The sequence below is a fragment of the Chryseobacterium sp. R2ACT005 genome, assembly GCF_049949215.1.
Classification (GTDB): Bacteria; Bacteroidota; Bacteroidia; order Flavobacteriales; family Weeksellaceae; genus Chryseobacterium.
The window spans coordinates 2305227-2362897 of sequence record NZ_CP188192.1; the positions used below are offsets into that span (position 1 = coordinate 2305227).

Below are 57671 nucleotides of genomic sequence, written 5' to 3' on the forward strand. Positions count from 1 at the left end.
AGACATAACAGCCATGCTTTTATTACAGAATTATTACAAGATCATGAAAGTCTTATTCTTAGACTTTGTGAATATACCATGAATTGTAAGGATGACTTACACGACGTAGCAACAAGTCATTTTATAACGTGTCTCTTAGAAATACATCAGAAAATGGCTTGGCCTTTACGTTCACATATAGTAGAATAATTTCGCGACAAAAATTGGAGCTAACTATGATATCATTTTTGAGTAAAAGTTATTTCCAAATTTTATAAAATAAGTGCTTCGCATTTTCCCTGGTAAAAAGTCCTGTTCCTTCGGTCATTGTAGTGGCAGATCCACAAGTAATTCCCATGGAAAGGACTTCTTTATAATCACCTCCCTTTACCAAAACCGAAACCATGCCTGCAACCATGCTGTCTCCAGCGCCAACAGTGCTTTTTACTTCAACAACCGGTGCCTCAATCTTAATTTTTTCACTTCCTGAAAATAAGACAGCACCCTGAGAGCCCAATGATACTACCACAATCTCAGCTTTACCCTGTGAAATGATAAGCTGGGCAGCTTGATCTATATCAGGTTCTTCCAGTTTTTCTTTTCCTACTAAAAAGGCAAGTTCTCCAATATTCGGTTTTAATAAAAACACACCCTCATCTACAGCTGTTTTCAAAGCTTCTCCTGATGTATCGATAATGACCTTAGTTCCCATCGAATTATACATATTAACAAGTTTTCTAAGAAAATTCGGATTTGTTTCTGTTGGTAAACTACCACTGATGACGACAAAGTCCGGACAGGGGTTTATGGCAGGCAAACTGTTTAGAATACCTTTTTGTTGTTCCTGCGTCAGCTCTTCTCCGGGAAATCCGAACCTATACTGGTTGTTGCTGGAGATATCTAAAACGATGAAATTTTCCCGGGTTTCTGAAAAAACATGGAAAGGAAATATATTCAGCTCCTCAGCTTTAAGCAATTTTTCAAGTAACCTGCCGGTTCTTCCCCCTGAAGTAAAAAAAATGTCTGAGACTACTCCCAATCTTTTTAAGGCTCTGGATACATTAACTCCGCCTCCTCCCGGTTCATATCTAGGAGAATTACAACGTAATTTCTTTTCAGGAACGATGCTTTGAACGCTGCTGCTTTTGTCTACCGACGGATTCAGTGTTATTGTTAAAATAGTTTTGTCCATTTTTATTTTTTTTAAAGCTATACACGTACATAGCTATCCAAATTTCAACAATAAAATACACACCACCAAGTATTTACACTGATTAATATCATGATTCACTGTGATGTTGGTCATCTTATATTTTGTGAAATTGCTGGAACTTTGAAGTATAAAACTGTATAAAAAATGAAAACAAATGCAGAATTACAAAAAGATGTTCAGGATGCCATTCAATGGGAACCTTTGCTGCATTCAGCAGAAATTGGTGTTGTTGTAAATAACGGAATTGTTTCCCTTACGGGTCATGTAGACAGTTATGCAAAAAAGCTGCAGGCTGAACATGCCGCAAAAAATGTTTTGGGAGTAAAAGTATTGGTAGAAGATATCGAAGTAAAATTACCAGATCCCAGGTCAAAAAACGATGTCGAAATCGCCAGTGAAATTATAGCTGCATTTAATGCAAACTCATTTATTCCACAAGAAAAAATAACAGTAAAAGTAGAAGATGGATGGGTAGATCTGAATGGTGAAGTATCTTGGGAGTACTTAAGGGAAATTACAGAAAATGCTGTCAGGTATCTTCTCGGCGTCAAAGGTATTTACAATAATATTACCATTAACCCCGAAATCCGGGACTCCGTTGAAAAAAGTGATATTGAAAGCGCGCTTGAAAGAAGTTCGATCGATAATAGTGAAATCAGGGTGTTCGTAACCGGAACTACTGCCACATTAACAGGGACAGTACATACCTGGCATCAAAAGGAAGAGGCTGGTTGTATTGCCTGGAAAACGCCTGGTATACAGGATGTAAAAAATAAGTTAGAAGTAGATTATGAGTATGATTTATAACTAATAAACCTTTACCTCATTTCTAAGCATTGCAAGCCACCGGTTTTGTTGATAAGTTTAATCCTATAGATTATAAACAAAATGCACTGGAATATTTTAAATCCAACATCGTGAAAACCTATTTTAAAAATTACCTTAGCATCGCAGGCAATATAGCTTTATTCTCCCGTCGCTTTTTTAAAGAAATTTTAAAACCGGGATTTGAGTTTAAAGAGTTTATACGACAGTGTTTTGTTGTTGGTTATCAGTCATTGCCTTTAGTAACGATAACAGCTTTTATCATGGGATTGGTGCTCACTATACAGTCACGTCCGGCTATGGCAAGGTTCGGTGCAGAATCTATGATACCCGGTATGGTTTCACTGTCATTAATAAGAGAAATTGCACCGGTCATTACGGCTTTGATTTGTGCAGGAAGAGTTTCGTCAGGAATTGGAGCAGAACTGGGTTCTATGAAAGTCACAGAACAAATTGATGCCATGGAGGTTTCAGCGATCAATCCTTATCGGTATCTGGTGATAACCAGAACTCTTGCTACGACATTAATGATTCCTGTTTTAGTACTATATGCCGATCTGATTGGGATTATCGGTGGCTTTATCGGCATCAATATGCACAGCGAAAGCAATCTTGAACATTATTTTTCCCATGTATTTCAATCGTTAGAATATGAAGATATTTTACCGGCTATCATTAAAACCTTCTTTTTTGGATTTTTTATTGGTATTATTGGTTGTTATGAAGGATTTAATGCTTCGGGGGGAACTAAAAGTGTAGGGAAAGCGGCAAATTCAGCCGTAGTTTCAGCATCATTGATCATTTTTATCATTGATCTTGTAGCCGTACAGATAACCGACTTATTTTTTGAATTATGATGGAAAATAGGGAAAAATTTACAGCCGAGTATAATGAATTACAAAACTGCGAGACATTGATAGAATTTAAAAATGTTTACAAATCATATGGCAGTAATAAGGTACTCAATGGAATCAGCTTTACCGTTGGAAGAGGAGAAAACCTGGTCATTTTAGGAAAATCGGGCTCGGGGAAGTCTGTTACGGTTAAATGCCTTGTTGGCCTTACAAAAGTTAATAAAGGAGAAATATTTATATCAGGAAAGGATATAACAAAATTGGATGAGGAAGGACTCAACCGGATCCGAATGAAAATTGGTTTTTTATTCCAAAATGGGGCCTTATATGATTCAATGACGGTCAGAGAGAATTTAGTTTTTACATTGCAGCACAATAATAAAATGCTTACCGAACAGGAAATAGAAACAGCTGTTAAAGAAGCTTTACAAAATGTAGGACTGGAGGAAGCGATTGACCTATGGCCGGCAGAACTGTCCGGAGGAATGAGAAAGAGAATTGGGCTGGCGAGAGCACTAATCATTAAACCGGAAATTATCATATATGATGAGCCGACAGGAGGTCTTGATACCATCACAGCTCGTGAAATTATCGGGCTCATTCGAAATATCAAACTACAATACAATACCTCATCCATAATCATAACACATGATTTAACCTGTGCAAAATATACCGGTGACAGAGTCATCGTCCTTAAGGACGGTCTAATTAAGGCCGAGGGCAGCTATAAAGACATAGAAAATAATGCCGATGATTGGGTAAAATCTTTTTTTGAAAAATAAATAGAACAATCATGAACAATGAGTCATCAAACAACTGGAAATTGGGAATTTTTGTCACAGTTGGCATCCTTCTTTTCATAACAACCATATACTTTATTGGGGTCAACAGAAATTTGTTTGGCTCTAACTTCGCTCTTCGTTCTGAGTTTAAAAACGTCAGCGGATTAAAGCAAGGCAGTAATGTCCGCCTTTCCGGAATTAACATTGGAACAGTCAGCAAAATAAATTTTATTTCCGATTCATTGGTTTTGGTAAAGCTATTAATTAGAAAGGATGTTCAAAAATATATCAAAACTGATGCAGTTGCCAGCATTGCATCTGACGGATTAATGGGTGATAAAATACTTATTATTACCCCCGGTCCACAATCTAACACTATAGTGAAGGATAATGACTTCATTACTTCTTATAAAACTATCGAGATAGATGATATACTCTCGAGCGTAAAACAAAGTACCGATAATGCCAAAACAATTACCAACGAACTCGTGGAGTTCAGCGGTAAAATGAATAACAAGAATAGTTTATTGACAAAAATAATGACCGATAAAGATTTTGCGTCAACCATTGACAGAACCATAGAAAATTTACAGATAAGCTCCCGAGAACTGGCAAAATTCACATCCCTTATGAATAATAAAAATGGATTTGCATCAAAAATATTTACCGATAAGAAATGGTCAGATAATATTGAAAGCAGCATTTCTAATTTGCGGAACAGCTCCCAAGAAATTAATAGGTTTACAACAAAACTAAACGACAAAAACAATGTGTTTTCTCAATTATCTTCCAACGATTCTTTAGCTCCTTCAATAGAAAAGACACTGCGCAATCTTGAAAAAAGCTCTGATGATCTAATTCAATTTACTTCGAAAATAAATAATGATGAGAATGTATTATCGAAACTTACCAACAATCCTAAATTAGGGAAATCTGTAGATTCCACTATTGTTAATATTGAAAAAGGTGTTGGTGAACTGAGAGAAATAGAGGCAGCCGCTAAGAACAATTTTTTGCTGAGAGGTTATTTTAATAAAAAGAAAAAAGAAAACGAAAAACAAAAAAGATGATTGCTGCCTAATCCATTCAAAATGGTATGATTCATTTATTCGTACCAACCTACTATAATATACACAGAAATGAAATCAGGTTAAATATTTTTTATTTTAGGTTTGATTTCTTTGGCATACATCATTAAGCTTTCTTCAATACAGTTGAAAGCTTCTTTCTTATTTTTGAAACCAAATACCTGTACCGTTTTCCCTTCTAATTTTTTATATTCTTCAAAAAAATTCCGAATCTCATTAACGGTATAAGCCGGCAGTTCTTCAATATCATGGATATGCAGCATAGAAGAATCATTTTCAGCTATTGCTATTATTTTATGATCTTTTTTATCTTCGTCTGTCATCTCCATTATTCCTATCACCCTCGCATTAACCAGAGTAAGGGGAACGAGGCTTTCCGAACATAACACAAGAATATCTAAAGGATCTCCGTCACTGTAATAGGTCTGTGGTATGATCCCGTAATTGGCAGGATAATACATGGAAGATAAAAGAATCCTATCCAATCTTATTAATCCCGAGAGTTTGTCTATTTCATATTTAGTACGGCTGCCGGTGGGAATCTCAATAACTGCTGTAACTATTTGAGGCAGATGTTCTCCCGGAGAAACATCATGCCACGGATGTTGGTTTCCTATCATTATTTAAGTTTTAATTATTTATTTCTATTGTTCTTAATTTATTCCTATAAGTTTCAAGAATATAGTATTCTTAAGAATGGGTGGTAGTCACTATGCTTTTGCTTTTCCTATTCTTATTCTTCTTACATACTTATAAATCTCAAACCATAAAACAGAAACCGCTGCGATGAAAACAGTGAATCCCAATTCATCTATATTAAGTGCTGTTACCTTAAAGAATAGAGAGACAGGCTTTACGTATAATATTGCAAAAAGTAATCCCAGAACTAAGATGGAAATACCAATAAGCAAGGGATTACGGTTTCTGAAACTTTCCAACACACTATAAAAGAATGATCTGTTAACAAAACTCAGTAATATATTGGCAAAGATCAATGTACTGAATACCATTGCCCTTGTCGTGGCTTCATCACCTCCATTTTGAACGGTAAACTGATATACAAATAAAATTCCGAGGGTTATCACTACCCCCTGAATAAAGCTGATTCCTAGCTCACTCAAACTTAAAAAAGTATCTCCGATGGCTCGTGGCGGCTGCTTCATTGTATTTTTTTCCATGGGCTCATTCTCATAAACAATAGAACAAGTCGGCCCCATCACTAATTCAAGGAAAATAACGTGAACCGGAGTAAATATGTGTGGAAATATCCATCCCAAAAACAGGGGCATAGAAACCGTCAGTATAATAGGAATATGAATGGAAATAATATACTGAACCGCCTTTTTAATATTGTTATAAATTCTCCTTCCTGCAGCAATTCCCACAATCAGTTTTTCTAAATCATCATTCGTTATAACCAATGCAGCGGCTGATTTGGCAATTTCGGTTCCTTTACTTCCCATGGCAACTCCAATATGTGCAGCTTTTAAGGCAGGGCCATCATTAACACCATCTCCAAGCATGGCTACCACTTCGCCTTTCTTTTTCAGCGCATGTACTATTGCAAGTTTCGCATCCGGAAACATCCTGGTAAATAAAGTAGTTTTTTCCGAGATTTCCATTAATGCTTCTTCAGTATTATTCATTATGTCACTACCATTGATGGCAGGAGTAGTGTTGATAATTCCTGCCTGTATTGCAATTGCTTTGGTTGTATCTTCATTATCTCCCGTTATAACCTTTACCTTAATACCGGCATCATAAATACTTTGAAAGACCTTTTCTATTCCTTTTTTAGGAGGATCATAAAATACAGTCAGCCCTAAAAATTCAAATACAAAATCCTGCTGTCTTTTGGGAAAATTGTTCCCTACAAAATGCGACTTCGCAACTCCCAAAACGCGGTAACCTTGCTGTCCAAATGTTTTTATAATGTCCCTTATCTTTTCTTTCTCTGTCTCTGAAAGGCGGGAAACATTCAAAATTGCTTCCGGAGCTCCTTTAGCTGCAATAATTCTATCTTTATTTTCATTCTCAAAAAGATGAGTCATCATGGGTGGCTTACCTTCAAGCGGATATTCATGAAACATCTTGTATTCTTTCCTTATATCATTCTTTTGAGTTTCGTCATACGTTTTATGCAGAGTGATTTCCATAGGGTCAAAAGGGACTGGTTCACTACTCCACATTGCATAATCAATAAGTTCACTTAAATCATCATTTTTAAATTCTTTTTCTTCATAAATTTTATCGGATAGGTAATTATATAAATGTTGAAGCTTCATCGAATTCTCAGTAATGGTTCCAGTTTTATCAGTACAGATAACCGTGGTACTTCCCAGGGTTTCTACAATACTGCTCCGCTTAATAATAATGCCCTGACGCATAAGCTTCCACGCTCCCAAGGCCATAAAAGTTGTAAATGCCACAGGAATTTCTTCAGGCAATACAGACATTGCCAGGGTTAATCCACTAAGCAGGCTCGTAACCAGATCTCCGGTTTTGATATAACTGAATATGCAGACCATCAAAAAAATAACGATCCCGACAACTGCCATCCATTTCACAAACTTCCGAATCTGGATCTGCAACGGTGATATTTCTTCTTTTATATTTAATATAGATTCTCCAATTTTACCAACACGTGTTTCTTTTCCTATTTTTTGTACTTTAAAAACGGCCAATCCTGAAACTGTAACCGTACCACTATACACAAGATTATCCTCGGATTTACTATCCTTAAAAACTGAAAAACTTTCGCCCGTAAGAGATGATTCATTCACAGAGAAATCATTGCTGTGCACAATCACTCCATCAGCATTTATATTTTTTCCTTCTTCAGTAACACATAAATCACCTACAACAATTTCATGGGTTGGAATTTCTACTATTTGGGAGTTTCTGATGACCTTACTTAAAGGTTCGTTCAGCTTCTCAAGTTCCTCAAGAGCTTTTTTACTGCGATTATCCTGATAAAAAGAAATAGCAGTTACCGCTACGATAGCCACAAACATAAACGCGGCCTCGCCATAATCCCCCACAATCACATAAATAAGTGAAATAATGATTAGCAAGATGAGCATCGGTTCTTTTAAAATATTAACGACCAGATCAAACCATGTATTCTTACGAATTTCCTCCAACCGATTATATCCATTTCGTTGTCTGGAAGCTTTCACTTCATCATCTGTAAGACCTTTCAAGCCTTCGGGTATATTGTAAGACATATCAAATTAATAGTTTATCTAAAAATAAGCAATTATTGTATACCAATTGAATTTCCACTCTTGACCAATATCAGGTTTCTATGTGATGTATATCATAGTGTTTTTTCCAAAATTCTTTGAATTTTGATTGATAAATTACGATATCATGAAAACAAATGCAGAGCTACAAAAAAATGTTCAGGATGCCATTAAAAGGGAACCATTACTACACGCAGCAGAAATAGGGGTGACTGCAAAAGACGGTGTCGTTACCCTTACTGGAGTAGTTGATCATTATGCAAAAAAAATAGAGGCCGAGAATGCTGCAAAAAAAGTTATTGGAGTAAAAGTTTTAGTAGAAAACATTGTCGTTAAATCTCCAGATTCCTTATCAATAACTGATGATGAAATTGCCACAGAGATCTTAAAAGCTTTTAAATCGAATGCATTGATTCCAGAAAACAAAATCAAAGTGATTGTGGAAAATGGTCAGGTGACATTGGAAGGTGAATTGCAATGGGATTATCAACGGGAAATTACTAAAAATGCAATCCGGTATCTTTCAGGTGTAAAAGGAGTAATCAATCATATTAAAATCATATCAGATATAATGGATGATATTAAACAAAAAGATATTGAGCACGCAATGAACATGAACTGGGCGTTTTATAATAATGATGTTCACATTCAAGTATCCGGCACTACAGTGATTTTAACAGGAACAGTAAATTCATGGCATCAAAAAGAAGAGGCCACTCGCATTGCATGGAAAACTCCAGGGATACAACATGTAGATAATAGGCTATTGGTAGATTATGAATATTCAAACAATAATTTATCATCGTAGATATGACTCTTTTATTCATGCTGTAGAGCAGCGAATTGTGAAATTATAGCAAACTTTGTTTTAACAATAATGAATAGCCATTAAGTTTAACATTATTCTGTAAAAAAGTCACGAAAAATAACTTTTAAAATCCCATTCAAATGTGTTTTTCAGCAATTTCAAGTTTTTCAGCAGGTATATCACTCACGGCTGTTGGGATAGCATGTATAAAAAAAACACGGCATTCTTCACAGCATCTTTTTGCATGTATTCCATTAATTTTTGGAGTCTAACAGGTAACAGAAGGAATACTATGGCTAACCCTTCCCCAGACAGATCATATCATTATGCAACGGGCTACAACTTTTATATTTCTATTTTTTGCAGAGATTCTGTGGCCCGTTTGGGTACCTATTTCTCTTTTAATGTTTGAAGATAATGAGCCACGAAAAAAAGTACAGAAGATATTATTAGGTGTAGGAATCATTGTGAGTATTTATTTGGCTTATTGTCTTTTATCATATCATGTGGAAGCAAAGATTATTGGTCATCATATTACTTACATACAAAACTATCCTGTTTCATTGAGAAATTACAGTATTATATTATACGGTGTGGCAACAATTGCTCCTCCGTTTTTTTCCCACCTAAAAAGAATGCACTTTTTTGGTATAGCCATTTGGTTTCTTATATAGTTTCAGAGATCTTTTACGATCATTATATACTCTCTGTTTGGTGTTTTTTCGCTGCGATCATAAGCATGTCTGTTTATATAATTGTGAATGAAAAAACAGATAAAAAGCAAAGAGAGTATTCTGAAATTTATGTCAAATAAAAATAATTTAGCTATAGTAGAAAAGATGAAGAAATACAAGCTCGGGAGGTTAAGCATGGTATTTTAAATGTATTAAAAATGGATTTCCCCAACTTTTCAAGAGCTCACTATATTTCTTGAACTGAATACTTACAGATGTCTTAAATTAACTTTAGTAAAGTAAGAACCTGATATTTTCTACAAAAATATCTTAATTAATAGTATATTATACTTAAAAACAATTTAGCAATGTCTACCAAACAAAATGTTGAGAATCAAACAAAAAAGATTAAAAAATTCTTCGGCCTATTAGGTCCAGGACTGACAACAGGTGCCGCTGATGATGACCCCTCTGGCATTGCTACATACTCTCAGACAGGAGCCCAATTCGGTTATGGGCAGCTATGGACCGCACTCTATATGCTACCATTTATGATCGCAGTACAGGAAGCCTGTGCAAGAATAGGAATGGTTACCGGTAAAGGATTAACAGGCGTAATTAAAGAACATTACAGTAAAAAAATCCTATATAGCTCGGTAGGGCTTGTTGTTATTGCTAATACGATCAATATCGGAGCGGATATTGGAGCAATGGCAGCTGCCGCACAATTAATTATTCCTGCTGATATAATTACATTAATGCTGTTTTTTACTATTAGTATACTTACATTAGAGGTCTTCACCAGTGTTATCGCGTATATTCAAAAGTTCTTAAGTGGCTGGCATTATCACTTCTTGCCTACCCTCTTACAGCTTTCATGATTGATCAGCCATGGAAAGAAATACTAAAAGCCTCTATGGTTCCTCATTTCGAGTTTTCTTTCAATTTTCTGTTCATAATCACGGGTGTATTTGGGACGACTATTACACCCTATATGTTCTTTTGGCAAGCATCTCAGGAAGTGGAAGAAGAAAATAAAAGAGGTCTGATTCAAGATGGAAAGCCCAGCATCGGCTGGCGCCACATTCATGCGATGAGAAAAGATAATAATATAGGGATGATTATCTCTGAATTTACTACATGGTGCATTATTTTGGTTGGAGGAACTGTTTTGCACAGCGCTCACATAACAGATATTAATACTGCCGCTGATGCAGCAAAGGCTCTAGAACCGTTAGTTCAGTCATTTCCCAATTCAGGAATGATATCAAAAATTATATTTGCAATTGGTATCATCGGCTTGGGACTCCTTGCTGTTCCAGTTCTATCAGGATCAGCATCTTATGCTGTTTCTGAAGCTCTCAGCTGGAATGCAAGTTTAGATCTGAAATTTACCAAAGCAAAAGGCTTTTATATGGTCATTATTATTTCTACACTTATTGGCCTTTGCATGAATTTTATTGGGATTAATCCCGTGAAAGCCCTTGTTTACACAGCAGTTCTCAATGGTGTAGCTGCCGTACCCCTCTTGTTTCTGATAATCCGCATATCTGCAAGTGAACACATTATGGGAGAATTCAAAAGCAGGTGGCTGTCAAAAAGCTTATTATGGGCAACATTTTTCTTTATGGCAGCAGCATCAGTTGCAATGTTTTTTACGATCTAAATAAATAGTAAATACTGCAGGAATGCAACAGCTAATATTGACTACTTTTGTATAATTTGCCATAAAGAAGCTTAAAACAGCAACTTCCACAATGGTTTCCGTTTAAACAAATGTCTATTTTCCTGTAAATATTCTTCCATAATGCGTGGTTTTCGTGACATTAAATTAGTGATATTATCCCTTTCCGGTTCGGGAATTTTTATGGCCAGCTCATCAAGCTCTACAATATGGTTAGCCAGCCATACGGGGAATTTCGCTTTGTTGACCAACTGGTTAAACAGTTCTTCCGGTGTTACATTTACATATTCAATAGTACGCCCGGTCACATGAGATAATTTAGCGGCCATTTCTATATGACTAATGGCTTGTGGACCTGCAAGAACCACTGACTTTTCTTTTATTTCTTCGGGTGTCAACAAGTAATTTACGACTATATCAGCTACATCACGACAATCGATATAATTTCTTCGTGCTGTACCAAGTGCTCCGTAAATTTTCCCAAAATACTGAATGGTAAAAGTATTTCGTTCCCAATTTTGCATAAAAGAATGTGGCCTAAGGCAGCAATATTCATCCATATTTTGCCAAAGGTACTGATCTATTGTGCTATGCCATTGGCTGACCTCTACCTTTGGCGTCGTCACTATGGGAGCCGATAACTTGACGATCCGTCTTACACCATTTTGTCTTGCAGCATCGATAACATTAATTTCATATTCTACCTGGTTGGGATCAGTTGCTGTTAAAAGAAACAAAGCGTCAGCTCCTTTGCAAACTTCTTTAAGCTGGTTAACAGAATTTAAATCGGCACTTGCATAGGTTATATTCGATGGAACTTTATCCAATGGTAACGGATAAGGTCTTTCAGGGTTTCGAAGAATACCTCTTACCATACAATCCCGACTCTTGAGCTCTTGCATTACAGCTGTTCCAACGGTACCCGTACATCCAAAAACAACGATAACTGGTTTTATTTTTTTCATTGAAATAAGTTGAATCTTTTAATATGGATTAAGTGTTCAATATCCCTATTCTTAATGGGTATTCTATTTATTTTATTCTTCATTTTTTCTAGTTTGAGATGTTTCTGCTGATAAGTTTTTACAGATCAGTAATTTAGCTTTTACGTTTGGTCACAAGATCACGAATGATGAGTATTGTAGCACCCAAAAATGCGGAGAATAAAATATTAAACTGTTCGTGGTGCCAATTGAACAGCCTTATACATAAGGTCCCTAAACCAATTATCAGTACAATGATCAACAAAGATCTGATTAGCTTGTTTCGTACTAATATTCGTTTCGACTCAAGCTGCCAAAGCAAGGTAAAACTGCAAAGTGTTGATAATAAGGAAGACAAACCAATGCTGCTGTAACTGGCTGTCATAAGATTATTGTTCTGAAGCAGAAAACCAGATATAAAAGACATTAAGGCAGGAAAAATATAAGCAGGCAGAGCTGCAGTAATCAGGCCTCGAAAGTTAAAAGTTGATTCAAGAGAATTGGTACTGTTCATAAAATTGTAATTGGATATTGATGATGAAATTGGTTTTGATTCACTTAATTTTCAGATCTTGAAAATTCCTAATACATGGTATGGTCACAAAACTGAAAATAATTGTTTTCATTATTTTTATTTGTCTATTTTCTGCCGATACGATAGGTAATGGTAACTTTCCCATAAGCCATGTTGGAGACAGAAAAATCATTGACTGTTTTTTGATGGGTATCGAACAATTCATACCGATTTAAAAGTCCCATTCCGGCTTGAGCTTGCAGCCAGATTCCACCCACTAAGCGCTGGTGAACCTGAAGACCTCCATGAATGGTAGAAAACTGAGCATAATCAACTTCTTTAAGATGATAGTCTTTATAATTTTTCAGGTTAAAGCGTGTCCAATCGATCGATCCGGCTAAACCTATTTGTGTATTTGGGCTTAAACTATAAAGTACATTTAGTCTTGGCCAATAAAATTGCGCTAACCATTTTTTATCGATACTTTGGTAATCAATTGATATTCCTGGAGTCACCAAAGTCTCCCCGAAAGAATGTAAGACATGAACTCCGAGTCCGATTTCAAGATTCGATTCCCTGCCGAATTTCTTAGATAATCCGACTATTCCATCTAAAATTAAATCATCAAAAGAAAGCGGTTTTTTAAAGTCGGATGCGATAGTTGGCATCGCTATTCCTAAAACCGACCATTTTTCAGAAAGTGGGTGCCTAATTATAAAAACAGATTTTATCTCGTGAATTCTTTCAATACGATTGGGATCTTGTATAGAATTTGTGTCATAATTAAAATCCATCATCCGATAGTTCAGATTACTAACAACACTTGTTTTACCAATTTTGAAAGGAGGGATGGATAACCATGCGTCATAAGTATTGAGTTGGAACTTATTTTCAGACAGAGAACTTTCTGAAGGTACATCTTTAAAGCTAGCTTTATGATGAGCCGTGACAGCAATACCGGCAACATCCTGAATAATCTGACCCTGGCTTTTGTTTGAAAGGAAGAAAGCCGAAACGATTACACAAAGGCAGGATCTTTTGATAATCGCTCTGTGTTTAAAAGGAAAAATCGTTTTAAACCTTTTCCTGATAGTATTTCTTACAGTAATCAATGTTTTCATTTTCTTTGAATTTTAATAATACAAAGGTGCTCTGAAAACAAGAAATACTTTAAAACTAAATCAACCTTTACTCGGACAAATCCTGCATAAATGTTATTCTGTACTCTGAAGGTGTTACTCCACTTATTTTCTTAAACAGGCGTCCAAAATAGCTGGGATCACCATAATTAAGTTCGAAAGCTATTTGTGAAATGCTCTTGGTTAAATCCTGTAAGAGCAATTGACTTTGCAAAATACTTACTTTATTAATCCATTCTTTGGGACTCTCACCTATCGTTTCTTTAATGCACCTATGAAGATAATTTTCAGAAACAGATAGTTCGGCAGCATAAAACAAAATTGTTTTATGTTCAATATAGTGTTTATACACCAATTCTTTAAAATTGAAAGTAATTTCCGCACTTCGGTTGACCCCTTTCTTGAGTTCGCAACCTGAACTGAAAACTTTCTGCAGCCCAGCCTGCAAAAGTGAATAGCAAATGTCTAAGTTTGCATTTTGAGAATAAATCTCTGTACTCAAAAGTTCAAACAGGGAGGTTAGCCAGATGCTGTTTTCTTGTGATAAATGAATAATATTATTAACAGAAAACAGCTTGATCAGCTCCTGCTTTGATAGGATTTGGTTAAGCGTCTGGTCTTCAAATAAAATAATGTGCCCTGCAGCATCTGGGCTCACTTCCTTTAGTGAAGTTACATTTCCCTGCCTTACCAATAAGATTTCATGTTCTTTTATTGATATTAAATCTGCATCTACCTGCTGTTTTGCATTACCTTTGGTAACATGAACAATAAAATTGTATTCCGGCCTATGTAAAGGCGTAGGCACTTTAATAAAGCCTGATGTTTTTCCAATATCATGAATCTGAACAGCTGTTTTTAATATTGGAAAATCAGTCGACATTTCAGACATGTAATGTCCCCTGAAATCTGTTGGAGTTATTCTTTTTACTTTAACCACCGTACAAAGCTACCAACAAATATAATAACATACATAAATTTCCTTATTAAGATTTGATAATGATATATTAGTTAATACCAAATTAAATTAAACAACTTACATAATTAAAATAGCACCAAGTCTGATTCTATTTTAATTTATAGATTTATTGTTATTTCCTTCAAAATATTATTAACCTTTATATCTATTCCTACATCAATTCTATATTTTCATCAAGGTTTTTTGTGAATATAGTCCCGTGATAATCATTTTTACTTCTTAAATGTTTTGGAATCAAACGGATTATCTCCCGAATCAAAATATTCATATATACTTTCTATTCGCAATAAATCTTAAAAAAAAATCGATAAATCATCTGTTGGTGCTACAAATAGCCAAACGGCGCCAACTGAAGATAGTTGGCGCCATTTTTTAATAAATACATCTTAATAGAATTTCCAGCATATCTAGTTTTTCAACAGCAAACAAGCCGTTTTTCAGACTGATTCTGATTCCTGCACCACAAAAATGACTGTCAAATCTGGAGTTTCTAAACTGAGTGTATTCGATTTCAAGTCCCAATCATCAGTATAATAACGATAATATGCCCTGTGAATTATTTTGTCCCCTAGGAAATAATTCGTTCTTACTCCCAAAGGAATTTTAAAGCATTTATCCGGCAAAGCTTCCTGATGAAGCGAATTATTATTGAAGTAAACGCTGTGGAAAGGCAAACTTAAATACCCTGTCTGCTGACCGCGGTCTGCCAAAAATTTTACCTGAAAGCTATGTTTGATGATTTACAGGTCGGTAGATTCTACAATCAATAATATCGGTAAAGGGGTCAATGAACTCAAAGAATTAGAGTCGGCAGCAAGAAGTAATTTCTTGTTAAAAGGATATTTCAAAAAAGAAGCAGCAAATAGATAAAAGCCTGCCCACTAAAAATTTAAATCCCCACATAACAATACTGTATTTAATAGGGAGATTTTGCTCACATAACTCCACACAAGATATTCAACAATAATTCATTATTACTTAAAATCATCAATCTTTACAACAAAATAATTCATAATATGATGAAAATTCATTATTTTAGTAATAAACTTAAAAACTAAAACCGGCGCAAATGTGTAAAATATTTATAGTTGATGAGAATATTTTCTTAGGAGAAATATTAAAGTATCACCTTCAGCTAAATCCTGATTATGAAGTTCTGCCACACAACAGCACAAAACTACATTTCAAACCTTTACAGCGAAGCTAATAGACTTATGCAAATCAAACATTGGCGCCCCATTAATAACCTTGAAACAGAAAATAGTGAGATGAAAGTTGCCAAATTACTTTTTATAAACGAAAACCTCAAATCAGAAAGGAATGATGAAAATCTTGAATATTACGAAGTTCAGCTCGTCATAGGATTTGGAACCAGAAGTATTATTGAAAAGGAGAGCTTTTTTATTCTTTTAAAAGAAAAGTTCCCGAATGCAGAGATTGCCCTCTCTTCTTCCTCAGGAGAAATTTTCTGTAATGAAGTATATGACGGGGCAGTTGTTTTAACCGCAATCAGTTTTTCAAGATCTTCCTTAAAAACATCGCAGATTGACATTGAAGATTTTTCAGACAGTTATGATGCAGGAAAAAAATTAATTGAAAATCTGCCTTCAGAAGGACTTAGATGGGTATTCATCATGTCAGATGGCAATAAAGTAAATGGTAGCCAACTGGTAAGTGGGCTTAACAGCAGCCGCCCCGAAAAAGTTCTGATCTCAGGAGGTCTGGCCGGAGATGGGGATAAATTTGAAAAAACAGTGGTTGGACTTAATCAGGTTCCCCAGCCCAATAAAATTCTTGCTGTTGGATTTTATGGAGAACATCTTGAATTATCACATTCTTCAATAGGAGGCTGGGAAAGTTTTGGACTTGAAAGGATAGTTACAAAATCACAAGATAATGTTCTTTACGAGATTGATAATAAAAATGCGTTGGATCTTTATAAAAAGTATTTGGGAAAATATGCTGAAGAGCTTCCCGGCTCTGCTCTGCTTTTTCCATTATCTCTTAAGTTGTCCAGGGATCTGTCACCAGTAGTGAGAACGATTCTATCCATTAAAGATAACACAATGATTTTTGCGGGAGATTTACCGGAAGGAAGTCAGGTAAGATTTATGAAAGCCAATATGGATAAGCTTATTGATGCAGCAAATGACGCAGCAAATGAATGTCTTCAGATGACCCAACATAACATTAAGCTAGGAATCATTATCAGCTGTGTTGGGAGAAAAATAGTATTGGCTGACAGAGTGTATGAAGAAGTAGATATTGTACGGGATGTTTTCAAATCAAATACGGCACTGATAGGTTTTTACTCATATGGAGAATTATCTCCTTTAAGCTCATTTGGCAATTGTGCTCTACACAACCAAACTATTACCATTACCACCGTTAATGAAATTGAATAAATATGGAAACCAAATTTCACAATTTACTCGAGAGACAGATAAATAAATATCTTACGGAAGATTGCAAAAATCATCCGCAATTTAAAAATTTTATTCACGCAGTTAATGAATCATACAAATCATTTGAAAGAGATAAAGAACTCATGGACCACGCTTTTAAACAAAGTGAAGAAGAATATCAGGAACTTTATCAAAATCTTAAAAATGAAAATACTCTTAAACAGGAATCTGTCAGCAATCTATATGAGTCATTAAAGATTATTGACTCCGATATTGAAATAAAAAAATCAGACGATCTTAAAGAACTATCACTGTATCTCTCTGAACAGCTGAAAAAAAGAAAAAGAGCAGAAGATTATATAAAGCAGCAAGAGGAAAAATACCGGAATATTATTGCTAATATGAATTTAGGGCTCATTGAAGTTGATAATCATGAGATTATCCGTTACGCTAATCAGAGCTTTTGTGATGTTTCAGGTTTTGAACTTGATGAAGTAATTGGTAAAAACCCCAGTGAACTTTTCCTGTATGGAGAAAATAATATTCGTTTTTTACAGGATCAGATAGAATTAAGAAAAAAAGGAGTCTCCAGTGTATATCAGCTTTCTGTTAGGAATAAAAGAGGTGAAATAAGATGGTGGGCAATAAGTGGAGCTCCCAGTTATGATGACCAGGGAAACTTATTAGGTTCTATAGGGATTCATCTTGACATTACCGACCAAAAAAAACTGGAAGACGAATTAAAACTGGAAAGATCAAAAGCCTTGGAGGCATCAAAGGCAAAGGAGGTTTTTCTGGCCAATATGAGCCATGAAATCCGAACACCTCTTAATGGAATCATTGGTTTTTTGCGTGAACTTAAGAGAAGCCACCTATCGGAAAACCAGCAAGAATTTGTAGAAAACAGCTATAATGCTTCACAGCATTTATTATCAATTATCAATAACATACTTGATATCTCTAAAATTGAATCCGGAGAAATGTCTCTGGAAAACAAAAGTTTTTCGTTAAAAGATAGCATTCAAAAGGTTATTTCTATTCTCAAACCAAAAGCAGATGAAAAAAAGCTCCAACTGATTACCCATTTTTCCTCTGATATTTTTTATGTTTTGAAAGGAGATTCTTTAAGACTTGAGCAGGTTCTATATAACATCATTGGGAATTCCTTAAAATTTACCAATGAGGGCCAGATCTATGTTGAATCCAAGGTCCTGAAAAGTTCTCCCAACCAACAAACTATTTCAATTAGCATTACTGACACGGGTATTGGAATGAGCGAAGAATATGTGCGCGATATATTCAAAAAATTTAATCAGGAAGATAGCTCAATTTCGAGAAAATATGGGGGCACAGGTCTTGGAATGTCTATTACACGAGAACTTATTCATCTTATGAAAGGTGAAATTAATGTAAAAAGTGAAAAAAACGCAGGTACATGCATTGCAATAACTTTACTTCTGGACAGAGGTAATGAAGAGGATCTGGAAAAAAATGACTGGCAAAATGAACATCTTTCCATTGCAGGTACAAGAGTTCTGCTGGTAGAAGATAATGCCCTTAATCAGCTGGTTGCCGAAAAGTCACTAAAACATTTTAAATGCAGCATTGCCAAAGCTGAAAATGGTAAGATAGCCTTAGAAATGTTAAGAAGAGAAAAATTTGACATTATTTTGATGGACATGCAAATGCCGGAAATGGATGGTATCGAAGCAACTAAAATATTAAGAAAGGAACTTGCGATTAAAACTCCTGTGATAGCACTCACGGCAAACGCTTTTAAAACAGAAATAGATCATTGCATTAATGCAGGAATGAATGATTATATCACAAAGCCTTTTAATGAAGAAAATTTGCTGAATACAATTTATAAGTATGTCAAAATTCTTGAAAAAACAGCAAAGACAGTGTCTGATACGCATGAAAGACTCTACAATCTGAAAAGCATACAAACCCTCAGCAGAGGTGATAAGGAATTTATGCGGAAAATGATCTCAGTATTTATTGTGCAGACTGAAACGACAATTCCATTGGTTGAAAAAGCATTTCAAGAAAAAAACTATAGCGAAATTGCAAAACTTATGGATAAAATAAGACCAGGAATACAGTCTATAGAAATAACTTCTATTGTGAACATTGTAAAACAGCTTGAAGTACTTGCAATGGAGCAAAATAAAAAATTCCCTGAATTATATTCCTTATTTGAAAAAATAAAAAAGACCCTTGAAAAAGTTGTGATTCAATTAAAAAGTGAGATTCAATAAATTTAAAACTCTTTATTGTTGATGATGAGAAATTTTTATTCACATGTTTTCAGCAGTATCTGAAAAAAGATCATTATGAATACATTACCTCCAGATTGTCTGTATAAACTTTATCAGAGGCCTTCTTTTGCTGCTTAATTCTTGTAAAACCTATAATGTACTGGAAGAAGATCAGGCATCAAGAGATATGCAGGATTTCAGCTTAAACCTGAGTACGAATACAAAATACGGAAAAACGATAAAATTACTCTTTCTGGGGAGCAGGATGATTTAAGCGAAGGCTCAGTCTATGGAATTTATAATTCGTATATGGAAAATAGCTACTGGTTAATAAAAATGATTTTGGGACGATTTCACTGTTCACTTGGTCTCTATTGTAAAAACAAATAATATTTTTCCGAGTGGGTATACATCACCATCACGGTTCAGATCCTCGGGCTTAACCATGCACTCTTAACCATTCTCTTCCCTTCCCTTAATACCCCAATGAACCCGTTTCATGATTCAACATTACTTGTTTTCCTAACAGTAACAAATTCTCATCATTTTTATTGCTATGTATGACTTTAATTATTGTGTACCGCTAAAGATATCAAGTCGGACAAGTTTATTAATGCAATGACTGGGAAAGGTCATATTTGGCATGTAAAATAAAAAAACTACAAAGAAAGATAGAAAGTTTATAAGTATGCAAATTAATATTATTCCACTTTTTGAAATTAGGTGTAATATTTAATCTGTCTACTCCTGAAATAACGATACACAAAATCAATAAAAATACAAAACAAATTAAATTAGATGACGATATAACTAAATATCCCAGAGTATATTTTTATAAATTTTGGAATCAAAATGGTCTCTAACGAATCAAAATATTCATATATACTTTCTATTCTCAATAAATCTTCTTTAAAAAAATACGAGAAATCATCTGTTGGGGCTTCAAAAAAGTATTTATAAGGTTGTAATCAATCCAAACCAAAGAAATAAATTCAGAATAAAGAAATATCAGGCTCCTGACACTTCTTTAAATTGAGTTGGTCTCATATTAGTCATTTGATGAAAATTATTACTAAATGCAGATATATTAGAGTATCCAATTTCATAGGCTATTTCGGTCATGTTCAAATCTGTATCTTTTATTAATTCCATCGCCCGGATGATTCTCAACATTTTTAAATATTGAACAAATGTAATGTGCAGTTTAGTCTGGAATAATCTTGTTAGACTTCTCACACTCATTCCCGATTGCTTTGACGTAATCTCCAAGGTGAGGTTTTCATTTAACCGATTTCTAAAGCTATTGATTATCGAATTAAGTCTCTCATCGTCTGTTGTAGGAAGTTGAATTGAAAATTTTTTAAGATTTTCTTTTGATAATGCCCCTTTAAGGGTTGATAAAAATTCAAATTCCCATGAACCTTTGTAGTAATCACCCTGCCATTTTTCGCTAAATGAGAGCATTTCGGACACTAGTTTACTTACTGGATAAATACCCAATTCATCATAAAAACCTCCTGTTGTTTCTTCCGGAAAATAAATATTGATAATATACAGATCCTTAGTATTAAACATCAGATTGTGAGGATAATTTTTAGGTATCCAAATGTAATGATTAGACGGAATATAGAAATCCTTTTCTTCAGTCTGCAGGTAAGCAATCCCACCATAAACTAATAACAACTGAGCCTTACCATGCTGATGGGCAGGCAGACGCTGCTCCATCTGCTGTCTCATCACCATTATTGAATCAGGATTTTGATCTACAATATTAATAAGTTGTTTAAGAATGTCCATATGGCCAAATATAACAAATATTAGGCTAATTATATAAAAACAAAAAATGGTATGCTCAATAATTTTGCTGTATAATAATTAAATCATTATGAAACATAAAATCATAAACCCTAACAGCAATTTTGCGCTTGAGATTCCAGATAAAAAAAGAAATGATAAAATACTACAACCCTATGAAGAAATAGGAAAATCAAATATATACTGGTATGCTTATGCATATTCCAGTCCTTTTATGCCGATGATAGATGCAACCCTTGCATTCGCTGAGTTAAAAAAATTGGTTAAGAAATGGTTATCAAAGAAAAATCTATCATTTAAAAAGAACTCATGAAACATTACAAGACAACCCTAATTTTGGGTATAGTTCTGATGTCAATTGCATCCCCAATTTATGCTCAAAATATAGAAAATATTCAACCATTAAGTTTGGAAGAAACCTGGAAAGTGGCCGAACTCAATAACAGGCAACTAAAACTATCTGATCTCTATCTTCAGCAAAGTAAAATGGAAATATTGGAAGCGAAAGATCATTTATTGCCGGAACTTTCTGTAGGCGGGGATATAAAGGCAAATTCCAAATTTCTGATTTATGACAACGGATTATTCTCATCTCCACAGGATGTGCCTATAAAAGGCTATGGACATGATGTAGGCTACAATTTAAACTTTAATCTCTTCAATGGTGGTAAAGAAAAAAGGAATATAGCTATGAAAAAAGAAGAAGAGACACGAAAACAATATGAGGTAGATCTGCAAAAGCAAAGTGTAAAATACAATGTGTCCGTTGCTTATTTTGATTTGTATAAATTTCTTCACTTCCATGATTTTCTTACTGCAGAAATTGAATCCGAAAAAAAACAATTGAAACTTATAGAAAGTCTCCATAAAAACGGTACAGTTCTAAAGAGTGATGTACTGAGAACCTCTGTCAAGTTATCGCAACTGGAGCTTAGTCTTTCCGATACCAATAAAAAGATTGAAATTGCTAAACAACGGCTTAATATACTGATAGGGCGTGAAAATGATACGGAAATTGCAATAAAACACGAAGATGAAATTGAATTAAATGCTATCACAGATGATGACTATAATGATTATGTTGATACTGCTTTTAATCAATCTTCTGAATACAAAATGGTCATTAGTGATATCAAATTGAGCGAATTGAACATCAAACAGATTAAAGCTACACTATGGCCAAAAGTTTCTTTATACTCTAACTATAATTACAACTATCCTCAGATTTCCTTTTATCCGTATTCAAATGACTTGTGGGGATTTGGTCAAACAGGAATTAAAGTACAGTATTCTATTGATAATCTGTACAAAAGTAAACATACCATTGCTCGTGCCCAAGTTGTCAGCAATCAGGTTAAAGAAAAAGCAGAAATAAAGAAGGACGAAATCTCTCTTCAGGTAAAAGAAACTTATTTACAGCTACAACAGGCTTTGGAGAGCGTGGAAACGGCAGAACAAAACATCATTAAAACTACAGAAACCGTCCGTGTTATCAGAAGCAGCTACTTAAATCAGGAATCGTTACTGACCGATCTTTTGGAAGCTGAAAACGCTTTATTGGAAGCAAAATTTAATCTGACAACAGCACAAACAAACGTAAAAGTAACCCATATCAGACTATTAGCAATTATAGGAATTCTTTAATACAAATATCATGAATAAAAATAAAACAGATAAAATTATTGTAAGCTTAACCAAATGGTTGGGGATTGCATTATTCGTAGGGATCATTATTTGGGGGGCTGCTTATTTTTTAAAGGGATATCGCTATGAACAGACTAATGATGCACAGGTAGATGCTTATCTCTCGCCGGTAAACGCAAAAGTGGGTGGATATATCAGCAAAATATATTACAAGGACAATCAGCTGGTTAAAAAAGGTGATACGCTTGTGCTAATTGAATTGGACGAGTATGGGCTGAAAAAAGATGCTGCATCAGCAGAACTCATGGGTTCACACGCCAAATTACCTATACTGACTGCGAACGAAGAAACGCAACTCAAAAGTATTGAAGTCATTAAGGCGCAAGTGGCAGGAGCTAAAGCGAGATTGAACCAACAACAAAAAGAATTTGACCGCTATAAAAATCTACTGGCGGATGAATCTACCACACAACAAAAATTCGACAACATCAGTACTTCTTTATCTATTGCACAGTCAGACTATAATCAGGCCAAAGCTTCTTTACAAGTAGCGGAATCCAAATTGAATGATTTTAGAGCTCAACATCTTGCTGTACAGGCGGAAATAAAAATCAAAGAAGCACTTCTTCAAAGACAGGAACTGGACATTCGATATACGGTCATCACTGCACCTTTTGATGGACAAATTGGTAAAAAGACTATTCAGGAAGGTCAATTGATACAAGCTGGGCAAACATTGGCATTCTTGGTGAACAAAGCGGAACAAAAATGGGTGATGGCAAATTTTAAAGAAACACAGATTGGCAACTTTAAAATCGGGCAAGCGGTATCCATAGAAGTTGATGCTTTTCCGAACGAAACATTTAACGGCACTATCGAATCACTTTCGCCAACCACCGGTTCCCGTTATTCATTACTTCCACCAGATAATGCTACAGGTAATTTTGTCAAAATCATCCAACGTATTCCTGTTCGGATTAAATTGACCGATGCGCCTGAAAAGTTAGGAAAACTCTCTGCCGGAATGAATGCCAATGTTTATGTTTTAAAAAATTAATGATGCAAGCACATAAAATACCGATTTTCAAATCCTGGGTATCTGAATGGGTGGCGAGATCCACTATATTTGCCATTCTGATGACTTGTCTGTTTAGCTTCGCTTTTTACGGCAGTCCGATTGCGGCGATGGGGTTTTACGGCATACAACCTACCGATGTACAATATGGCATGGTCGTTATTTATGGTTCTACCGTCGCTTTCCTTGCACTGGATTTTAGAATTGTTAAATATTTTTCACCTAGGAAATATCTATTGATAGCACTTGCTGTAAATGCGATATGTTCAATGATATGTTTTTATTTCAAAGATTGGATACTATTTGTTTTGTGCCAGTTTTTGTTAGGAGTTACCTGTGCGTTGATGTCAGGTATTGTGTTACAGCTTATTTTTCCGCGATTACATTCAGTACGTGCCCGCGTGATTGCTTACAGTATACTGTATGGCAGCATACAGATTGCTGTACCTTTTTATTCGATCTTGACCAGTATAATCATTCATTTCTTTGATTTTAACTGGCTATATTACGGATTTATCATCTTACTCATCATTCTAACAATTACGGTATTGCTAACAATGAACAGTAAGGCTCGATTTACCAAAAAGATTCCACTTTATCAGGTAGATTGGGTAAGCTATCTGTTTTATGTATCATTTATCTTAATATTGGGATACATTCTCGTCTACGGAAGACAATTAGGATGGTTCGATAGTTCATTAATCACAGCTCTTAGTCTAGGTAATCTAATCATTCTTGCACTTTTTATCACTAGAGAATTAAAACTTAAACGACCATTAATCAACCTGCAGATCTTTAAGGTAAAGAATTTTGTTATTGGGTTATTACTTCTTTTTACCTTTTACATCTTTAAAGGAAGTACAGGACTTGCCTACGGCTATCTTGAAGTGATTTTAGGAAATGATCCACTGAGCACCATTCCCATATGGACTGCTGTAATTTTAGGAACTATACTGAGTATGTTTCTTACTTCCCGATTTGTCTTAATGAGTTATAACCTGATAAGTATTATTATTGTTGGTTTTGGGATGATGGCAGTATATTATGCCTATATGATACTTTTTGTTTCTGTACAGGGCGAAACAATAGATTTCATTTTTCCTATGTTTATTTATGGAGTGGCAACAGGTGTATTGTTTGTTCCTATTGTTTTATTTACCGCTTCTTCATCACCTCCTACGATCGCAATCAATGCATCATTTGTAGGGATACTAGCTAGGTTTACAGGGTTTACAGTCAGTCTGGCATTTAGTAACGAACTTCAGTTATTTACTAAATCAGAAGTTAGGGAAAAGTTTCGGGAAACACTTACAGAAATCAACCCTCAATTGCCAGCTACTTTACTTGATATCCAAAATCAATATATGAATGCAGGTAGCGATATCTATACCTCAAAAGTAGTTTCCACGGGATATTTTAATCAGATGGTAGGTCATCAAATATTGGCCCGTGCTACTAGAGATTATTATGATTGGATGCTAACTGGTGTGATTGTCGTAATAGCCACTTTACTTCTCTTACCTCAAATTAAAAATGTTGTTTTGAGATTAAGGAAAGGTAATATACCTTATTAAACTTTTATCATGATAAGAAAATATTACCTCAAAGTATAATTGTAAAAATAAATATTAGATATGATACCACTTATTATACTTATGAAGACTAGGTATTCCGTCCAAATAATTTTTACGAAACTTTACCATACAACTCATAGATGATGTGAATCAGAAAAAAAATTTATTTACAGTAAATTTGCACCCGATTCTCATGTTTAATTTGAGTTTTCATGGTTATTAGTTTTTTCCCCGGTCTCCGGGGATTTTTACTTTATTCTTTTGGTATTAAATGCAGTAGCTCAGGGTGAACTTTTATACGCTCGATTTCATTTTCAATGACTCTCATAACGTCCTGCTCAACATTTCTGTAATTCTCTTCAATAATTGATGTGAACCGATCTTTTCCATTTTCATCTACAAATGATAAAATCTCCGGTATCCGCTGATAATTTTTAGTTTCTGCCAATACTTTTTCATGATCCACTACAATTTCTGCATGAAACATTTTCTGTTCAATCCTTTCATCAAAATTATCAGATACAGCCCCTACAAACATTCCCTGACTTAATGTTGAAATTTTAGAAGCCGGTATCAGACTATCAAGTTGGGTAGATATAGAAGTGGACGTATCATTTCTGTTGATGGTCATACTTTGTCTTTTCTGCAGGACTTTTTTTTCCACACTTTATCCCGGAAATCCTAAAGATAAATTCTAACCTTAATTTCTCAGAACTGTACTTCTGTGCATTGATGAAACTTGATTTTGATACAAAAAAATAGCACAATATACCAATAACAGTATCCGGGCTGTTGAAAGTAAGAAATATATGTACGAAACTGAATATTTCTTCTGAAATAAGCATCAACAGCTTTCTGATCAAAATATAAAAATTTTACATATAGTCATATTTTATAAAAATCAATATTCATATAATATTAAATCAAAACCGATTATCTTCCGAATCAAAATATTCATATATACTTTCTATTCTCAATAAATCTTCCTTAAAAAAATTCGAGAAATCATCCGGTGGGGCTTCGGTGAAGAAACATTAATTAACATCACATATTTGTAATATACCCGTTCAGCCAGACATTTAAACATTTTGGAAGAAACTTCCGGATTTTGTTCCAGTAAGCTGAAGAAATCTGTTTTGAATAATTTAAGAACAATACAGGAATTTTTAGCCCTCCCAAAAGGGATTTGATATATTTTAACATAAGTTTTATGATCTAAATCATAAAGTCGAGACTCATATTTCACTATACTTAGAATAATAAAACTAACAATGAAATAAGGATAACATAAAAGCTTGTTAAACTAAAATTATTAAAGATTATCAAAGACTTATTTTCATTAAAAGGAAAGAGGAAGGAACATATTATGAGGTATTTCAAGAAAAAGATGTACCAATTTATTAAGAAAATTTAAATTATTGAATTACAAAGTGTAAAAGTATTATAACTAACTTATTACTGTATAAATATATAGCTGACATTTTATGACAAAAACCGTCAAATACTTTAAATTTAGATATAACTACAATTTCATTAAGTCTCATTTTCTAATTACTATGTTGTAACCAAGGAAAATTATAATAGTTTCCAAAGCTATAATCCGAATGATTTTAGTATAAATCTACCATTATGAAATATTTTAATATCAGTGTACTATCCTTATAATTTGCGAGAATGCGAGAATACTAGAATAATGAATAGTTTTTTATATTTCGTTATGGATATTTCAGTCGAGAAAACTATTAATCAAAAAACAGTGATGACAGTCACTAAAAGTATAGGAATAAAACTGCCTGTATCCTAATGTAGAGTAATACTTTTTGATAATAAATTCCATTGATACCCTAATTCTTTATGATAGTAAGCAGTAGTTTTCTGATTAGCTCATTAATCCAGAGCAATAGTCTTGTTCACTTGGCAGATATCAGGTCATCAGATAACTCCGAAACACTATAATGAAATTCATAATTGTTGGTCGTAATATATAAATATTAGTTATATCGTTTATGTACAAATTTAATATTGTATCATATACTTCATAAATCTTTTATCTTAACAAAGGATTTATAAAATAAACTAAAGTCAAACAATGTTAACTTCGATTTTTCCAAAACTTAGAAATAAATTATACTAAGATTGGTCAACAAGAAAATTACCTAATAAAAATGAACTTTGCAATTCTTGCTTAATTTGGCTCAAACGAACCAAATCATCGATAAAAGTATTTGAAGATAAGCTCGTCTTGGACACAAGTAAGCTAAATGGCGCCAATTGAACATAGTTGGTGCCGTTTTATTTAATAAGGATAAATGATAATTGTTTTTTTAGATGATGACAACATAATAAAATACAGGATTAAAAAAATGATTATTGACCATATTTTTTTCCGGTTTTCACCATTTTTTTATTCTATTGATCACTATTCAGTCTTTATTTGTGAAAGGTCAAGACCCATTTTTGTAAATTCTTCTTGTCCCTTATCCGTAATATAATAATTGCGGTCAGCAGGACTATCCTTTGCAATCCAGCCTCTCTCAACAAATTGTTCTAAAAGAAGCTGTCCTAATTTTCCGCCGATATGCTCATAGCAGGGTTTAGCGGGTTTTCTTGCGGTAGATGTCTTCATATTCATTATTGAGTGTTTTTTTTGGTTATTAGTTTTGGAAAGGTTCATCAATTTAAATGCAGATAATCCTTAATTGTTTTCAGAACTCCGAAGCTGTCATTGGTGCATGCTTCAAAATTAGCGATCTGTTTTACATTCGGGTGGGCATTTTGCATGGCATAAGAATATTTGGCATTCTTCAGCATTTCTATGTCGTTCATATAATCTCCGAAAGCCATCGTATTTTCAGGAGAGATCCCCAAAGATTTCTGAAGGATTTTCAGAGCATTTCCTTTGTTGATATCCTTATTCATAACATCCAGCCAATGCGCTCCTGAAACAACTACTTCCAGACCCGATTCTTCAAATCTTTTAAGGGCCGGATAAAGATATTTCTCGGAACCTTCGGGGTGATAGACTGCTATTTTAAGGGCGGTATCATCTATTTTTTCTGTCAGGTCATCCTTCTTCATGTTTTCGGTATAGTACTTTGAGAAAAAATCTACAAACTGCTGATCTTCGGTTTCATAGTACGCCATTTTTTTAGCTGACAATACGGCTTTGGCACCCGGTATTTCCCGGACAGCCTTAATGATATCAACAATATCTCTGTATTCCAGCGTATCGGCAAAAAGCTCCTGATCTTTATAGATAACATAGCCTCCGTTTTCAGCAATAAAACCGATCTCACTTTCTATTTCCCCGAAATAATGGGTAATGCCGGGCATCTGTCTGCCACTTGCAGGTACAAATACGATATTTCTTTTTTTCAGTTCCCTATAAATTTCTGAAAACTCAGGACTCATTTCGTGGCTGGAATTGAGAAATGTCCATCCATGTCTGTCACAATTAATTTAATCTGTTCCATAATTTTATTGCGAAAAGTGATATTCTGTTTCTGTTGCAGCAGAATCATAAATTTACTTATTCTCTTCAAAGATATTGATTTCTTATTTTTTTTTGTAATGAATGGTGGAAAGGCTTTTTAATATCACAGCACTCTGTTCCGGAGTAATATCCCGCTGTGGCTCAGCCAGCATTTCATATCCCACCATAAATTTTTTAACTTCCGCACTTCTGAGCAACGGAGGATAAAAGTGCATATGAAAATGCCATTCAGGATGTTCCCTACCATCTGTAGGTGACTGGTGAATTCCTGCAGAGTAAGGAAATGAGGTTTCAAAAAGATTATCGTATATTGTGGTCAGATTCTTGAGTATAGCTGCAAGGGATTCTTTTTCTTCCTCAGAAAATGCCGCAATATTTTCTCTTTTCTGTTTACTGATAATCATAGTTTCGTAGGGCCAAGATGCCCAAAACGGCACCAGTACAGCAAAATGTTCATTTTCTACAACAATACGTTCTCCGGCTGTAACTTCCTCCTGAAGATAGTCTTCCAGTAATGTGCTTTTATTCTTTTCAAAATAAGATTTCAGTTGATACTGTGTTTTCTGAACCATTGCCGGAATGGACGACTGCGCCCATATCTGCCCGTGCGGATGAGGATTGCTGCATCCCATGATGCTTCCTTTATTTTCAAAAATCTGAATATAATTGATATGTTCCAGAGCGGCGAGTTCATTGAACTGCTCCTGCCATACATCCACCACATTTTTTATGTGTTCCACAGACATTTCCGGTAAGGTAAGACTATGATTTTCAGAAAAACAAACCACCCTATTAATTCCACGTTCTGGTAAAAGAGTAAAGAATCCGGAATGTTTCTCGGAAAAATTAACTTCTTCATTCAACAATGCTCCAAAATCATTATTAAAAATATAAGTACCTTTATATGTAGGGTTTCTGTCTCCGTTAGCCCGCGGGTTTCCGGAACAGAGATAGCAGCCCGGATCGTATTCAGGACGGTTTTTTTCTGTTTTTTCTTCTCTCTGCCCCTGCCATGGCCGGCTTGCCCGCTGTGGAGAAACCAGTATCCATTCATCCAAAAGAGGATTATATCTTCTGTGAGGATGCTTTTTACGGTCAAATGATGTATTCATTGGTGTATTCTTTTATTCCGTCTGAAATTTTAACCTGATAAATTTTCATCTGAATATTAAAATGTTCAAAATATTTTTCACTGATGGCTTTAATCACTTCTTCAGCTTTATTTTCCTGAATCAGGTTGATGCTGCAGCCTCCGAAACCGCCTCCCATAATTCTTGCTCCCAGCACACCTTCCTGATGTAATGCATGTTCTACTAAAAAATCAAGCTCATCACAGCTGACCTCAAATTCAGTTGAAAGCCCGGTATGGGTTTCCGTGAGAAGAGTTCCCAGATATTCAATATTTCCTTCCGAAATTGCTTTGGCCGCCATTTCTACTCTTCGGATTTCTTTCAACAGATAGAGACATCTTTTGTATGAAATATCTCCCATTTCTTCTTTTGTACGATCAAGCATAGACAACGTAAAATCCCTGAATTTTTCAATTTCAGGAAAGTTTTTCCATAAGACTTTTTTACCACGTTCGACATCTCTACGTCTTTCGTTATAACCGGATGTCAGATGACTGTGTTTTACACAGCTGTCAAAAAGTAACAGGCTATATCCTTTAAGATCAGCATCAAAATATTGATGATCCAGGGAATTACAGTCGAGCATAATCACCTTATTTTCCTTTCCGAAAACGGAAGCAAACTGATCCATTATTCCACAATGAACTCCAGCAAAAGTATGCTCTGATTTTTGCCCGATCACCGCGATTTCTTTTTTGGTCAGATGAAGATCAAAAAGCTCATTGAGGATATACGCAAAACCACATTCAAGGGCAGCCGAAGAAGAAAGCCCGGATCCCATCGGAATGGTACTGCTAAAGACAATTTCCATTCCACAAAACTGGTTTTCCGGCTTCTGTAATTGGCTGAAAACACCCAGAATATAATTCATCCACATTTGCTGCACCGGTTTTACCTCCATTGTAACATCAAATGTATATTTTTCTCCAAGGTCTTTGGCTACGATGGTACAGAAATTAGTCTGTGGCATCCTTCGGACAGCAAAACAGATGTATTTATCTATGGCAGCAGGAAGTACGAATCCATCACTATAGTCTACATGTTCACCAATAATATTAATTCTTCCGGGAGAAAGGAAGATATGTTCGGGTCCTGATTTGAACTCGGTTTTAAACTTTTCTACGGTAAGGTTGATTAACTGTTCATCCATATTAATCTTTTATGATAAAGCAGATGCTGGCAATCTAAAATATAAAACTACTGAATTTATAACAGAGAAGTTATACTTTTTCTGCCCAATCTTATCTCATTTTTTGTGAATCTTTAATAAACTGGTCTAATCCTGAATCTGTCAGCGGATGTTTAAGCAGAGATAGTATTGGAGCCAGCGGACAGGTCACGACATCAGCTCCCAACTTTGCACAATTGACAATATGCATGCTGTGTCGCACTGAAGCAGCCAGTATCTGAGTAGCAAAAGCATAATTGTCATAAATCTCTCTGATTTCTGAGATAAGATGAAGGCCGTCCGTAGAAACATCATCCAGCCTTCCCAGAAACGGAGAAACGTAAGTAGCTCCTGCTTTGGCAGCCAGCAATGCCTGTCCGGAAGAGAATACAAGCGTACAGTTTGTTTTTATTTCTTTTTCAGAAAAATAGCGGATAGCTTTAATTCCGTCTTTAGTTATAGGAACTTTTACCACAATCCTTGGATGCAATGCAGCGAGCTCCTCTCCTTCTTTAATCATTTCTTCAAAAGTAATTCCCAATACTTCAGCACTTACATCCCCTTCTACAATATTACAGATTTCAAGGTAATGATTATGTATATTTTGCTTTCCTGAGATTCCTTCTTTCGCCATCAGTGAAGGATTAGTGGTTACTCCGTCCAGAACTCCAAGAGCATTGGCTTCTTCTATCATCGCCAGATTGGCAGTGTCAATAAAAAATTTCATAAAAGTGATTATTATTTTATAAGTGTTAAAATTACACTTATATTTTAATAAATCATCATGAGAATACACTTTTTTTATTGTAATGCAAAAAATTATTCTATAAAATAATTAAACTCTTTCCTGTATTGAGAAGGACTTTTTTGGATATACTCTTTAAAAGTTTTATTAAAATAACTGAAATTATTAAACCCGGATTCAAAGCAGACTTCTGTAATGCTCAAAGGCTGCTCTGTCAGAAGCTTAAGCGCATGGGTAATCCTGTACTCATTAACAAACCGGGTGAAAGTCTTGTTTGTAATTTTCTTAAAATAGCGACAAAAAGAAGGTACTTTCATATGGGCTAGTTCAGCGGCTTCTTCCAGGGTTATGGCTTCTTTAAAATGATCTTTAACGTAATTGAATATAAGATTGATTCTCTCATTGTCTTCAATCTGCGTCTGAAGATAATATTTTCCCGCATTTAAAATCCTGTAATCTTGAGTAACAGCCAATTCATCCAATATTTTCAGAAATCTGCACAACTTATCCAAAGAGGAAGCTTCATGCATCTCAACAATCTCTTTTCCGATTGCTTTTTTCACGTCTTCCCCAAACACAATACCTGCCTTTGACTTTTCAAGCAAAGCAGAAATTCCTTGCATCTCCGGTATGTCCCAGATAGGTTCTCCTAAAAAATCAGGTTTGAACTGAATAACCATTTCATACTCATTATGTGTACTTTCATTGGTGAGTCCGCAATGCGGAAGATTGCTTCCTATTAGAACGAGATCACCATCTGAAAAATAAGAAATACTGCTTCCAATTTGTCTTTTACCGGAACCTTTACAGACAAAAATCAGCTCAACCTCGGGATGATAATGCCAGATATGTGATTTTATATTCTCATTCGTCAGAAATTTCAGGCTGGTAAAACTGCTCCCAATAGTCGGTCTTATCGCTTCAAAAGAAGGGCTTACATGTTTCATACACCAAATCAATATTTATATGCAAAATTAACAATTAATACATTAATAACAACAAACAAAGTTAATATAGCACATAAATATGAAAATTTAATTATAGCCTAAGAATTATTGGTGTCATAGCTTTGCAATATTAATCCTAAAAGCCTTAACCCATGAGCACATTATTAAAAGCAGTATTTTTTGCAGGAACATTATTGTTTTCAGCAAATGTAATGAGTAAGGATAGAGATTTTTCCCTTTCCTTTGGAAACGTACAAGCCAAGACGTTAAACTTTGAGCTGTCGAACGCCAGAAGCGTATCTATTTTTGTTTATAACTCTGCACATGATGAGCTATTCGCTGAAAATCTTACGGATGGGGGGCATGTAATGAAAACTTATGATTTTCAGAGCTTTGAGCCCGGAACTTATTATCTGGTAGCAGAATCAGAAATGAAGATAGAAAAGTACAAAATACAAATTAGTTCTGAGAATGTAATGGAAGTGGAAAAAACACCTGTGAGTGCTGTTCATAAGCCTGAATATAGCATTTCCGGGCATATGGCAAAACTGCATATGTCTGATGTAAAAGGGCCTGTAAACATTTCTGTATCTGATCTTTCCAATACCACTTATTATACATCCAGCAGAAAAGCTGATGACGGAAAGATCGATGTCACTTTTGATCTCGATCCCAAAACAGCAGATCAATATATCATCCGCGTTGAAGAAAACGGAAATGTTTTCAATAAAATAATTTCTCTCCGGTAAATCGGAATATATACAGATAGATTGACATATCGATCATTCCAACTTATTTTGGATTAAAATTTTACTTACAGTTTATTGTTTTGAGGCAGCTTTCATTCCGATCCGGAAAAAGAGCTGCCTCATTTTTTTAATTGTGATGGGTCATATCCAGCTTGATTTTCTTCAGATCTTCCAGTTCATGAACGGGGCGTTCAATGTCATAAGGAATTGGCTTTTTGGAAAAAGTCTGGAAATACAGCAGGCAGGCATCTTTCCACCATACTGCATCCCTTGATTGAATTCTTAGCTTTGACTGAACATCAGTAAATCGTTCTTTGTCTATATAAGGTTCCACTCTATCCCATATTTTCTGATAGTCCCTCACCTTTTTCACTCCAGAATCATAAGTGTAACACAAATCATCCCATAGGGTTTTCCCGTCTTTCATTGTATAATCCCACGGAACATGATGAAACCAGAGGATAAGGTTTTCCGGGCAGGCTGAGATATTCCCATACCTTTCATTAAGCGGCGGAAAATACTGTGAAACAGCATTACTCCCTGTTTTTGTTCTGTTAAAACCTAACCCCTCAGCATCAGCCTGATGGTAATAAACAGGTGACCAGTCCGGTCTTCCGCCTTTATAATCTCCCCACGGCTCAGGACCATAATGATGTCCTCCCGCAAAGATATGGTGTAGCCCTAAAGGCATCATATAATCTACAGCAGTTTCCCTGGAGGAAAGCATGATTTCCTTTACCGGATTCAGAAAGTTCTGATCGTCGGTGAATGTCATTTTAATCCATTCATCTGCAATCTGCTCTGAACTCAGCTCGTGATTCCACGCTAATCTGCCAAATGCATACCAGTTAGCCTGTGCAAAATGATGTCCCGTCCAGTTGGTATCTTCTCCAATATTGGCAACAACTGAAATGGCTGTAATTTTTGAGGGTCTTAAAGTACCGTCTGTTATTTTAGCAATTGTAGATCCCTGACCGTCAGAATACGTATCACTTTCCAGTGTTTCCTTGAATAATGGAGCCAGAAAAACCAAATGATTTGAAAAACCCAGATATTCCTGTGTAATCTGAAACTCTACCATTTCTGAAGTTTTTTTCAAAGCACCGAAAAGTGGATTAAATGCTTCACGGGGCTGAAAATCTACCGGACCATTTTTGATCTGAATAATTACATTATCCTTGAATTTACCGTCCAGAGGAACAAATTCAAGGTAAGCCTGTTTAGCTCTGTCGTCTTTGCTCGGGCTGTAGACAAATGCTCTCCACATAACGATTCCGTTGTAAGGCTTCAGGGCATCGGCCATCATATTGGCTCCGTCCGCATGGGTTCTTCCGTAGTCCTGAGGACCCGGCTGCCCTTCGGAATTGGCTTTCACCAAAAATCCACCGAAATCGGGAATCATCTTGTAAATTTCAGCAGCTTTGTCTTTCCACCATTTTTGTACATCTTTATTCAGTGGATCTGAATTTTGTAATCCTCCCAGCACTTTAGGTGAAGAAAAATTAACAGAAAGATATACCTTAATGCCATAAGGCCTGAAAATATCAGCCAGAACCTTCACCTTTTTAAGATAATCTTCCCTAAGCATATTGGGCGATGCATTCACATTATTCAAAACAACGGAATTGATTCCTACAGAGGCATTTGCTCTCGCATATTCTTCATAGCGCGGAGAAACTTTCCCGGGTAAATCTTCCCATTTCCAAAGGGATCTTCCTGCGTATCCTCTTTCAATACTCCCATCCAGATTATCCCAATGGTCCAGAACTCTTACATCGTATGATGGTTTTTCAATAGTATTTAAATGAGACAGATCTGCCTTTGTTTGCTGCAATCGTAAAATATGATACACTCCGTACAACAGCCCTATTTCTTTGCCTGCAGAAATAATAATTTTTTCAGACGTGGAAACAATTCTGTAACCATCTTTCAGATTTTTGTCTTTGTTTTCTGTACAAAGTTCCACCATTTGTCCCAGCCAGTGACTGTTCAGCTCTTTTCTGGCAATATTCAGGGTTGGGCTGTTGCCTTTGGAAATAATTTTATCTGCCGATATTCCGTTTTTTGCAGGAAACCGAAGCCACAGCTGACTTCCGTCCTCCGCGAAAACCAGTAACGGAATGATCAGAAAAAATAGAATGTTGAGTCTCAGATATCGCATTGAAAAATTTTAAATTATTAAAGATGACTATGGTTGTCCTTCCAGACCTTCGATCGTCTTGATTTTGCCTTCATGATCGTATTCCAGCTCAACAACCTTCATACTTCTCAGCCATGTTTTACCGCCACTCGGAACAGAATCATGGAAAAACAGATACCATTTTCCTTTGAACTCCACAATGCTGTGATGGGTTGTCCATCCTACCACCGGAGTAAGAATTTCACCCTGGAAAGTAAATGGTCCGAAAGGATTATCTCCGGTTGCATAGCAAATCAGGTGAGTGTCTCCTGTTGAATAAGAAAAGTAATATTTACCGCTGTATTTATGCATCCATGACGCTTCAAAAAAACGATGTTTATCCCCATGAAGCAGTGGTTTTCCGTTTTCATCGAGAATGACAACATCTTTAGGCGCTTCAGCAAATTGAAGCATATCATCGCTCAGCAGAACTACTTTTGAAGAAATTGCAGGCTCATCATTTTCAGGGATTATCGCAGATTCAAGTGCTTTATTATCCCTGTAACGCTGCAATTGTCCGCCCCAGATTCCTCCGAAATACATATAATATTTTCCGTTATCTTCAAAAATACAGGGATCGATGCTGTAACTTCCCATCATCGGATGCTTTTCAGGAATGAAAGGTCCATAAGGCTTGTCGCTCACAGCAACCCCAATTCTGAAAATGTCATTTTGATCCTTCAGAGGAAAATACATATAATATTTCCCATCTTTGAAGGCAACATCGCAATCCCACAGCTGTCTCCCCGCCCATGAAATGTCTTTTACCGAAAGGACTACGCCATGGTCTTTTATTTCACTGCCGTCCACATCATCCATTGAGAAAACATGGTAATCATTCATGTCGAAATGGTCTCCGTTGTCGTTTTCTTCAATCCCGCTTTCTCTGTCGTGAGAGGGATAGATATAAATTTTACCTTCAAAAACGTGAACGGAAGGATCTGCCATATAATCTTCCGGGAATAAATATTTTGATTTTTTCATTAAATAAAATTCTATTGATTTTAATTTTTCTCTGCAAGCTTTATTATTTTTTGTACTAGAGGTTTCTCCTTGTCTTTCCTGTCAAACAGTAGTGGGTAATCTGTTCTTCCTTTCACCGGAAAATCGTTTTTCCAGGATTGCTTATCGGTAACACCCCACAAGGTTACTCTTCTTATTTTATCTTGGTGTTTTAAGAATAAACTGAAGAAATCAAGATAACGGTCTTCCCATTTTATTTCTACTTTCTTGGGAAGTCCTTTGGTGTAAGGATTCATTTCTTTCTGATAGGCAACAGTATCTGAAACATTGGCAGAACTTCCCCATGGGGAAGGCAGCGCACTAATTTCAAGCTCTGTAATATTGACCTTAACTCCTGCATTGGAATAGGCAAGAATTGCTTTCTCATATTCATCTATGGAAGGGTTATCCATCCCGACATGAGCCTGCATTCCGACACCATCAATACGGATTCCTCTTGATTTAAGTTTTTCAACCATTTTAATAACGGTTTTTACCTTTTCAGGGTACCATTCATTATAATCGTTGTAATATAATTCTGCATTGGGATCAGCTTCCTGCGCATATTGAAATGCCAAAGGAATAAAATCTTCACCCAGGATTTCATAAAATTTACTTTTTCTGTAGGATCCGTCTTCAAGAATGGCCTCATTGACAACGTCCCATCCTTTTACTTTTCCTTTGTAACGGGAAACTACCGTTGTAATGTGTTTTTTCATGCGCTGTTTCAATACTTCCGGAGAAACGTCTTTTCCATTTTCATCTGAAAAAAACCATTTTGGAAGCTGGGAATGCCAGATTAGTGTATGCCCGATAATGAACATATTGTTTTTCATCCCGAAATCAACAAATTTATCAGCATCATCAAAGAAGAATTTTCCTTCCTGAGGCTGCAGAAACATAGATTTCATGCAATTTTCAGCAACAATAGAGCTGAATTGTTTTTTGATAATTGCTGCTGCTTTCTGATCTGTACCATCAATCTGGGGCAGACTCATAGCGGTCCCTATATAGAATTTGTCCTGAAATGCTTTTTTTAAAGACCCGTCAGGTTTCTGTGCCGACAGACCTGAAGCAGTAATTACTGCCAAACCAATTAAAATACGTTTCATATTGTTAGTTTTATTTTCTTCTTTCAGCCAGATCTTTTTCAATCTGGACTTCCATTTTTTTGTTGATTTTGTAAAATAAAAGCAGTCCGCATGCAATGAAAAACGGTATAGACGGGAATATACTCACGAGCATTTTAGCTCCTGCGGCCACTGTTTCAGGCTGGATAACCTGTTCGTTACCATGTACTGAAATGTATCCGTATTTCCCTATGATCAATGCCACCAGTGAGCTGCCTATGCTGAGACCTACTTTCAGTCCTACCATCATGGCAGAGAAAATAATAGCGGTTGCCCTGCGGTTGTTCTTCCATTCAGAATAGTCTGCAACATCAGCAATCATAGCCCACAAAAGCGGCGTACTGATTCCGTAAAAAAATCCGTGTACAATCTGTGACAAAAACATGATTCCCACTGCTTTCGGAGGATAAAATACAAAGGAAAGAATAAAGAGTGTAGAGATGAATAATGAAGCAATAAAAGTGTCACGCTTTCCAAATCTGTCTGCCAGTTTTTTAGAAAAGGTAATACCTACAATCATCATCACAATTCCTCCTGCATTAAACAATCCGAATCCTGCAGACTTTGGATCTTCCCCAAAGAAATTCATCCCTGCAGAATTAAAAAATGCTGTAATGGGTGAAATAAAACTTTTGAGTGCATTTTCATCCACATAATTGTTAAAATAATATACATAAGATCCCCCTTTCATTGCCAGTGTGATGAATATAAATGCGGTCACAGTAAGCATAATAATCCAGGGCCTGTTCTGGAATAAATCTTTTAAATCTTCTTTCAGACTTGATTTCTGCTCCGGCTTGGGAATGATTCTTTCTTTGGTCGTAAAAAATGTAATCAAGAGCATGATAGATCCAATTACAGCCAGCCATGTCATAACGGTCTCAATTCCCTGTGCTTTGTCTCCGTGTCCTATATATAAAATGATAGGCAACATAAACACCTGTACAAAGAACTGTGCAAACATCACTGCTACAAAACGGTACGAAGAAATACTGTTTCTTTCTCCCATATCTCCCGTGATAACACCGCTCAAAGCAGCATAAGGCAGGTTATTGGATGCATACAATAACAGTAATAATGAATAGGTAACCGCAGCATAGATCATTTTACCCTGATAGGAAAAGTGAGGGGTACTGAAGGCCAGCAGTGCTGCAATACCCAATGGTAGAGCAGTAAATAAAATCCATGGCCGGAATTTGCCCCAACGTGAGCTTGTACGGTCTGCGAGTGCTCCGATAAGCGGATTAAAGCCAAATCCGGCAATTAAACCTACTGTAAGAGTGATGACAGAGGCATCCTCGGCTTTTAGTCCATAAATATCCGTATAAAAATAGGTCAGGTAGGTAACTAAGGTTTGAAAAACAAGATTGGCCGCCAGATCTCCCAGACTGTACCCTACTTTTTCGATTACCGATATTTTTTGTGGCTGATTATCCATTGAATTTGATATGGTTTTCTATGTTAAATTATTTTTTTTCTGTTGTAAAAGGTGAAGCCGGAAGCTCGCTTTTGTTTTTAAGATTGCCATCAGGATTGTCTGCCCAGTCGTAGCGTACATTAACAGGATTGGATACCTGATCATTCCACACCATCACTTTATTCCCTTTTGCTTCTGCTTTTGCCCATTGGTAGTTCCCATCTTTCTGTTGTATGGCAAAACCTTTGAGGTCTCCCTGTACCAGATCATCTGTGCCAGGTTTAAAAGATAGAATAATTGTATTTCCTTCTGTTTTCATTGACTGATAAACGGGACCGTCAGCAATGATTTTTTTTCCCTCCCCGATTTTCAGGGCCTGTAAAGCCAGCCTGTCACCCACTGTTTTTTTATTGAGCGGATGAATATCGTTCCATTCTCCCACATCAATCGTTACTGCAAGTCCTGCATAAGGAACATTGAGGGAAACCTGTCTTTGCTGTTCTCTCAGCTCAGCCCAACCGCTATCCAATGGTTCATCTTTTTTCTCCATGAAATTGGCCAGCTGTACAATCAGGAACGGTAGATCACTTTTATTCCATTTTGAACGCCAGTCTGAGATCATTGTTGAAAGCAAATCACCGTATTCTTTTGGAATCCCTGTATTGCTTTCACCCTGATACCAGATAAATCCTTTAATGTTGTAATTGATCAGCGGGTTGATCATGGCATTATAAAGTCCTAACGGTTTCCACCGGATAAAAGTTTGTCCGGGAGCCATTTTTTCCATTTTTGCTCCTATTTTGTATTTCCACTCACCTTTAAGATCTGTTTTCTTTCCGTCGATTTCCAGATAATAGGGTTTGTCAGCGATAAACTGTCCTTTTCCGCTGCCATTGATGACTCTTACCGTAATGACATTCTTTCCTTCTTTTAAAACGCCTTCCGGAATGTCGTACCAGCGTGGCGGATATTCATAGGTAACATTTCCTACTTTAATTCCATTGATGTAAGTAACATCAGCATCTTTAATCCTTCCCAGATTTAAAAATGCTGTTTTCCGGTCTGCTCCTTTAGGCAGGATAATTTCTTTGCGGAACCATACCGAACCGTCAAACGAGCCTTCCTGATCCTCCCATGATCCGGGTACCATCATGGTTTTCCATCCGGAATCACTTGCCTTATCTTTTTCCCAATGTTGATTCAGCCCGATATCACTCTGATCAAGCTCTGCATACCATGCTTTGCTTAATGATCTTTCCTGAGATTCTGTGGATTGTATCAACTCATCACTTTTCCATTTTTCTGCTTCAGCCAGATATTCCGGATATTTTTTTAGTGATTTTTCATCCATCCATGCCTGAACCGGAGAGCCTCCCAGACTGGTATGAATAATTCCTATAGGAACTTTATTTTTTTCGTTCAGTTCTTTGGCAAAAAAATAGGCAACCCCTGAAAAATTAAGGATTGTCTGAGGATTTGTACTTTCCCATTTCCCTCCGTCAAGATCATTTTGCGGAGCTTTAAAGTTGTATTTCTGTGGAACCGTGAAGAATCTTATATTCTGATTATTCGCAGTTTTAATTTCATTTTCATACAAAGGCGTCAGCCTGCGCATCGGAAGTTCCATATTGGATTGTCCTGAAGCTACCCATACATCCCCAATAAGAATATCTTTAAGGGTAATCTCATTAATCGTCATAGTATATGGACCTCCGGAATTAAGCTTTGGAATCATGAGGGTCCAGTTACCATTCTGATCAGCAGTGGAATTATATGTTTTATTGACAAACCTGACCGTAATTTTTTCTCCTGCATCTGCATATCCCCAGATCTTCAGATTCTGATTTCTCTGAAGGATCATTCCGTCTGAAACTAAAGCAGGCAGCCTTACTTTTGCTTCAAAACTGCAAATGGCTGCAAGAAAAAATAATAAATATAGGGTTCTGTTTTTCATGGGAAAAATCTGTTTTTAATTTTGGTTCAGCTTTATTTCTTTTCGTAATTTCCTGTCAGTAAACGGACTTCAATGATTTTAGCGGTCATTAGTTTTTCTTCTGTCAGAAATTTTACGGTAAGATTTTCTTTATTCTTTTCTGAATCCGGTATCGGAACCACTAGATATTGAGGCGAAGCTCCAGACTTTCCTTCCAGATTTTGAGCCATGATTTTTTTACCATTGATCTCAATATTCAATGTACGATTGGTATTGGCATCGAAATACTGCAAGTAAAGGAATGAAGCATTTTTTCCGTTATTTTTCATCTGATAACTGAACCAGCCTTTGGCATCGCGGAAGTGGCAGTCTTCCATATATCCTGTACCAGAGTCTTTGCTTTCTATAAAATGATCTGATTCCGGCTGCTGTTCGCCCAGCTGGATTTTATCTGCGGTGATCATATCCAGTTTTCTGATTTCAGCTTCTTCTTTTGCTCTTTGCTTCAATGTATTTTCTATTCCGTTTTTGTCAGCCTGCGGCCAGTACAGGATATATCTTTCTGCCTGAATACTGTAAAATGGCACAAGACTTAAGCCTTTTTCGAATTTTTCAGCCGGGTAAAGCCCTGTAACTGCAAAGTTGAGCGGTCTATTGTTGGAAGGCTTAACATGATTGACAACCTCGACAGAATTTCCAAGGATAACTGGAATTTCGTTTAAAGGAATCTGCGGACCATGAGCAATATGGCCGCCTCTGCTATCGTCCGCAAGAAGTCCCTGTTGGTTTTCGGTTCCATATGTTGCGGCAAGCACTACAGGACCGTATTTAAATGCATAATAATTGGAATGGTCAGGCAGCTGTTCTGCAGAAATATGCATCGGTAAAATCATTTTCACAACATCTCCTTTTTTCCATTTTTTAGTCAGTGTAAAATAGCCGTCAGAACCACGCTGTACTTTTTCCTGTTTTCCATTGATCAGAATTTGTACTTCCGAAGGTGTAGTCCATTCCGGACATCTCAGTTTTAAATTAAATTCTGATTTTCCTGCCGTATCAAAGATCAATGTTGTTTCAGGAACTTCCGGGAAATTGTTCACCTGACGGAGCACTACATTTTGCTCTTTCCATGTCAATGTGGAAGGGATAAACAGGTTTACATATAAATCCTTATTCGACCGGGCATAAATCATTTCTCCATATTTCGCATGATTTTCCATTCCGGATCCTACACAACACCAGAAGCTGGTCTGAGGCTGTGAATACACACGATAATGGCCGGGACGCATCGGGGTAAAGTACACGAAGCCTCCCTGATCATGATTTTCCGTGGAAAGGATATGATTGTATAATGCTTTTTCGTAATAATCTATATAGTAAGATTCTGGCTGCGTTGCATAAAGCTCTTTGGTAAGCTTAAGCATATTATAGGTATTGCATGTTTCCGGACCTTCAATACTTTTTATCATGCTGCTGAAATCATTAACGGGATTAAAATGCTCACTGACACTATTGCCTCCAATAACTGAGGATCTTTTCTCGGTAATATTATGCCAGAAAAAATCAGCAGCTTTGCTCCACCGTTCATTGTTCTCAAGATCGGCAATACGTTTATAGCCGATTACTTTTGGAATCTGTGTATTGGCATGAAGCCCTGTCAGCTTATCTTCGCCTGTTAAAAGCGGTGCAAGAATAGCCTGATGGGAAAATCGGTGAGCCAGCTTCAGATATTTTTGGTCATGAGTGATATCATAAACATCTGCAAAAACTTCATTGAGTCCACCATGTTCACTGCGCAGCATATCCTGAATCTGTTCATCAGAAAGGCCTGCTACTTCATCCATTATCCAATCCGTGAGTCTGATCAACATTGTTTTTGCTTTTTCATTTTTTGCATACCAATAAGCATCACGTAACCCTGAGTACAGTTTATGAATATTGTATAAAGGTACCCAACGATCGTTCAACCCGAAGCCTGAAGCGCGAATGTTTCCCTGTTTAATTTCTTTCCAGATTTTTTTTCCATCGGGAATTCCTGAAACATACCCGTCCGGAGAGGCATTCTGGCAGCGTTCCAGCTCACTGATCATATAATAAATTCTCTGTTTTATTGCAGAATCTCCTGTAGAAGCATACATCAGGGATAATGCGGAAATATAGTGTCCTCCTATGTGGCCGTCCAACCCTGTATTTTCCCAATTAGGATAGCTATCTGCTTTTGGTTTCAGTCCTGCTTCTTTAAGGTAAGGAACCAACAGTCTATCCGGTTCCATAGCCATGAGATACTTACGGTCTGCTATCATGGCTTTGTTAAAAACACTTTCTGATAACTTTACAGTTTCCAAAGGGAAATAATGAATTTTCTTCTTCACCTGAGCTGAGGTAAATGAGACAAAACATAATAAAATTAGTGAAAGTTTTGGGGTCATGGATAAATGTTAATTCAACATTTCTAAAATAATGGAAAGAATCTATATACGAAACATTTCCTGTGTTATTTTTTTATTTAAAACTTTCTACAAGGCCCTAAAAATAACAAAAAATGCATTACCTTATCATAAAAAATAAGATAATTAAATTACAGAAAAACCAGGCTCTATAATTATAGGATTCCCTATGAAAATGACTTCAGGATATGTTTTGGTGGAAATTTCAACAATACAGTAAATACCTTATCGTATTTTTAACATTAAGCCCTATTTATTAATTATTATCGGCAATAATTTTAATTTTAACAAAATTTTAACATTCAATTCATGTATAATTAACCTGATTTCTGTGATAATCTTCATTTTTTATAACTATTACAGCTCCCAAAATATGCTCTAAGAATAATTTAAATGAAATAAATCATTCATATTAAAAGTGTAAGAATCACATTTATATAATATTGTATCTATAAAAGATTTACCTTTGCAGTAAAATATAAAAGATGACTGAGGATTACTCCCAATATCCCAAACACCTTGTTGCCGTTGACTGTATTATTTTCGGTTTTGACGGCGAAAATCTAAAAATACTTCTGGTAAAAAGAAATTTTGAACCTCAAATGGGCGAATGGTCGCTGATGGGCGGCTTCGTTGGCGGTGACGAAACTTCAGATGAGGCAGCTAACAGAGTGCTGTGTACATTAACCGGTCTTGAAAATATTTATCTTGAACAGTTGAAATGCTATACGGAAATTAACCGTGAGCCGACAGCCAGAATCATGTCTATCTCCTATTATGCACTGATCAATATTGAAAAAGATATTCAGATCAATGAGCAGTACAGTGCAGAATGGGTTGAACTTCAGAAATTACCTAATCTTATCTTCGATCATAATGAAATGGTAAAGGATGCTGTAGCAAGACTGAGAAGAAGGGCTTCCACGGGCCCTATTGGGTTTGAACTTCTTCCTGAAAAATTCACAATGAAGGATCTTCAGAATCTTTATGAAGCTATTTTTGATGAAAAATTCGACAAGCGGAATTTTACCAGCAAGATCAATAGTATGGATATCCTTGTCAATACCAATAAAAAGGATATGAGCTCATCCAGAAAAGGGTCTTTTCTTTACCGTTTTGACGAAAAAAAATACAACAAAAAAATCTCCCGCGGATTTATGTTTAAGATCTAATATATATAACTGTATAATTTTAGAAAAGAGTTTATATAAAATTAACAATTTAGAGTTATACAAAATTTCGCATACTCTTATTAAAATCTCACTTTTGCGAGATTTTTTTTGCGTTCTTACCGAAAATTTCAAGCAAGCCAAACAGTTATTTCATCTTTTTTCAGTATGATCATAATAAAAATTTATGATAAGCTTTTTTCTTTTCTCCTACCACACAATGCATTATAATTATATGGTTTATAACCTTAATTATGATATGTAAATTTTTGTTAATTTTTAATAAAATATTAATTTATATTTAATATTTTATTTATTTTTATACAAAACTAATAACCATATTTAACAACAGGTTAAATTTTCACAAAACACACACTCCGTTTCGTGGAAAACCAAAGAGAAGAAAAGATTTTCAAATCGCAAACTGAATAGAAATGGTTCTATTCTTCTACCAAAACCAATTTTTAAGAATCAGGAAAACCTGGAAACGAACAGTTAAGTGGGTCTAATAGAAAAATATAATATCAGTCCACATTCAAATCTGGTGTCAATAAAAATTAGAAAGTTTTACTTATCTGCTCATTACTCCCGGGCAGAATGGGAAACCAAGATATTGACGGCTAAAAAATAAGACCAAACCTTTAAATATATCAATTATGAAAACAAACAAAATGTGGCTTTTTATGGCCTTTCTGCTGACCATCCTTTCCGGCTGCTCCCGGATTGAAGAAAAAAATCTGCTGGAAGAATCTGAAACAAATCCAAGAGCTAATACAGAAGCATTAGCACTGGCAACAACACCTACCCTGCATGTCGGTGGTAAGTTTCTCAAAGATCCATGTGATAATAACGTTATCCTGCATGGGGTTGCCATTACACCCAGCCCATGGTTCAATGGCTGTCAGTATGGTGCCAGTTCCGGCTACTGTACATGGGATAATTACAATGTACAGGGAGCCCTGAACTATAACAAAGCCGTTATCAACAAGCTCAGCAGCCCTGCTGATGGCTGGTATCTCAATTACATTCGCCTTCACATTGATCCGTATTGGACCAATGATCCCGGTCCGGCTATTCCCGAGAACGATATATCAAGATTTAATTATAACCGTCTGGTTACCTATACCGATCAGGTTATTATTCCTTTAATCAACCATGCACGAAGCCGAGGAATGTATGTGATCCTGCGTCCGCCCGGTGTATGCCCAAGCCGTATCGCTGTTAATGATGCGTACCATAGCTATCTTAAGACGGTATGGACGTTTCTTTCTCAGCATCCAGGATTGAAGAATGCAGACAACGTAATGTTCGAAATAGCCAACGAACCTGTAGAGATATTAGGAACAAACGGTACATGGGGAACAACGGGGAACGAGCATTTTGCAGCACTTAAAAATTTCTTCCAGCCATTGGTTAATATTATCCGCAACAACGGGGCTAATAATGTTTGCTGGATACCGGGTACGGGCTGGCAATCTCATTATCAGGGCTATGTCAATAACCAGATCACCGGTGGTAATATTGGTTATGCTGTTCATATCTATCCTGGTTATTGGGGTGGTGTCAACAACTATCAATCCTTTCAGAATGCATGGAATATCAATGTTAAACCGATTGCAGACATTGCACCGATTGCTATTACAGAAACCGACTGGGCACCGCAGGGGTATGGCACCTTTGGAATCGGTACCACAGGTACGGCAGGCGGAAACGGGTTTGGCGCCAATTTAAAATATATTGTAGATCAGGCCGGTAATGTAAGCTGGAATGTTCTTGCCCCGGATAATCTCCTCCACAAGGGCGATCCTAATGCAGGAACGGCCTACAACAATGATTGGGAAGCCTGTGCCGCCCCAGTTAAACAGTGGTTTCAACAATATGCATCCTCCAATTATCCTGTTTCAAACTGTAACACAACCAGCAGTCTGGTTAATAACGGTATTTACGAAATCGAGTTTCAGACCGACACCAATAAAGTACTTGATCTGAAATCCGGAGAGGATGCCAATGGCGCAGTATTAAGACCATGGACAAGGAATGGTGCTTCTGCACAGCGCTGGGTTGCTATTGACGCAGGCAATGGTTACTGGCGTTTTGTATCCAAAGCGAGTGCATCCAATCGCTGCATTGATCTGGCCAGTAACAGCAATACACTGGGAACCGCAATCCGGCTTTGGCAAAGCTATAGTAACGATGCACAGAGCTGGCAGGTAGTTTCTGCTTCTAATGGTTACTACAAAATATTATCCAAGGTGGATCCTACACGTGGCTGGGATATTCCCAACTGTACCATGGATGGCAATTCGAACTTACACCTTTGGGATTATTACGGTACTTCGTGTCAATTGTTCAAGTTCAAATATATTGGGATGAACTAGGTATATCAGAAGATATAATAAAAAAACAGGATGCTTTTTAAGCATCCTGTTTTTTTATTATATGTGAAAAGTCAATTTTGCTTCGCAAGTCAATCGTGAATTTCTAAAAATTGACAGTGAAACGAATTCACTATTGACTATTCACTTCATTCATATCCTCAATTTATATCTTATGTGAAAAGGCAATTTGCTTCGCACATCAATGATGAATTTCTAAACTTGACAGTGAAACGAATTCACTATTGACCATTGACTTTTGCCATATTCAACGTTTACCAAAACCTTACATACAAGGCGGTCAGTAAAAGCAGCGTCATTACAATCAAAACTAAAGTTCTGTTATCCACTTTAAACATCGTTGCATCAATGGCAAAGGCTTTAGGATTAATTTTCGGACCTGCAAGACTGATCAGGATCATGGCGATTATTGTAATAAAAAACGACCATCCCATATTAATCAGGAAAGGAATTTCCGTAATAGTATGCACTACTCCATTCTCCAGTTTTTCATAAGTGAATGCTGTATACATCCAGGTTTCTTTCCCAAAAATTTCCACGGCAAAGCTGTTGAAAAAGATCGCAAGAACAAAACCTAAAATCACTCCTACCAAAGCAGCCGTACCAGTCGTTCTTTTCCAGAACATTCCCAAAAGGAACATTGCAAAAACTCCCGGGCTGATAAAGCCTGTATATTTTTGGATAAATGTAAAACCTCCTTCTCCCCCTATCCCTAAAACATCGGTCCAGGTGAAAGCTAACGCAGCCATCATGGCGATGATGATCACCCATCTTCCTGTCCTTACCATCTGGATTTCAGTGGCATCTGTTTTAAGGTATTTCTTATAGATATCCAGTGTAAAAATGGTTGAGATACTGTTCACTTTTCCTGCCAGTGAGGCTACAATTGCCGCTGTCAATGCTGCAATAGCCAATCCTTTAAGACCTGCAGGTAAAAACCCTAGTATTGCAGAGTATGCGCCGTCTTTCACCCCGTTGAATCCTGGAAGGTGTCCTTTCGAGTACAATACATAAGCAGCGATTCCCGGAAGCATTACGATCACAGGCATGAATAGCTTCAGAAATCCTGCAAATAAAATTCCTGTTCTTGCTGTCTTCAGATCTGCTCCTAAAGCTCTCTGGGTGATGTACTGATTACAGCCCCAATAGTTCAGGTTAACAATCCACTGACCGGCAAAATACATGGCAAGACCCGGTAACACGACATATTTCTGTACCTCCAGATTCTGAGGCATTGTCAAAGTAGTAGTGGTAGTTGTTGGCTTTTGAAGAATCAGCTTAAAGTGTTGAGGAGCCTCATTGATTAGGGTATTAAATCCTGCCAGAGCATTTCCTACAGACGCTCCATTGATTCTCTGATCCACAATCTGCAGAGCCATATACACCGTTGCAAACCCGCCGATAATAAGGACTGCTACCTGTATAACGTCTGTATATCCTATCACCTTCATCCCTCCAAGACCGATCAGAAGAGCCATAAGCAAAAGACCGATCATAATACCGTGAAGATGTTCTCCTCCCAGTAAAGTATCGATGGCAAGAGCTCCAAGGTAAAGAATGGAAGTAAGATTCACGATAACATACAGAAACAGCCAAAATACTGCCATAATCAGCGAAACAGATTTATTATATCTTCTTTCCAGAAACTGGGGCATTGTATAGATCTTATTCTTAAGATAGATCGGAATAAACCAGACCGCAATAATGATCAGCGCAAGAGCAGCAATCCATTCATAAGCAGCCACAGCGATTCCGACAAAGAAACCTTCACCACTCATCCCTATAAACTGTTCAGCAGAAATATTGGAAGCGATTAAGCTGGCTCCAATTGCCCACCAGGTCAAAGATCCTTCCGCAAGGAAATAATCTTTACTTCCTGTAGATTCAGATTTTTTCTTTTTATAGATCCATAATCCGTAGGAAGCTACCACTACAAAATAGATCAGGAATATGACAATATCAATAGTTGCTAATTTTCCCATAGTTTATTTTTTAACGGAGAATTTATAAATGGTTTTTGACTGGTATTTCTGCCCGGGCTTCAGCTCTGTAGAAGGAAAAGAAGGCTGGTTTGGTGAATCCGGGAAATGCTGTGTCTCTAAGCAGAATCCTGTTCTGAATTCATTTTTACCGCCGGTTTTGGTATCAAATTTTCCGTCAAGAAAATTTCCGGAATAAAACTGCACACCAGGCTCATCGGTGAAAACTTCCATCAGTCTTCCTGTACCCTGGTGATATACTTTAGCGATACTTCTCATACCTTTTCCATTCAGAATCCAGTTGTGGTCATATCCTTTTCCTTTTTTCAGCTGACCGTCGTCTACACTGATATCTTTTCCGATGGGTTTTGAAACCGTGAAATCAAAGGGAGTTCCTTTTACGGCTTTCTGCTCACCGGTAGGAATCAGAGTTTCATTGACCGGAAGAAAATGGTCTGCATTAATTTGCAGTTCATGATCAGTAATCGTTTTAGTAAAATTTCCGGACAGGTTAAAATAAGAATGCTGGGTAAGATTTACCACTGTAGGTTTATCGGTCTCTGCTTCATAAGAAATTTCCAAAGCATTGTCGTCTGTAAGGGTGTAGAAAACGGTTGTTATCAATTTCCCCGGATATCCTTCTTCGCCGTCTGCACTGGTATAAGATAATTTCAACGTCGGAAATTTTGCATCCTTTACGACTTCAATATTCCAGAATCTGGTATGAAATCCTTCTTTTCCTCCGTGAAGGCTGTTGGGTCCATCGTTTTTGTCGATTTCATATGCTTTACCTTCCAATGTGAATTTAGCGTTGGCAATCCTGTTACCATATCTTCCGATCAAGGCCCCAAAATAATATGGGTTGCCATTGAAATATCCTTCGGGTTTTGTAAAGCCTAGAACAACATCCTCATATTTCCCGTTTCTGTCCGGGGCTGTTAAAGAGGTAATAATTCCGCCGAGGTTGATAACCTCAACTTTCATCCCTTTTTTATTGCTTAAAGTGTATTTTTTAATAGAATCGCCTTTAGGCGTAACTCCATAGTCTGAAGTATGAATCTGCTCCATTTTTCCTGAAATATCCTGTTTGTTATTTTCTTTTCTACAGCCGAAAATAATTAAAAATAATAAAATAAAAACGCCATTATATGTTGTTTTTTTCATAATTATTTACATATTTTTTAAAATTAATTAACGATAATACATTTCATTCCAACGAAGTGTATTTTTGAAATCACGCATTCTGGTATCTTTATCAATGACCAATGATTCAATTCCTGCTATCTCAGCAAAATCTTCCAACTGCTCTGCTGAAATATTTTCACTGTAACATGTATGGTGTGCTCCTCCCGCCAGTATCCAGGCTTCTGCAGCCGTATATAAATCAGGAAGAGGTTTCCATAAAACTCTTGCTACTGGAAGTTTTGGCAACTCTTCCGTGATTTCCAATGCTCTGGTTTTGTTGATCAGCAGCCTGAAATGGTTTCCAAAATCCATCAGGGCAGCATTCAGAGAATCAATATTTCCTCTGGAATTAAAAACAAGACGAACCGGGTCTGCTTTTCCTCCGATTCCCAGCGGATGAATCTCACATGATGGTTTTCCGGCTGCCAGAACAGGATCCACTTCCAGCATGTGAGAACCTAAAATGGAAGGATTGGAAGGGTCCAAATGGTAGGTATAATCTTCCATAAAGGCATTTCCTCCTTCCAGGTCCTGCCCCATTGTTTTCATGGCACGTACGAGTGCTGCTGTTTTCCAGTCTCCTTCGCCTGCAAATCCGTATCCTTTCTGCATCAGGCGCTGTACGGCTATTCCCGGAAGCTGCTCCAGCCCGTGAAGATCTTCAAAGGTATCTGAGAATCCTTTAAATCCTCCGTCTTTTAAAAATTTTTCAAGCCCTAATTCTATTTTTGCGGCGGTGTGCAGTGAACTTCTGTTGGCTCCTCCTTCTAAAAGTGTTGCAGCCATTTGGTAAGAAGATTCATATTCTTCCATCAGACTTTTTATTTCTCCTTCACTTACAGAATTGATAACGCCTACAAGATCACCGATTCCCCAGGTATTGACTGAAAAACCAAACTGGGTTTCAGCTTCCACTTTATCTCCATCTGTTACGGCAACAAATCGCATATTATCACCGAAACGTGCAAATTTAGCTCCCTGCCAGTCGTCCCAGCCTGCAGCAACACGACTCCAGTCGCCGATCTGCTTCTGAACCCTTTCTTCTGACCAGTGTCCTACCACTACTTTTCTGTTCTTTCGGAGCCTGCTTACCATAAAACCGAATTCACGGTCTCCGTGAGCTGCCTGGTTAAGATTCATAAAGTCCATATCCATGGTAGACCAGGGAATATCTCTATTGAACTGGGTATGCAGATGCAGAAGAGGTTTCTGTAAAATTTTCAATCCTCTGATCCACATTTTGGCGGGTGAAAAGGTATGCATCCAGGTGATTACTCCTATACAGTTTTCTGCATGATTGGCTGCTGCAATGGTTGCAAATATCTCTTCGGTAGTTTTTACCGTTGGCTTTACAATAACTTTTACCGGAATGAAAGAAGATTTTTCAAGTTCTTCCACAATTTTTTGTGAGTGGTCTGCTACCTGCGCCAGTGTTTCAGATCCGTATAGATGCTGACTTCCTGTGATGAACCAGACTTCTTTGGTATTGAGAGGTGTTAACATAATTTTGTTGATCATTAATAGTTGTTTATGTTGAAGTGTTTAGTGTTTAAATTCCTGTCCGTAATAGGCATTATTACCATGTTTACGTTCATAGTGTTTTTTGATGAGCGAATCTTTCAGACGCTCTGCATCAGGATTTATCTGTCTGGTGAGATAAGCCATTTCAGCAATGGTTTCGAGCACTTTGCTGTTATAGACTGCTTTCTCAGCATTTTTACCCCAGGTAAACGGACCGTGGTTGCCGATCAGAACCATTTCCACTTCTTCCGGAGAGAGCTGTTTTTCTTTAAAGCATTCCAGAATCTGTATTCCTGTATTGTATTCGTAGTTTCCTTCGATCAGCTCATCCCGCATAGGCGGAGCGCAGGGAATATCTGTCGTAAGATGGTCTGCATGGGTTGTTCCGAAAACAGGAATATCCATTTGTGCCTGTGCCCACGCCACCGAATAGATCGCATGAGTGTGGGAAATTCCACCGATATTTTCCCAGTTTTTATACAGGTAAGCATGGGTTTTGGTATCGGAAGAAGGTCTGAGCCTGCCTTCAATGACATTGGCATCAAAATCCAGAATCACCATATCTTCAGGCTTTAAAATTTCATAAGGGACACCGCTTGGTTTAATGGCAAAAATGCCTTTGTCACGGTCCACAGCGCTTACATTCCCGAAAGTATAGACCACCAGCTTCAGCGCATCCAGCTGCATATTCGCTTCATAACATTCTCTTTGGAGTTCTTTATAGGTATTCATTTAGAGTATCATTCAAAAGGTTAATATTCAGGAGTTCTGAAGTTCTTTCCTGTTGTTTTTCAGTTTGGTATTGTATTCTACAAAATCAGCGAGCTTCTGGTATTGCTGCATTAATTCTCTGTAGTGCTGCACTTCTTCGGCTTTGGGTTGGTATTCCGCCTCAAATCCTGAGCCCATTTTCATGCTTGCTTCCTGTACAGTCGGATAAATTCCTGCTGATACGGCCGCATAAACAGCAGCTCCCAAAGCAGGAGTCTGGTCCGAAGCGGCAACAACAATCGGCATATCCAGAACATTAGCGAGTGTCTGCATGATAAACGGCGATTTCCTTGCGACTCCTCCGATTCCGATCACTTTATTGATTTTCACACCTTCCTCTTCAAACCGGTCAACGATCTTTTTAGCTCCGAAACAAATCGCATTCACCAAAGCTTTGAAAATATGGGGAGCTTTTGTTCCCAGAGAAAGCTGGCTGATAGCTGCCTTAAGTTCCTGGTCTGCATCCGGTGTTCTTCTTCCGTTTACCCAGTCCAATGCAATCGGAACACTATCTGAAAGAGGAATTTTTTCTGCTTCAAGGGTTAGTTTTCTGATAAGTCCTGCCTCCATTTCATCTGCGAGCTTTGTCTTCTGTTCATCTGAAATATTTTCGGAATGCATCATAATCTGGTGAACCGGCCACATCAGGATATCTTTATACCATGCGAGTACATCTCCAAATGCTGACTGTCCTGCTTCAAGTCCTATCAATCCGGGAATTACGGAACCGTCAACCTGTCCGCAGATGCCTTTTACGGTTGTATCCCCAATGGCTTCTCGTGAGGCTACCATAATATCACAGGTAGAAGTTCCCATAATCCTGATCAGTGTATTTTCTTCCACCCTTGCTCCTACAGCTCCTGAGTGGGCATCAAAGGTTCCTACGGTAATGATAGTTTTGGTGGTAAGACCGGTTTTTGTAGCCCATTCTTCATTCAGGTAGCCGGCAATTTCATCTGAAGTATACGTTTCCCGGTATAATCTTCCTCTGAGCGCTCCCAGAGAAGGATCAAGCGTGTTCAGAAATTCTTCGGAAGGCAGACCGTCCCATGACTCATGCCACATGGCTTTGTGACCAGCTGCACAACGACTTCTTTTAAAGGTTGCCAGGTCTTTATGATCTGATAAAAGATAGGTCAGATAATCACAGTGTTCCATCCAGGTATAAGCAGCATTTTTCACCCCTGTATCTGCTCTGCTGATGTGCAGTATTTTAGCCCAGAACCATTCTGAAGAATAAATACCGCCTTCATATTTTGTATAATCTTCTCCACCCCAGGTTTTTGCAAGGGTATTGATTTCTTCAGCTTCGCGGATAGCGGTATGGTCTTTCCATAAAACCATCATGGCATTCGGATTCTCTTCAAATCCCGGAATCAGTGCTAAGGCTACTCCATCATTTGTTACTGGTAACGGTGAAGAGCCTGTAGTATCAATGCAGATACTAACGATCTGCTCTGCCGATATCCCGCTTTCTCTTACAACTTCTGAAATGGTTTTCTCCAGACCTTCAATATGATCTGAAGGATGCTGTCTGAAACTATTGGCTGAGGGATTACAAAATTTACCATCCTTCCATCTCTGGTAGTAACTTACTGAAGAAGCTATTTCGGAACCGTTTTCAGTATCAATAAGGACGGCCCGTACGGAATCTGTACCATAGTCCAGCCCGATAACATATTTTTTCATGGTGGTGAAACGTTTTTGATTGTTGAGATTTTAAATTCTCCTGATGAGATAAAAACAAATATAAGATTCTATTTTAAATAAATGTAAAAAACACACTTATTTTTCATAAACACTTGTTTTACAGTTGATTAATTTATTTTTAGCTTTAAAACGACTAAAGAATTGGCCGGAATTTCCGTTGAAATTTCCCCATTTTTGGTTTCAGAAATCTCCTCTTTAGGTTTTATGGGTTCAGCATCGAAATTATTTTCAGTAGAAAGCTGTGGTGCAGACAGAAGGATTTTGGTTATTTTATTACCTGTTTTCAGAGTTCCGGGGTTGATACTTACCGTTTTAGCCTGAGTATCAGCATTGACCATTTTAATAATGATCTCATGAGTTTTTGCATCTTTTACTGCTGTAGCGTATAATTTTTCCTGCCCGGATACCGCTTTTCCGTTGCTTTCTATTTTCAGCACGTCCGTTCCTTTATTGTTGGAAAATAATTTCTGAACATAATAGTTTGGGGTTGCATAAGATTTCAGATTATTGAACCAGATGAGATCAGGTGTCCACTGCCAGCCATCAGCATGGGCAAAAAGTGGTGCGTAGGAAGTCATATACACAACATCTGCATTTCTTTCAAGACCGGTCATAAAGGCAGCTTCTGAAAGGGCGGTCAGCCAGTTATTCTTATTATCAGGCTTTACCACTCCTACAGACTGAGCGGCATATTCTCCAGCAAACACTTTTGGCCCGGAACGGTCATAATGATCATATCTGTCTGCATTTTTCATGAACCAGTCGGGAGAATTGTAATAATGCTCATCTACAATCTGCGCGTTAAGCTGTTTCAGTTCTTTCCAACCATATTCAAAGAATTCACCATCAGGTGATGGTCCGCTTCCGGAAATAATCTTAATGTCAGGATATTTTGCATGAATAGCTTTTTCAAATACTTTATAGCGTTCAATATAATCTGCTCCCCACTGCTCATTTCCCACTCCGATAAATTTTAGATTAAAAGGCTTTGGATGTCCCATTTCAGTTCGGATTCTCCCCCATTTTGTTCCGGAATTTCCGTTAGCAAATTCGATAAGGTCCAGGGCATCCTGAACGTAAGGATCAAGGTTTTCCATTTTCACCAGTTCTGCTGTGTTAAACTGGCATGCCATACCACAACTCAGAATAGGAACCGGTTCTGCACCCAGATCTTCGGAAAGCTGGAAATATTCAAAAAATCCCAATCCGAAAGACTGTCCGTAATCCGGTGTAAGCCTATGTGGAAATCCTGTACTCCATTTATTGATAAGATACTCACGGTCTGCTACATTTCCAATTGTTTTTTTCCACTGATAGCGTTCTGCCAACGTTCTTCCTTCCACAATACAGCCTCCCGGAAACCTCAAAAATCCGGGCTGCAAATCATATAATTTCTGAACGAGATCTTTTCGTAGGCCTCCTTTTCTGCCTTTCCATGTATTTTGAGGGAAGAGGGAAATCATATCCATGTTCACGATGCCGTTTCCTGTAAATTTGATCCTCAGTTTTGCTTTTTCAACGGTTTGAGGTGCTTTGAAAACTGCTGTATACTTCTGCCATCCCTTTCCTTTGATAAGTGTGGAGACTGAAGAAATTTCCTTACCGTTTTCATCAACAAGACTTGCATTTACCGTAGCAATATTTCCTGAAACATTTTCCAGATCAAAGCTGAAATCATATTGTTCTCCCTGATGAAGCCCTATTCCCCTGAATCCTTCATTCTCCAGAATATAATTTTTATCATTCAGAACGGTAATTCTTGCGTAATTTTTATTGGTTTTAGCAGGGTCAGAATAAATGGTAAGAAAGCCGGAATCCAGATTAGGAGAGAGTGTCTTTGTGCTGGGCTGTTTCCATCCTGTGAAAGGTTCATCAAATTCAAAACCGCGGTTTTTAATCAGTTCCGCATACAATCCGCCGTCTGCTGCAAAATTGATATCTTCAAAAAAAATCCCATACATGGTAGGCTGTATTCTAACAGGTACTGGGCTCTCTTTCAGATCCAGATTAAAGGTATGGACCGTATTATTCTGAGCCGAAAAAAAAGCAGTACTGAGGGAAATCGCAATGGAAAATATTTTATTTTTTGTTGTCATAGATCGTATATTTTGAAAGCTACAGTAGGGTTGGAATGGGTCTCAATTGTTCTGAATCAATTTTTTTTTACTTTTAACGGAATACTTTTCAACCCTGCATCATCAGAAGTTCCGCCATAAAAAATGGTATAATCGCCAGGTTTCGAAACCAGATCATCTGTTTTTTCATCATAGAAGGCAAAGGAATCTTTGGAAAGGGTGAGCTGAATATTTTTTGTTTTTTTGGATTTAATCAAAGTTCTTTCAAAAGCCCTTAACGTTTTTACCGGCGCCTGGACATCATTATTTCTTTTGATATAGACTTGAACCACTTCTTCGCCATCCCTTTCTGAAACATTGGTTACCGGAATTGTGATCGTTACATTTTCGTTGGTACTGATTGTATTTTTGCTCAGCTTTGAATCTCCGTAACCAAATTTTGAATAACTAAGGCCATGCCCGAATGGATAAAGAGGCTTTTCTGTCATATAACGATAAGTCCTTCCCTGCATATCATAATTTTCAAATCCCTCATGTTTGCTTGTCTTTGAAAGAGCGTTGTCCACCTGTTCCAGGTTTTTATAAAAAGTAATGGGCAATTTTCCGGAAGGGTTATAATCACCTGCCAAAACATCTGCTACAGCATTTCCGCCGGATTGTCCACCATACCACGCGTTCAGCAGGACATCGTAATTTTTCTCATCCTGTTCCAATCCCAGAGCGCTTCCAGTACAAAGAACAAAAACTACAGGTTTACCTGTTTTTCTCAACTCTGCCAACAGGTCCCGCTGGACTTTAGGAAGGGCAATGGAAGTTTTGTCCCCTCCTCTGAAGCCTTCTGCATTCACCATCATCTCTTCACCTTCCAGACTTGGAGAAAGCCCTCCCGCAAAGACAATGACGTCAGCATTTTTCACCTTTTCTTTTACCGCAGCAAAATTCACATGATCTTTTCTGTAGACTTCAAAGCTGATGCTTACATAT

44 protein-coding genes and 3 pseudogenes (2 of these 47 cut by a window edge) are annotated in these 57671 nt (G+C 36.9%); 19 read left to right on the top strand and 28 right to left on the bottom strand.

All coding sequences use genetic code 11. The features are described from left to right. Positions 1–189, top strand: the 3' portion of a protein-coding gene (locus tag ACPF63_RS10615) for a Dps family protein (protein ID WP_426482990.1). 288 nt of this gene lie to the left of the window's left edge; 189 of the gene's 477 nt are visible here — the last part of the coding sequence; its start codon lies off the left edge, out of view; the stop codon is at positions 187–189. A gap of 49 nt (positions 190–238) precedes the next feature. On the opposite strand, the gene ACPF63_RS10620 is transcribed toward ACPF63_RS10615, so the two are convergent. Then, entirely contained in the window at positions 239–1171 is a 933-nt protein-coding gene (locus ACPF63_RS10620; RefSeq protein WP_426482991.1) for a 1-phosphofructokinase family hexose kinase, read from the bottom strand. Between the two features lie 165 nt (positions 1172–1336). Here ACPF63_RS10620 and ACPF63_RS10625 point away from each other — a divergent pair, with 165 nt between their 5' ends. From ACPF63_RS10625 to ACPF63_RS10640, 4 genes are all read left to right on the top strand, one after another. Next, positions 1337–1999, top strand: coding sequence for a BON domain-containing protein (locus ACPF63_RS10625; RefSeq protein WP_426482992.1), 663 nt, complete (start codon positions 1337–1339; stop codon positions 1997–1999). A gap of 110 nt (positions 2000–2109) precedes the next feature. Next, positions 2110–2874, top strand: coding sequence for an MlaE family ABC transporter permease (locus ACPF63_RS10630; RefSeq protein ID WP_426482993.1), 765 nt, complete (start codon positions 2110–2112; stop codon positions 2872–2874). After that, positions 2874–3653: an ABC transporter ATP-binding protein gene (locus ACPF63_RS10635; RefSeq protein ID WP_426483215.1), complete on the top strand. Its 780-nt coding sequence runs from the start codon at positions 2874–2876 to the stop codon at positions 3651–3653. The genes ACPF63_RS10630 and ACPF63_RS10635 overlap by 1 nt, the downstream gene beginning before the upstream one ends. A gap of 41 nt (positions 3654–3694) precedes the next feature. After that, positions 3695–4723, top strand: coding sequence for an MlaD family protein (locus ACPF63_RS10640; RefSeq protein WP_426482994.1), 1029 nt, complete (start codon positions 3695–3697; stop codon positions 4721–4723). 80 nt (positions 4724–4803) lie between these two features. On the opposite strand, the gene ACPF63_RS10645 is transcribed toward ACPF63_RS10640, so the two are convergent. Together ACPF63_RS10645 and ACPF63_RS10650 are read right to left on the bottom strand one after the other, a co-directional pair. After that, complete coding sequence (locus tag ACPF63_RS10645; RefSeq protein ID WP_426482995.1) at positions 4804–5361, bottom strand: inorganic diphosphatase; 558 nt, start codon at positions 5359–5361, stop codon at positions 4804–4806. Between the two features lie 90 nt (positions 5362–5451). Further along, a complete protein-coding gene (locus tag ACPF63_RS10650; RefSeq protein ID WP_426482996.1) occupies positions 5452–7968 on the bottom strand; it encodes a cation-translocating P-type ATPase in 2517 nt (838 codons plus the stop codon). Positions 7969–8113: 145 nt separating this feature from the next. Between ACPF63_RS10650 and ACPF63_RS10655 the strand changes: the two genes are divergently transcribed. From ACPF63_RS10655 to ACPF63_RS10665, 3 genes and pseudogenes are all read left to right on the top strand, one after another. Beyond that, a complete protein-coding gene (locus tag ACPF63_RS10655; RefSeq protein ID WP_426482997.1) occupies positions 8114–8794 on the top strand; it encodes a BON domain-containing protein in 681 nt (226 codons plus the stop codon). A 140-nt stretch (positions 8795–8934) separates the two neighbouring features. Continuing rightward, positions 8935–9468, top strand: a pseudogene (locus ACPF63_RS10660) (DUF6629 family protein). A 368-nt stretch (positions 9469–9836) separates the two neighbouring features. After that, a pseudogene (locus tag ACPF63_RS10665) lies at positions 9837–11134 on the top strand (NRAMP family divalent metal transporter). A gap of 71 nt (positions 11135–11205) precedes the next feature. On the opposite strand, the gene ACPF63_RS10670 reads toward ACPF63_RS10665, so the two are convergent. The 4 genes from ACPF63_RS10670 to ACPF63_RS10685 form a co-directional block, all read right to left on the bottom strand. After that, entirely contained in the window at positions 11206–12117 is a 912-nt protein-coding gene (locus ACPF63_RS10670; RefSeq protein WP_426482998.1) for an NmrA family NAD(P)-binding protein, read from the bottom strand. A gap of 657 nt (positions 12118–12774) precedes the next feature. Further along, complete coding sequence (locus ACPF63_RS10675; protein ID WP_426482999.1) at positions 12775–13770, bottom strand: DUF6268 family outer membrane beta-barrel protein; 996 nt, start codon at positions 13768–13770, stop codon at positions 12775–12777. A 67-nt stretch (positions 13771–13837) separates the two neighbouring features. Beyond that, positions 13838–14671: a helix-turn-helix domain-containing protein gene (locus ACPF63_RS10680; protein WP_426483000.1), complete on the bottom strand. Its 834-nt coding sequence runs from the start codon at positions 14669–14671 to the stop codon at positions 13838–13840. 533 nt (positions 14672–15204) lie between these two features. After that, positions 15205–15477 (bottom strand): DUF3570 domain-containing protein, encoded by a 273-nt coding sequence (locus ACPF63_RS10685; RefSeq protein ID WP_426483001.1) that lies wholly within the window; start codon positions 15475–15477, stop codon positions 15205–15207. Positions 15478–15502: 25 nt separating this feature from the next. On the opposite strand from ACPF63_RS10685, the gene ACPF63_RS10690 reads away from it, so the two are divergent. From ACPF63_RS10690 to ACPF63_RS10705, 4 genes are all read left to right on the top strand, one after another. Then, complete coding sequence (locus tag ACPF63_RS10690) at positions 15503–15637, top strand: hypothetical protein (protein ID WP_426483002.1); 135 nt, start codon at positions 15503–15505, stop codon at positions 15635–15637. A gap of 199 nt (positions 15638–15836) precedes the next feature. Next, entirely contained in the window at positions 15837–15974 is a 138-nt protein-coding gene (locus tag ACPF63_RS10695; RefSeq protein ID WP_426483003.1) for a hypothetical protein, read from the top strand. A gap of 7 nt (positions 15975–15981) precedes the next feature. Beyond that, positions 15982–17172 (top strand): FIST signal transduction protein, encoded by a 1191-nt coding sequence (locus ACPF63_RS10700; protein ID WP_426483004.1) that lies wholly within the window; start codon positions 15982–15984, stop codon positions 17170–17172. Positions 17173–17174: 2 nt separating this feature from the next. Next, on the top strand, positions 17175–19433 hold the full coding sequence (locus tag ACPF63_RS10705; protein WP_426483005.1) for a response regulator: 2259 nt from the start codon (positions 17175–17177) through the stop codon (positions 19431–19433). A 1008-nt stretch (positions 19434–20441) separates the two neighbouring features. On the opposite strand, the gene ACPF63_RS10710 is transcribed toward ACPF63_RS10705, so the two are convergent. Beyond that, positions 20442–21230, bottom strand: coding sequence for a helix-turn-helix domain-containing protein (locus ACPF63_RS10710; protein WP_426483006.1), 789 nt, complete (start codon positions 21228–21230; stop codon positions 20442–20444). Between the two features lie 88 nt (positions 21231–21318). On the opposite strand from ACPF63_RS10710, the gene ACPF63_RS10715 reads away from it, so the two are divergent. The 4 genes from ACPF63_RS10715 (at position 21319) to ACPF63_RS10730 (ending at position 25541) form a co-directional block, all read left to right on the top strand. Next, positions 21319–21561 (top strand): hypothetical protein, encoded by a 243-nt coding sequence (locus tag ACPF63_RS10715; protein WP_426483007.1) that lies wholly within the window; start codon positions 21319–21321, stop codon positions 21559–21561. Next, positions 21558–22892, top strand: a complete 1335-nt coding sequence (locus tag ACPF63_RS10720) for a TolC family protein (protein ID WP_426483008.1) — start codon at positions 21558–21560, stop codon at positions 22890–22892. The genes ACPF63_RS10715 and ACPF63_RS10720 overlap by 4 nt, the downstream gene beginning before the upstream one ends. A 10-nt stretch (positions 22893–22902) precedes the next feature. Continuing rightward, complete coding sequence (locus tag ACPF63_RS10725) at positions 22903–23949, top strand: HlyD family secretion protein (protein ID WP_426483009.1); 1047 nt, start codon at positions 22903–22905, stop codon at positions 23947–23949. A gap of 128 nt (positions 23950–24077) precedes the next feature. Next, positions 24078–25541, top strand: a complete 1464-nt coding sequence (locus ACPF63_RS10730; protein ID WP_426483216.1) for an MFS transporter — start codon at positions 24078–24080, stop codon at positions 25539–25541. Between the two features lie 253 nt (positions 25542–25794). Here ACPF63_RS10730 and ACPF63_RS10735 read toward each other — a convergent pair. The 7 genes and pseudogenes from ACPF63_RS10735 to ACPF63_RS10765 form a co-directional block, all read right to left on the bottom strand. After that, positions 25795–26196, bottom strand: a pseudogene (locus tag ACPF63_RS10735) (hypothetical protein); the annotation flags it as partial. A gap of 1764 nt (positions 26197–27960) precedes the next feature. Continuing rightward, positions 27961–28167 carry an ArsR family transcriptional regulator gene (locus ACPF63_RS10740; protein WP_426483010.1) on the bottom strand — a complete coding sequence of 69 codons (207 nt, stop codon included), beginning with the start codon at positions 28165–28167 and terminating at the stop codon, positions 27961–27963. 47 nt (positions 28168–28214) lie between these two features. Further along, positions 28215–28952: an HAD family hydrolase gene (locus ACPF63_RS10745; RefSeq protein ID WP_426483011.1), complete on the bottom strand. Its 738-nt coding sequence runs from the start codon at positions 28950–28952 to the stop codon at positions 28215–28217. A 144-nt stretch (positions 28953–29096) separates the two neighbouring features. Further along, a complete protein-coding gene (locus ACPF63_RS10750) occupies positions 29097–30146 on the bottom strand; it encodes a UDP-glucose--hexose-1-phosphate uridylyltransferase (RefSeq protein ID WP_426483012.1) in 1050 nt (349 codons plus the stop codon). After that, positions 30130–31314 carry a galactokinase gene (galK, locus tag ACPF63_RS10755; protein ID WP_426483013.1) on the bottom strand — a complete coding sequence of 395 codons (1185 nt, stop codon included), beginning with the start codon at positions 31312–31314 and terminating at the stop codon, positions 30130–30132. The genes ACPF63_RS10750 and galK overlap by 17 nt, the downstream gene beginning before the upstream one ends. Before the next feature lie 91 nt (positions 31315–31405). Next, positions 31406–32059 carry a fructose-6-phosphate aldolase gene (fsa, locus tag ACPF63_RS10760; protein ID WP_426483014.1) on the bottom strand — a complete coding sequence of 218 codons (654 nt, stop codon included), beginning with the start codon at positions 32057–32059 and terminating at the stop codon, positions 31406–31408. Between the two features lie 92 nt (positions 32060–32151). Beyond that, positions 32152–33024, bottom strand: coding sequence for an AraC family transcriptional regulator (locus tag ACPF63_RS10765; protein WP_426483015.1), 873 nt, complete (start codon positions 33022–33024; stop codon positions 32152–32154). Between the two features lie 152 nt (positions 33025–33176). On the opposite strand from ACPF63_RS10765, the gene ACPF63_RS10770 reads away from it, so the two are divergent. Continuing rightward, positions 33177–33773 carry a hypothetical protein gene (locus ACPF63_RS10770; RefSeq protein WP_426483016.1) on the top strand — a complete coding sequence of 199 codons (597 nt, stop codon included), beginning with the start codon at positions 33177–33179 and terminating at the stop codon, positions 33771–33773. A 127-nt stretch (positions 33774–33900) separates the two neighbouring features. Here the strand turns inward: ACPF63_RS10770 and ACPF63_RS10775 are convergent, their stop codons facing one another. Genes ACPF63_RS10775 through ACPF63_RS10800 form a run of 6 tightly spaced genes read right to left on the bottom strand, consistent with a single transcriptional unit; the run spans position 33901 to position 43863 of the window. Beyond that, positions 33901–35934: an alpha-glucuronidase gene (locus ACPF63_RS10775; protein WP_426483017.1), complete on the bottom strand. Its 2034-nt coding sequence runs from the start codon at positions 35932–35934 to the stop codon at positions 33901–33903. A 27-nt stretch (positions 35935–35961) separates the two neighbouring features. After that, positions 35962–36936, bottom strand: coding sequence for a glycoside hydrolase family 43 protein (locus tag ACPF63_RS10780; protein ID WP_426483018.1), 975 nt, complete (start codon positions 36934–36936; stop codon positions 35962–35964). Positions 36937–36956: 20 nt separating this feature from the next. After that, complete coding sequence (locus ACPF63_RS10785) at positions 36957–38066, bottom strand: endo-1,4-beta-xylanase (protein WP_426483019.1); 1110 nt, start codon at positions 38064–38066, stop codon at positions 36957–36959. Positions 38067–38076: 10 nt separating this feature from the next. Then, a complete protein-coding gene (locus tag ACPF63_RS10790) occupies positions 38077–39522 on the bottom strand; it encodes an MFS transporter (RefSeq protein WP_426483020.1) in 1446 nt (481 codons plus the stop codon). A 28-nt stretch (positions 39523–39550) separates the two neighbouring features. Beyond that, positions 39551–41455: a sialate O-acetylesterase gene (locus ACPF63_RS10795; RefSeq protein WP_426483021.1), complete on the bottom strand. Its 1905-nt coding sequence runs from the start codon at positions 41453–41455 to the stop codon at positions 39551–39553. Positions 41456–41487: 32 nt separating this feature from the next. Next, complete coding sequence (locus ACPF63_RS10800) at positions 41488–43863, bottom strand: beta-L-arabinofuranosidase domain-containing protein (RefSeq protein WP_426483022.1); 2376 nt, start codon at positions 43861–43863, stop codon at positions 41488–41490. 503 nt (positions 43864–44366) lie between these two features. Between ACPF63_RS10800 and ACPF63_RS10805 the strand changes: the two genes are divergently transcribed. Then, positions 44367–45053: an NUDIX hydrolase gene (locus tag ACPF63_RS10805; RefSeq protein WP_426483023.1), complete on the top strand. Its 687-nt coding sequence runs from the start codon at positions 44367–44369 to the stop codon at positions 45051–45053. A 653-nt stretch (positions 45054–45706) separates the two neighbouring features. After that, entirely contained in the window at positions 45707–47428 is a 1722-nt protein-coding gene (locus tag ACPF63_RS10810) for an RICIN domain-containing protein (protein WP_426483024.1), read from the top strand. 272 nt (positions 47429–47700) lie between these two features. Here ACPF63_RS10810 and ACPF63_RS10815 read toward each other — a convergent pair whose 3' ends face one another. From ACPF63_RS10815 to ACPF63_RS10845, 7 genes are all read right to left on the bottom strand, one after another. Further along, positions 47701–49428 carry a sodium:solute symporter family transporter gene (locus ACPF63_RS10815; protein WP_426483025.1) on the bottom strand — a complete coding sequence of 576 codons (1728 nt, stop codon included), beginning with the start codon at positions 49426–49428 and terminating at the stop codon, positions 47701–47703. A gap of 3 nt (positions 49429–49431) precedes the next feature. Then, positions 49432–50589 carry an aldose epimerase family protein gene (locus ACPF63_RS10820; RefSeq protein WP_426483026.1) on the bottom strand — a complete coding sequence of 386 codons (1158 nt, stop codon included), beginning with the start codon at positions 50587–50589 and terminating at the stop codon, positions 49432–49434. A 27-nt stretch (positions 50590–50616) separates the two neighbouring features. Then, entirely contained in the window at positions 50617–52113 is a 1497-nt protein-coding gene (araA, locus tag ACPF63_RS10825) for an L-arabinose isomerase (RefSeq protein WP_426483217.1), read from the bottom strand. 39 nt (positions 52114–52152) lie between these two features. Further along, complete coding sequence (locus ACPF63_RS10830; RefSeq protein ID WP_426483027.1) at positions 52153–52863, bottom strand: L-ribulose-5-phosphate 4-epimerase; 711 nt, start codon at positions 52861–52863, stop codon at positions 52153–52155. Between the two features lie 27 nt (positions 52864–52890). Next, on the bottom strand, positions 52891–54591 hold the full coding sequence (locus ACPF63_RS10835) for a ribulokinase (protein ID WP_426483028.1): 1701 nt from the start codon (positions 54589–54591) through the stop codon (positions 52891–52893). A gap of 128 nt (positions 54592–54719) precedes the next feature. Beyond that, the gene (locus ACPF63_RS10840; RefSeq protein WP_426483029.1) at positions 54720–56708 is read right to left on the bottom strand and encodes an alpha-L-arabinofuranosidase C-terminal domain-containing protein; all 1989 of its coding nucleotides are present in this window, start codon (positions 56706–56708) and stop codon (positions 54720–54722) included. 56 nt (positions 56709–56764) lie between these two features. Next, positions 56765–57671, bottom strand: the final stretch of a protein-coding gene (locus ACPF63_RS10845; protein ID WP_426483030.1) for a glycoside hydrolase family 3 C-terminal domain-containing protein. Its footprint extends 1733 nt past the window's final position; only the last 907 of its 2640 coding nucleotides appear in the window; its start codon lies beyond the right edge, outside the window — the gene reads right to left on this strand; it ends in the stop codon at positions 56765–56767.

Excerpts from the sequence above, each read along its gene's own strand:
- ACPF63_RS10620 (WP_426482991.1), bottom strand. The coding sequence starts at position 1,171 with ATGGACAAAACTATTTTAACAATAACACTGAATCCGTCGGTAGACAAA.
- ACPF63_RS10625 (WP_426482992.1), top strand. The coding sequence starts at position 1,337 with ATGAAAACAAATGCAGAATTACAAAAAGATGTTCAGGATGCCATTCAA.
- ACPF63_RS10635 (WP_426483215.1), top strand. The coding sequence starts at position 2,874 with ATGGAAAATAGGGAAAAATTTACAGCCGAGTATAATGAATTACAAAAC.
- ACPF63_RS10645 (WP_426482995.1), bottom strand. The coding sequence starts at position 5,361 with ATGATAGGAAACCAACATCCGTGGCATGATGTTTCTCCGGGAGAACAT.
- ACPF63_RS10650 (WP_426482996.1), bottom strand. The coding sequence starts at position 7,968 with ATGTCTTACAATATACCCGAAGGCTTGAAAGGTCTTACAGATGATGAA.
- ACPF63_RS10655 (WP_426482997.1), top strand. The coding sequence starts at position 8,114 with ATGAAAACAAATGCAGAGCTACAAAAAAATGTTCAGGATGCCATTAAA.
- ACPF63_RS10670 (WP_426482998.1), bottom strand. The coding sequence starts at position 12,117 with ATGAAAAAAATAAAACCAGTTATCGTTGTTTTTGGATGTACGGGTACC.
- ACPF63_RS10675 (WP_426482999.1), bottom strand. The coding sequence starts at position 13,770 with ATGAAAACATTGATTACTGTAAGAAATACTATCAGGAAAAGGTTTAAA.
- ACPF63_RS10680 (WP_426483000.1), bottom strand. The coding sequence starts at position 14,671 with ATGTCGACTGATTTTCCAATATTAAAAACAGCTGTTCAGATTCATGAT.
- ACPF63_RS10690 (WP_426483002.1), top strand. The coding sequence starts at position 15,503 with ATGATTTACAGGTCGGTAGATTCTACAATCAATAATATCGGTAAAGGG.
- ACPF63_RS10695 (WP_426483003.1), top strand. The coding sequence starts at position 15,837 with ATGTGTAAAATATTTATAGTTGATGAGAATATTTTCTTAGGAGAAATA.
- ACPF63_RS10700 (WP_426483004.1), top strand. The coding sequence starts at position 15,982 with ATGCAAATCAAACATTGGCGCCCCATTAATAACCTTGAAACAGAAAAT.
- ACPF63_RS10705 (WP_426483005.1), top strand. The coding sequence starts at position 17,175 with ATGGAAACCAAATTTCACAATTTACTCGAGAGACAGATAAATAAATAT.
- ACPF63_RS10710 (WP_426483006.1), bottom strand. The coding sequence starts at position 21,230 with ATGGACATTCTTAAACAACTTATTAATATTGTAGATCAAAATCCTGAT.
- ACPF63_RS10715 (WP_426483007.1), top strand. The coding sequence starts at position 21,319 with ATGAAACATAAAATCATAAACCCTAACAGCAATTTTGCGCTTGAGATT.
- ACPF63_RS10720 (WP_426483008.1), top strand. The coding sequence starts at position 21,558 with ATGAAACATTACAAGACAACCCTAATTTTGGGTATAGTTCTGATGTCA.
- ACPF63_RS10725 (WP_426483009.1), top strand. The coding sequence starts at position 22,903 with ATGAATAAAAATAAAACAGATAAAATTATTGTAAGCTTAACCAAATGG.
- ACPF63_RS10730 (WP_426483216.1), top strand. The coding sequence starts at position 24,078 with ATGGGGTTTTACGGCATACAACCTACCGATGTACAATATGGCATGGTC.
- ACPF63_RS10740 (WP_426483010.1), bottom strand. The coding sequence starts at position 28,167 with ATGAAGACATCTACCGCAAGAAAACCCGCTAAACCCTGCTATGAGCAT.
- ACPF63_RS10745 (WP_426483011.1), bottom strand. The coding sequence starts at position 28,952 with ATGAGTCCTGAGTTTTCAGAAATTTATAGGGAACTGAAAAAAAGAAAT.
- ACPF63_RS10750 (WP_426483012.1), bottom strand. The coding sequence starts at position 30,146 with ATGAATACATCATTTGACCGTAAAAAGCATCCTCACAGAAGATATAAT.
- galK (WP_426483013.1), bottom strand. The coding sequence starts at position 31,314 with ATGGATGAACAGTTAATCAACCTTACCGTAGAAAAGTTTAAAACCGAG.
- fsa (WP_426483014.1), bottom strand. The coding sequence starts at position 32,059 with ATGAAATTTTTTATTGACACTGCCAATCTGGCGATGATAGAAGAAGCC.
- ACPF63_RS10765 (WP_426483015.1), bottom strand. The coding sequence starts at position 33,024 with ATGAAACATGTAAGCCCTTCTTTTGAAGCGATAAGACCGACTATTGGG.
- ACPF63_RS10770 (WP_426483016.1), top strand. The coding sequence starts at position 33,177 with ATGAGCACATTATTAAAAGCAGTATTTTTTGCAGGAACATTATTGTTT.
- ACPF63_RS10775 (WP_426483017.1), bottom strand. The coding sequence starts at position 35,934 with ATGCGATATCTGAGACTCAACATTCTATTTTTTCTGATCATTCCGTTA.
- ACPF63_RS10780 (WP_426483018.1), bottom strand. The coding sequence starts at position 36,936 with ATGAAAAAATCAAAATATTTATTCCCGGAAGATTATATGGCAGATCCT.
- ACPF63_RS10785 (WP_426483019.1), bottom strand. The coding sequence starts at position 38,066 with ATGAAACGTATTTTAATTGGTTTGGCAGTAATTACTGCTTCAGGTCTG.
- ACPF63_RS10790 (WP_426483020.1), bottom strand. The coding sequence starts at position 39,522 with ATGGATAATCAGCCACAAAAAATATCGGTAATCGAAAAAGTAGGGTAC.
- ACPF63_RS10795 (WP_426483021.1), bottom strand. The coding sequence starts at position 41,455 with ATGAAAAACAGAACCCTATATTTATTATTTTTTCTTGCAGCCATTTGC.
- ACPF63_RS10800 (WP_426483022.1), bottom strand. The coding sequence starts at position 43,863 with ATGACCCCAAAACTTTCACTAATTTTATTATGTTTTGTCTCATTTACC.
- ACPF63_RS10805 (WP_426483023.1), top strand. The coding sequence starts at position 44,367 with ATGACTGAGGATTACTCCCAATATCCCAAACACCTTGTTGCCGTTGAC.
- ACPF63_RS10810 (WP_426483024.1), top strand. The coding sequence starts at position 45,707 with ATGAAAACAAACAAAATGTGGCTTTTTATGGCCTTTCTGCTGACCATC.
- ACPF63_RS10815 (WP_426483025.1), bottom strand. The coding sequence starts at position 49,428 with ATGGGAAAATTAGCAACTATTGATATTGTCATATTCCTGATCTATTTT.
- ACPF63_RS10820 (WP_426483026.1), bottom strand. The coding sequence starts at position 50,589 with ATGAAAAAAACAACATATAATGGCGTTTTTATTTTATTATTTTTAATT.
- araA (WP_426483217.1), bottom strand. The coding sequence starts at position 52,113 with ATGTTAACACCTCTCAATACCAAAGAAGTCTGGTTCATCACAGGAAGT.
- ACPF63_RS10830 (WP_426483027.1), bottom strand. The coding sequence starts at position 52,863 with ATGAATACCTATAAAGAACTCCAAAGAGAATGTTATGAAGCGAATATG.
- ACPF63_RS10835 (WP_426483028.1), bottom strand. The coding sequence starts at position 54,591 with ATGAAAAAATATGTTATCGGGCTGGACTATGGTACAGATTCCGTACGG.
- ACPF63_RS10840 (WP_426483029.1), bottom strand. The coding sequence starts at position 56,708 with ATGACAACAAAAAATAAAATATTTTCCATTGCGATTTCCCTCAGTACT.